The 52731-nt window shown below is 55.5% G+C and carries 37 protein-coding genes (1 of these 37 cut by a window edge); 22 read left to right on the forward strand and 15 right to left on the reverse strand.

What is annotated here, in order from left to right:
• Positions 1-954 carry the 5' portion of a Bug family tripartite tricarboxylate transporter substrate binding protein gene (locus WEB54_RS06735; RefSeq protein WP_368054398.1) on the reverse strand. The gene continues 45 nt to the left of window position 1, outside the view, so only the first 954 of its 999 coding nucleotides appear in the window; its start codon is at positions 952-954; its stop codon lies off the left edge, out of view.
• Between the two features lie 430 nt (positions 955-1384).
• Here WEB54_RS06735 and WEB54_RS06740 point away from each other — a divergent pair, with 430 nt between their 5' ends.
• On the forward strand, positions 1385-2983 hold the full coding sequence (locus WEB54_RS06740; RefSeq protein WP_368054400.1) for a methyl-accepting chemotaxis protein: 1599 nt from the start codon (positions 1385-1387) through the stop codon (positions 2981-2983).
• Here WEB54_RS06740 and WEB54_RS06745 read toward each other — a convergent pair.
• The 5 genes from WEB54_RS06745 to polA all read right to left on the reverse strand — a co-directional run bounded on the left by WEB54_RS06745 (position 2895) and on the right by polA (position 9606).
• Positions 2895-4253: an ABC transporter substrate-binding protein gene (locus WEB54_RS06745; RefSeq protein ID WP_368054402.1), complete on the reverse strand. Its 1359-nt coding sequence runs from the start codon at positions 4251-4253 to the stop codon at positions 2895-2897. The genes WEB54_RS06740 and WEB54_RS06745 overlap by 89 nt on opposite strands.
• A 153-nt stretch (positions 4254-4406) precedes the next feature.
• Positions 4407-5363, reverse strand: coding sequence for a biotin-dependent carboxyltransferase family protein (locus WEB54_RS06750; protein ID WP_368054404.1), 957 nt, complete (start codon positions 5361-5363; stop codon positions 4407-4409).
• Positions 5356-6051, reverse strand: a complete 696-nt coding sequence (pxpB, locus tag WEB54_RS06755; RefSeq protein WP_368054406.1) for a 5-oxoprolinase subunit PxpB — start codon at positions 6049-6051, stop codon at positions 5356-5358. The genes WEB54_RS06750 and pxpB overlap by 8 nt, the downstream gene beginning before the upstream one ends.
• Positions 6051-6782 carry a 5-oxoprolinase subunit PxpA gene (locus WEB54_RS06760; protein WP_368054408.1) on the reverse strand — a complete coding sequence of 244 codons (732 nt, stop codon included), beginning with the start codon at positions 6780-6782 and terminating at the stop codon, positions 6051-6053. Before WEB54_RS06760 ends, pxpB begins: the two co-directional genes overlap by 1 nt.
• A 7-nt stretch (positions 6783-6789) precedes the next feature.
• A complete protein-coding gene (gene polA / locus WEB54_RS06765; protein WP_368054410.1) occupies positions 6790-9606 on the reverse strand; it encodes a DNA polymerase I in 2817 nt (938 codons plus the stop codon).
• A 421-nt stretch (positions 9607-10027) separates the two neighbouring features.
• Here polA and WEB54_RS06770 point away from each other — a divergent pair, with 421 nt between their 5' ends.
• Together WEB54_RS06770 and ppnN are read left to right on the forward strand one after the other, a co-directional pair.
• Positions 10028-10960: a homoserine kinase gene (locus WEB54_RS06770; RefSeq protein WP_368054412.1), complete on the forward strand. Its 933-nt coding sequence runs from the start codon at positions 10028-10030 to the stop codon at positions 10958-10960.
• Positions 10961-11103: 143 nt separating this feature from the next.
• Entirely contained in the window at positions 11104-12483 is a 1380-nt protein-coding gene (gene ppnN / locus WEB54_RS06775) for a nucleotide 5'-monophosphate nucleosidase PpnN (protein WP_368054414.1), read from the forward strand.
• 63 nt (positions 12484-12546) lie between these two features.
• Here the strand turns inward: ppnN and WEB54_RS06780 are convergent, their stop codons facing one another.
• Positions 12547-13359, reverse strand: a complete 813-nt coding sequence (locus tag WEB54_RS06780; RefSeq protein ID WP_368054416.1) for a hypothetical protein — start codon at positions 13357-13359, stop codon at positions 12547-12549.
• Between the two features lie 131 nt (positions 13360-13490).
• Here WEB54_RS06780 and WEB54_RS06785 point away from each other — a divergent pair, with 131 nt between their 5' ends.
• From WEB54_RS06785 to WEB54_RS06795, 3 genes are read left to right on the forward strand one after another with little or no spacing between them, the layout of a single operon-like run.
• Complete coding sequence (locus tag WEB54_RS06785) at positions 13491-14414, forward strand: hydrogen peroxide-inducible genes activator (RefSeq protein WP_368054418.1); 924 nt, start codon at positions 13491-13493, stop codon at positions 14412-14414.
• Positions 14404-16473, forward strand: coding sequence for an ATP-dependent DNA helicase RecG (recG, locus tag WEB54_RS06790; RefSeq protein WP_368054420.1), 2070 nt, complete (start codon positions 14404-14406; stop codon positions 16471-16473). Before WEB54_RS06785 ends, recG begins: the two co-directional genes overlap by 11 nt.
• Positions 16470-16595, forward strand: coding sequence for a hypothetical protein (locus WEB54_RS06795; RefSeq protein WP_368054422.1), 126 nt, complete (start codon positions 16470-16472; stop codon positions 16593-16595). Before recG ends, WEB54_RS06795 begins: the two co-directional genes overlap by 4 nt.
• A 4-nt stretch (positions 16596-16599) precedes the next feature.
• Here the strand turns inward: WEB54_RS06795 and choX are convergent, their stop codons facing one another.
• Positions 16600-17547 carry a choline ABC transporter substrate-binding protein gene (gene choX, locus WEB54_RS06800; RefSeq protein ID WP_368054424.1) on the reverse strand — a complete coding sequence of 316 codons (948 nt, stop codon included), beginning with the start codon at positions 17545-17547 and terminating at the stop codon, positions 16600-16602.
• Between the two features lie 85 nt (positions 17548-17632).
• Entirely contained in the window at positions 17633-19156 is a 1524-nt protein-coding gene (gene betC, locus WEB54_RS06805) for a choline-sulfatase (RefSeq protein WP_368053438.1), read from the reverse strand.
• A gap of 136 nt (positions 19157-19292) precedes the next feature.
• On the opposite strand from betC, the gene WEB54_RS06810 reads away from it, so the two are divergent.
• Positions 19293-20213, forward strand: a complete 921-nt coding sequence (locus tag WEB54_RS06810) for a LysR substrate-binding domain-containing protein (protein WP_368054426.1) — start codon at positions 19293-19295, stop codon at positions 20211-20213.
• Positions 20214-20470: 257 nt separating this feature from the next.
• Entirely contained in the window at positions 20471-22198 is a 1728-nt protein-coding gene (locus tag WEB54_RS06815; protein ID WP_368053434.1) for a DEAD/DEAH box helicase, read from the forward strand.
• Positions 22199-22470: 272 nt separating this feature from the next.
• Here WEB54_RS06815 and WEB54_RS06820 read toward each other — a convergent pair whose 3' ends face one another.
• The 5 genes from WEB54_RS06820 to WEB54_RS06840 form a co-directional block, all read right to left on the reverse strand.
• Positions 22471-22650 carry a hypothetical protein gene (locus tag WEB54_RS06820; RefSeq protein ID WP_368053432.1) on the reverse strand — a complete coding sequence of 60 codons (180 nt, stop codon included), beginning with the start codon at positions 22648-22650 and terminating at the stop codon, positions 22471-22473.
• Positions 22650-23453, reverse strand: coding sequence for an indole-3-glycerol phosphate synthase TrpC (gene trpC / locus WEB54_RS06825; RefSeq protein ID WP_368053430.1), 804 nt, complete (start codon positions 23451-23453; stop codon positions 22650-22652). Before trpC ends, WEB54_RS06820 begins: the two co-directional genes overlap by 1 nt.
• A complete protein-coding gene (gene trpD, locus WEB54_RS06830) occupies positions 23450-24493 on the reverse strand; it encodes an anthranilate phosphoribosyltransferase (protein ID WP_368053428.1) in 1044 nt (347 codons plus the stop codon). Before trpD ends, trpC begins: the two co-directional genes overlap by 4 nt.
• A 55-nt stretch (positions 24494-24548) precedes the next feature.
• Entirely contained in the window at positions 24549-25187 is a 639-nt protein-coding gene (locus WEB54_RS06835; RefSeq protein WP_368054429.1) for an aminodeoxychorismate/anthranilate synthase component II, read from the reverse strand.
• A 175-nt stretch (positions 25188-25362) separates the two neighbouring features.
• Positions 25363-26790: a Fic family protein gene (locus WEB54_RS06840; protein WP_368054431.1), complete on the reverse strand. Its 1428-nt coding sequence runs from the start codon at positions 26788-26790 to the stop codon at positions 25363-25365.
• A gap of 692 nt (positions 26791-27482) precedes the next feature.
• On the opposite strand from WEB54_RS06840, the gene WEB54_RS06845 reads away from it, so the two are divergent.
• The 12 genes from WEB54_RS06845 (at position 27483) to WEB54_RS06900 (ending at position 48195) form a co-directional block, all read left to right on the forward strand.
• Positions 27483-32777: a DEAD/DEAH box helicase gene (locus tag WEB54_RS06845; protein ID WP_368054432.1), complete on the forward strand. Its 5295-nt coding sequence runs from the start codon at positions 27483-27485 to the stop codon at positions 32775-32777.
• Complete coding sequence (locus tag WEB54_RS06850) at positions 32774-35548, forward strand: helicase-related protein (RefSeq protein ID WP_368054434.1); 2775 nt, start codon at positions 32774-32776, stop codon at positions 35546-35548. The genes WEB54_RS06845 and WEB54_RS06850 overlap by 4 nt, the downstream gene beginning before the upstream one ends.
• Positions 35549-35557: 9 nt before the next feature.
• On the forward strand, positions 35558-40096 hold the full coding sequence (locus WEB54_RS06855) for an N-6 DNA methylase (protein ID WP_368054436.1): 4539 nt from the start codon (positions 35558-35560) through the stop codon (positions 40094-40096).
• Entirely contained in the window at positions 40086-42029 is a 1944-nt protein-coding gene (locus tag WEB54_RS06860; RefSeq protein WP_368054438.1) for a hypothetical protein, read from the forward strand. The genes WEB54_RS06855 and WEB54_RS06860 overlap by 11 nt, the downstream gene beginning before the upstream one ends.
• Positions 42026-42247 (forward strand): hypothetical protein, encoded by a 222-nt coding sequence (locus WEB54_RS06865; RefSeq protein WP_368054440.1) that lies wholly within the window; start codon positions 42026-42028, stop codon positions 42245-42247. Before WEB54_RS06860 ends, WEB54_RS06865 begins: the two co-directional genes overlap by 4 nt.
• A complete protein-coding gene (locus tag WEB54_RS06870; RefSeq protein WP_368054442.1) occupies positions 42247-43638 on the forward strand; it encodes a DUF3696 domain-containing protein in 1392 nt (463 codons plus the stop codon). The genes WEB54_RS06865 and WEB54_RS06870 overlap by 1 nt, the downstream gene beginning before the upstream one ends.
• Positions 43635-44171, forward strand: coding sequence for a hypothetical protein (locus WEB54_RS06875; RefSeq protein ID WP_368054444.1), 537 nt, complete (start codon positions 43635-43637; stop codon positions 44169-44171). The genes WEB54_RS06870 and WEB54_RS06875 overlap by 4 nt, the downstream gene beginning before the upstream one ends.
• Positions 44172-44174: 3 nt before the next feature.
• Positions 44175-44873: an RNA ligase family protein gene (locus WEB54_RS06880; RefSeq protein WP_368054446.1), complete on the forward strand. Its 699-nt coding sequence runs from the start codon at positions 44175-44177 to the stop codon at positions 44871-44873.
• Positions 44870-45640 (forward strand): HNH endonuclease, encoded by a 771-nt coding sequence (locus WEB54_RS06885; protein ID WP_368054448.1) that lies wholly within the window; start codon positions 44870-44872, stop codon positions 45638-45640. The genes WEB54_RS06880 and WEB54_RS06885 overlap by 4 nt, the downstream gene beginning before the upstream one ends.
• Positions 45637-45942 (forward strand): DUF262 domain-containing protein, encoded by a 306-nt coding sequence (locus tag WEB54_RS06890; protein WP_368054450.1) that lies wholly within the window; start codon positions 45637-45639, stop codon positions 45940-45942. Before WEB54_RS06885 ends, WEB54_RS06890 begins: the two co-directional genes overlap by 4 nt.
• A 111-nt stretch (positions 45943-46053) precedes the next feature.
• Positions 46054-47268, forward strand: coding sequence for a hypothetical protein (locus WEB54_RS06895; protein WP_368054452.1), 1215 nt, complete (start codon positions 46054-46056; stop codon positions 47266-47268).
• A gap of 72 nt (positions 47269-47340) precedes the next feature.
• The gene (locus WEB54_RS06900; RefSeq protein ID WP_368054454.1) at positions 47341-48195 is read left to right on the forward strand and encodes a CLCA_X family protein; all 855 of its coding nucleotides are present in this window, start codon (positions 47341-47343) and stop codon (positions 48193-48195) included.
• 83 nt (positions 48196-48278) lie between these two features.
• Here WEB54_RS06900 and WEB54_RS06905 read toward each other — a convergent pair whose 3' ends face one another.
• Positions 48279-48917, reverse strand: coding sequence for a 1-acyl-sn-glycerol-3-phosphate acyltransferase (locus tag WEB54_RS06905; RefSeq protein ID WP_368054456.1), 639 nt, complete (start codon positions 48915-48917; stop codon positions 48279-48281).
• A 451-nt stretch (positions 48918-49368) separates the two neighbouring features.
• Here WEB54_RS06905 and katG point away from each other — a divergent pair, with 451 nt between their 5' ends.
• Complete coding sequence (katG, locus tag WEB54_RS06910) at positions 49369-51591, forward strand: catalase/peroxidase HPI (protein WP_368054458.1); 2223 nt, start codon at positions 49369-49371, stop codon at positions 51589-51591.
• A 552-nt stretch (positions 51592-52143) separates the two neighbouring features.
• On the forward strand, positions 52144-52644 hold the full coding sequence (locus WEB54_RS06915) for a hypothetical protein (RefSeq protein ID WP_368054460.1): 501 nt from the start codon (positions 52144-52146) through the stop codon (positions 52642-52644).
• Positions 52645-52731: the final 87 nt, after the last annotated feature.

Here is a 52731-nt window from a genome sequence, read left to right on the forward strand (position 1 = left end):
GCGATAGTCATCTTGAACTTCGGCTGCAAAGGCCTCAGAACCTGTAAACGCAGGGTCCAACCCTCGCTCAATAAATCCGTTTCGAAAATCCTCTTCCTGAAACAGTTCCTCTAGCGCGCTCTGCAGTACAGCCAACACATCGTCGGGCACTCCGGCCGGGGCAAAAAGCCCATTCCATCCATGCGTGTTCATTGCAGGCAAACCGGCTTCTTCCAAGGTCGGCAGGTCAGGTAATTCGGCTAGACGCTGATCGCCCAACACTGCCAAGCCTTTAAGGTCACCACTTTCGACGTACGGAATAACCGCAGTATCGATCATCATGTGAATGCGTCCGGCTAACAGATCGGTAACTGCGGGAGCCGCACCACTGAAGGGTATATGTGTTACATCGATATCGTTGTTTTGTAGAAAGAGCTCGGTGATCATTTGCACGGTAGACCCCATTCCAGGGGAACCGTAGTTCATTAAATTCGGATTCTCCCGAGCATAGGCTATCAGCTCTTCTATGCTGTCAACCGGTACGGATGGGTGCACTGCGAGTACCCGGCGGGAGTCAACAATCTTTGCAATAGTGGTAAAGTCCGTCGCCGGATCGTAATTGGCTGAGCCAAGATGGGGCACAATACTCATCGTCGAAGTGGCTGTTGCCAATAAGTTGTAGCCATCCGGCTCCATAGCCATCACCGCAGTGGTACCGATTGCCCCGGAGGCCCCGCCGCGATTCTCCACGACGACGTTGACGCCGAGCTTCTTGGCAAGTCCGTCGGCTGTCAGCCGCGCCACCAAATCACCAGTCCCACCAGCTGGGTAGGAAACAATAATCCGGATGGGATTTTCGGGATAATCAGCCAAGGCTGTTTGTGAAGCGACAGTCATGAATAACGCGCACAATAGCCCTATAGCCAATCCGCGTGACCGTACGCTAAGCCAATCAATTGCTTTTCTGTTGGTCATATTGAAGTTCCTCTTATTGTACTTATTTTACCCATAACAACCGTAAGATTAGACTTATGATCTTATGCCCTTCATGGTGCAAGTACTTATTCTCTGAGACGCTTGCACCCTAAAGATCATAAGTCTAATATTTTGATCTTTAGGGTGCAAGCGCCTTTCTGAGTTATATGCCTGACAGATCTTCAATGAGGGACAAGGGCCGATAACAGCGGTTTACGCAGTGGCGTAGAAAGCCAACTAATCGGCCCGTGAGCGCGGTCTTCTGAATGATCCAGGTTCAACACCATTATCGCTGGTACAGTCGCGTAGCTATCGAAGAAGACATCCACGAAGGCCTGGGCCAACCCGGTTTGACCAACCACGCTCTGCAGCACCGAAATCACCGGACATAGCGCCACCTTCGAAATCAGCCCTCACGGTTAAGCCGGTCATGGGGTTAACCCGAAGCAATGGCCTACTGCTGTTAAAGGATATTAGCCTGGCTGCGAGCGCTCAGGAGCTTGACCAACTCAGCACCCAATTTGACCAATGGGATCAACGTCTTCAAAACCAGTTCTTCAGTTTTACGACACTGGCGATGAACTACCCCTCGTCACGCTCATTTATGCAATCGGCACAACCTATTACCACCCAGATTCAGAACCTGGCTCAGGGTGAAACCATCAAAAATGCCGGAACCGATACTGAGATTATCCAGCCGGGGTTAATCGCCAGCCAGTCAGCTCTGTTGGAGTATCGTCAGACGGCTTCGCGCCGGGCAGGCTCGATGCAAACCACTCAGCACAGCATTCAGGAAACCTTGTCGACATTAAGTACCTTTTCCCAGGCTTTCGCCCGCGACGTCGCCAACGGTGTTAATACCAGCCTGGCACGCAGCACTCATTTCATTCTCTTTGGTCTGGCAGCACTCTTCCTCACCGTCGCTGTGGTTCTGTGGCTCATCATCACCAGTATTCGTAGCCCACTGACCACCTTAAAATCGGCGCTCAAGGTTCTGGCGACCGGTGACCTGACCAAAACCGTACACTCCAGCCATAGAGATGAAATGGGTGATCTAATTACCGCCGTTGAAGCCGTACGTGTCGGTTTAAGTGAGATGATTACCGATCTTAAAACCAAATCACATGCCATTACCGATTCTGCCCAGCAGAGCCAGCAGCTCAGTGAGTCAGTCGGTTACGCATCCCAGGAGCAGACCCTGGAAACCGAACGCACTTTAACGGCGGTTCACAACATGGAAGAAGCCGTACAGCAGATCGTCGCGCTATCGGAACAGGGCCAGCAGGTAGCGGTGGCGGCACACGGTGAACCGCATACCACAGCGCTCGAAATTCGAGAAAACACCCTGACGATGACAGCCTTACAACAAACCTTTAGTGAAGCCACCGAGACCATAGCGCAGCTTAACAACAACATGAAAGGCGTTGAAGTCATTTCAACCACCATCGAAGGCATCGCTGAACAAACCAATTTGCTGGCGCTTAATGCAGCCATCGAAGCCGCCCGGGCCGGCGATCGGGGGCGTGGGTTTGCCGTGGTTGCAGATGAAGTGAGATTGCTGGCCAGCCGCACTTCAGAATCAACGGCCAAAATCAGAAAAACCATCGACGGTTTGGTCGCCGCGTTCGAAGCCCTGGCCAGCTCCATTCAGCAAGGACACACCAAAATTGACAACAGCCGCCGGGCCTCTACTCAGGCCGATGCCGCCATTAATGAATTTAAAAACCGCATTAACCGAATTCAGGAACTCAGTGACCGGTATCCGACATCACCCAACACCAGGAACACAGCACTGCCGCGATTCGCACTCAGGTCGATCAGGTTATTCACAATGCTCGCCAGGCTGAGGCTGCTGCAAAAAAATCCGGCGACAACAGCCATCAGCTCAGCGCTATGGCCAGGGAACTGGATGCCATGGTCATGCGCTTTCAAAGCTGAGCTTACTCGTAGGCATCAATATCGCGTTTGTCCAGATACCGGGCTATCCGGTGTGCGGCATTGGCAAAGTCATTGGCGGCTTGCAGCGTAGGAGCAACCGTATCCAACTCATTTGGATCGTACTGTTCCAGCAAGTGCGCCAGCAAACCGCCCAGGTGATTACCAACTTGCTGAAACTCTGCGGTTTGAACAAATTGTACCCCCCGATAGGGAACCGGTTGCACCGATGACTGATTGAAATCAGTCGACTGTATAGCCGTAATAGTGGCATCGGAAAACGCTGCGTATTGGCGATAATCGGCGTTATCATAAAGTGCTACGCGCGTCCCCGGCGGTACATACTGAATACCATAATCGTCAGCAACCAATTGCTGGTAAGTTTCCGAGGTTGCCCATTCAACAAATTCCCAGGCAGCGGCTTTAACGGGTGATTGCTCCGGCACCGAAAACCCCCAGGCCCATAACCAGTTAGCCCCTGTGTCTGTTACCTCATGGGGAGCCTGGCGGTAGTCGATTTTCAGATAGTCGGGGTGCGCTGCCAGGGCGCCGCCTGCGGCGGTCGAGTCGACCCAAACATCGCAATCACCTCGTAAAAAAGCAGCAAGGTTCTCGGTGTATCCGTTGAGCCAGGCTTCAGGCAACCCATATTGGTGCTGCAGTCTAAGGTAGAAATTGATCGCGCTATGCCACTGCGGCGAGTCAATCGTCGAACGCCACTCAGTATCGTACCAGCGCCCGCCAAAACTATTAACCAGTGTAGACACCAACGCCATGTTTTCCCCCCAACCGGGTTTACCTCTCAGGCAAATCCGGCCATGAGCCCCGCCAGAGCGCGTGGTCAGCTCATTCAGTAATTGCTCCAGCCCTGTCCAGGTCGGTTGCTCAGGCACGGTTAGATTATATCGTGAGAAAACATCCTTACGAAAATAGGTGATCGAGCTTTCACCATAGAAGGGCAGACCGTAGTACTGATTGCCAACCTGGAAACCAGTAATAATTTCCGAAATCCACCCGGATTGTGAGAGATCACCCGACATATCCGCCGGGACTGAACTTAAACGGCCAGAACCTCCCCACAGCGTCGCCTCAAGCATCCCGACCGTGTACACATCGTACCGCGGCTGGTCGCGCTTGCTGTCGCGGGATTGCATCAGCCGCAAGACCGATTCATCGACCACGTTCCACTCGAGTTTGATACCCGGGTTTGCACGTTCAAACTGCTGCGATAAGGTTTGCATTCGAAGCATGTCGTCATTAGCGACTGTGGCGACGGAAACCGTTTCGCCAAACGTACTTACTGAGATAACGCTCAGGGCCATAATGCGGAGGGAGTACTGAAATAACGCTGCGTTCGAGTTCATTTTTTACACCTTTTTTGTTTTCCATTGAACTCGGTGCAAGGCAATTAAACTAGTGGTTTATTCACGGATTTCGATACTTTACTGCTCTCGGCAACACCGGCATTCGAAGCGGTCCCAATCTATCCGAACTCCGATACTTCACATTGACCCTCATCAGGGCCAGGCAATCATTCGAGCATCGTCCACCCATTGGCTGAGGCTGAAAAACCGGTCAAACAACCGTCGTTCTGCCTGCACGCTGTCAACATCGGTAAACTCAAAGCGAACACGAGTACCCGGGCTGCACTGGCTCAGGCGAGCGCAATCCAAACTGGTGACGCAGCCGATTTTCGGGTAGCCGCCGATGGTCTGGCGATCTCTGAGCAAGACGATGGGTTGCCCATGCGGCGGAATTTGAATTGCACCATAAGCGATACCTTCAGAGGCCAGCTTTTGGGCGTTGGCTGCCACGGCAGGGCCACTGAGTTTAAACCCCATGCGATTGATGTCGTTGGTCACCTTATAGTCCGCTGTTTCAAAGGTGCGTCTTGCCACCAGGCTGAACTGTTCGTATTGGTAGCCCGGAATTACCTTGGCCGTTAGTGGCTCATTGTAGTTCGGCCGGTGAACCCAGGGCACGCAGTGCAATGGCCGTTCTGGCATTGGCGTAAAGGGGAGTCGATCGCCTTTCTTCAGCGGGCCACCATCCAAACCACCCAGTTGTTCTCGCACGACAACGGAGCGGCTACCGAATTGAAGCGGTGTTTGCCACCCACCGGCGACACCGAGATAAGCCCACAATCCGGACCGAACCTGGCCGAAACGAATCACATCGCCACGCCTAACCCGATGACTGCACCAGCTTTCGATAACATCACCATTCAATGTAACCGGGATATCAGCCCCGGTAACGACGATCGTCGTATCTGCACCGACCTCTGCTTCAAAGTTGCCCAGTAGAATTTCAATACAAGCTGCACCTGCCTCATTGCCCAGCACCTTATTCGCCCAGGAATAAGCATGCTCGTCCACAGCGCCGCCTTGTGAAAGACCTTGCTGAAAATAACCGGAGCGACCGGCATCCTGAATGGTTGCTTGCCAGCCAGGCTGGCGAACCATCAACTCAGTCATCCAGACGCCCTCCGCGCGTGAGAAATTCAGATCGGTCGATCGGTACGAAACGCACCCGGTCGCCAACATGCAGCAACGATGCATGACCGTCGCGATTGGAGGCATCAAACATGGGCTGAGGAGTACGACCAACTATGTTCCAGCCACCTGGCGACGGCAATGGATACACCGCCGTCTGTGCATCAGCGATTCCTACACTGCCACGGGCTACGGATTTGCGGGGAGACTCATGACGGGGCGTGGCGATACGTTCATCCAGACGGCCGAGAAAAGCAAAGCCCGGGTTAAAACCGATGGCAAAAACCTGGTAGTCACGACCGGTGTGCAGCTCAATCAGGTCAATGACGGACATGGCTTTACTGTCAGCCAGCGCTTCGAGGTCGTAGCCAACGCTCGGATCATACCAGACAGGTATCTCAACCAGTCTTCCTGATTCGGCAAGCACGGCGCTTGCAATCGAAGCGTCTACCAGACGCTGCACAGTCCGAATCATCCAGTGGCTGTCGACCTGATTGTAATCATAGATGCAGAGTAGCGTGGTGTAGGAGGGAATGAGGTCGATCAGAACCGACGACAACTGTTCTGTCAGGGTATTCGTGGCAGCCGCTATAACCGGTATCAGTGCTTCATCGATCTGTTGACCGAATTCGATCAGAACCGCATTTTCAGACACGGCCCTCACCTGCATCAGAGCATCCTTAAAGCATCGCGTACGGCCGTCGCAGCAGCCACCGAACTGTCGTTATCGCCGTGAATGCAGAGGGTATCGGCGGCCAGGTCTAGCCAGTCACCGTTCAAGGTTTTGACACCGCCGTCGCTGGCGAATGAAATTGCCTGGGCGACGATGGCCTCTTGTTCATGCAACACGCTGCCCGGAACCGAACGGGGCACCAGATTACCGGCCTCGTCGTAAGCCCGGTCAGCGAAGACCTCGAACAGCACCTCAATGCCCAGTGCTTTGCCCCGCTGCTCGTGCTCTACCCGATGCACATTGGCCGCTATCATCACCGGCAGATGACCATAATCACGACCAACCCTGAACACAACATCCAGTATGGCGGGGTCACGCATCATGTCGTTATACAAGGCACCATGAGGCTTCATGTACTGTACCCGGGTTCCCTCAGCCTTGCACAGAGCATCCAGTGCGCCGATCTGATACAGCAGTATGGCATGGAGTTCATCGGGTGCGCAGGGTATCGAACGTCGGCCAAAACCAACCAGATCCGGATAGGCCGGATGCGCTCCGATCTGCACCCCCTGCTCGCATGCCAGGCGCACGGTTCTGGCCATGGTCAGCGGGTCTGACGCATGAAAACCACAGGCAATGTTAGCCTGGTCAATCAGGGGCATGACGTCTGTGTCCATGCCCATTTTCCAGGCACCAAAGCTTTCACCAAGATCACAATTTAATTTCATAACAGTCTCAGTGTGCCTCCTCCCAGGACTCTCCAATACCAATATCAACAATCAACGGTACATCCAGGCTGGCGCAATGCTGCATGCGCACCCGTACACCATCGATCACTGCGTCTAGCTCCGCTTCGGGCACTTCAAACACCAGTTCATCATGCACCTGCATCACCATTTTCGCCTTGAAATGACTTTTATGCAGCCAGTTGGCCACATCGACCATGGCCATTTTAATGATGTCGGCCGCGGTGCCCTGCATCGGCGCGTTGATGGCGGTACGTTCAGCAGCACGTTTAAGCATCTGCTTGCTGGAATTGATGTCCGGCAGGTACAAGCGACGCCCATAGACGGTTTCCACATACCCGGTTTCCGCAGCCTCGGCCCGAGTTTGTTCCATGTATTTACGCACGCCGGGGTATCGCTCGAAATAAGTATCGACATAGAGTTTGGCGTCGCCCCGGCTGATACCCAGTTGCTTGGCCAGGCCAAAGGCCGACATGCCGTAGATCAAACCAAAGTTAATCGCCTTGGCTGAGCGACGCTGTTCGGACGTCACGTCCGACTCTTCCAGCCCCATGATTTCTGCCGCCGTGGCACGGTGAATGTCTCGCCCTTCCCGGAACGCCTGAATCAGGTTCGCGTCTTGCGACAGGTGCGTCATGATGCGCAATTCAATTTGCGAATAGTCCGCCGCGACGATCTTGTACCCCTTGGGGGCGACAAAGCCGCGCCGAATCGAACGGCCTTCGTCGGAGCGAATCGGTATGTTTTGCAGGTTCGGGTCGGTAGACGACAAACGCCCGGTTTGGGCACCGGTTTGATTATAGCTGGTATGCAGACGCCCGTTACTTTCCACCAGTTCCGGCAACGGGTCGGTATATGTACCTACCAGTTTACGCAGGTGGCGATATTGCAAAATCAACTGCGGCAGTTCGTAACCCTGCGCCGCCAGCTCACTCAGCACCTCTTCATTGGTGCTGGGCGCGCCGCTGGCGGTTTTGGCCACCACTGGCAGTGCCATTTTGGTAAAGAGCACTCCGCCCAATTGCTTGGGTGAGTCCAGATTAAACTCGGTGCCAACCAGTTCGTGACACTGCTGTTGCAGCGCGTCGAGGCGTTCTTTGAAATCGTGACTGAGCTTTCGAATGTAAGCGGTGTCAAGCAGGGTGCCGTTATTTTCTACCTCGGCCAGCACCTTCGACAACGGCTTTTCAATGTGCTCATAAACCCCGGTAATAGAGCGGCTGGCCAGCGCCAGGTCCAGCCAATGCGCCAGGCGTGCGGTGAGATCAGCCCGTTCGGCAAACCAGGGACCAATCTCGGCCGGATCAGCGCTTTGCAATGGCAACTGTCGCTTACCAAATTTACCCAGGAAATCTTCAATGGTTTTCGGGTGTTTATCGAGATACGTTCGGTACAGGTTATCCAGTGAGATCGGTGAAAAGTGATTACTGAGTTCACTGTTCCGGCGCACGGTGCTGTCGTAAACAAACGCCATCAATTGAACATCCAGCGACAGGTTGGCGGCCTTCAGTGAGCGCGGCATTAACACATGCCAGAAGGCTTTGAAATCATACCCGCTTTTACGCACTGCATAGGTCGCGAGCACGGGCGACAGCAATTCAAACACCGCCTCTTCACACAGCGTATCACCTTGTTCCGCTAAAATCGGAACATAACCCGCCTGGCCCGGCCGAACCGCCAGTGCAAAACCCACCAGAGCCGATTGATGATAGTGCCCGAGTTCCCGCACCGGCAATATGGTCAGCGCCTGATGCTCTTCTGCCTGCTTTAAAAAAGCAGCCAGCTTATCTTTAGTATCCAGCAACTGATAATCAGTGCTTTCGGGCTCCGTCACTTCAGGAAGAGTACCCGCTGCAGGCACTTTGCTTCCAGACGCTGAGGGCGATTTTATATCCGGCTTTTTATCAGAGCTGGCTGGCGCTTCTTCACCGCTTAATTCACGCACCCAGGTTTTAAATTCATATTGCTGAAACAGAGACAACAGCGCTTCGTTATCAGGGTCGGACGGCACCAGCTCTTCCAGCCGAACATCCAGTTCGCAATCGAGTTTAATCGTCGCCAGCTCGTAACTGAGATAGGCCTGTTCTTTATGCTCTTCAAGTTTTTTCGCCATCGTTTTAGCGCCGCGAAAATCGAGCGTAGCAATTTTATCGAGGTTGGCGTAAATGTCATCGAGCCCACCCAACCCCTGAATCAGCCCAAGCGCGGTTTTCGGGCCGACGCCCGGTACACCGGGAATGTTATCAACCTTGTCACCCATCAGCGCCAGATAGTCGATCATTAAGTCCGGGCCGAAACCGTACTTGGCGGTCATACCGGCGACATCCAATTTCTCGTTTTTCATGGTATCGAGCAAGGTGACATGCTCGCTGACCAGCTGAGCCATGTCTTTATCGCCGGTACTGACCACACACTCACAACCACTGTGCGTCGCCTGATACGCCAGAGTGCCAATCACATCATCGGCCTCAACCCCCGGCACACAGAGCAAGGGCAGGCCCATAGCCCGAATAATGGTGTGAATCGGGTCAATCTGCACCCGCAGCTCATCCGGCATGGGCGGACGGTTGGCCTTGTAGTCTTCATAGAGGTCGTTGCGGAAGGTCGGCCCCTTGGCATCAAACACCACGGCAATGCGACTGTCCGGATAATCGCTGACCAGCTTGCGCATCATGGAGATCACCCCACGAATGGCGTTGGTCGGAGTGCCGTCACTGGTCGACAGGTTCTGGATCGCAAAAAAAGCCCGAAACAGATAGGAGGAACCGTCCACCAGGACAATCGGCGCGTTTGGGTTAGTAACCATGGATGTCTATTCCTTAAAATTCTGCCCGCATCTTACCACCTGAAGTTTGGGACTTCACAACCCAGTAAGTAGGCGCTAAACCCCGGACGAGCGGCATCGGTATGGTAAGTCGACAATGGGGGCTACTAGATCGAGTGCTGGCCGCCGGGTGAGCTCCTGTGGGGAAGTCCGCAGCAGGGACTAAAACGCCAGGAGCGTTTTAGCATGAGCGTAGCGAGCCCGAAGGGTGAATCCCAGGGATGGGATTCATATCCTGCGGTCTAGGCCCCATGGACGGGTTTACGCCGACCCCACAGGGGCTCAGCCGGTGGCCAGCACGAACTCGCTGCACCAAAGACAACCAAGCCTCTACTCTTTCACGGTGGGCTTGGCTGTACAGTCGGTTTATACTCCCGCCTCCATAACGCAACGCAGTGCCAGTATGTCTGTATTTACTGAACTCAGCCGGGAAGACATCGAGTCCCTGCTTAGCGCCTACACCCTGGGTTACTATGCCGGTCATCAGGGCATCAGTGCCGGTACAGAGAACACAAACTATTTTGTTGACACTGATCTCGGCCAGTTTGTACTAACGGTGTTTGAAAAGCACCAGCCTGAAGAATTGCCGTTCTTTCTGGCCCTGGGCGAGCATCTGCACGACGCCCGGTGTGCGGTACCACAACCGTTTCGTACCGCCGAAGGTGAGTTTCTGGTGCAGGTATACGGCAAACCGGCTGTTTTGTTTGAGCGGGTTGCGGGAAAACATCTGCAACCCAGTCCCGGGCACTCGGCTACGGTCGCCGAGGCATTGGGAAAAATCCATCAAAGTACCGGGCTGTTCTCCGGTAAGCGGCTGCACAGTCACGGCATTGGCTGGATTCGTGAGCAACAGCAAACTCTGGGCCGCGAACTGAGCACTGACGACTCAGCCCTGCTCAATGAAGCCATGGTGCGGATTGAAGCCATTGACCGGAGTTTGCCACAGGGTGTGATCCACGCGGATCTGTTTCACGACAACGCCCTGTTTGACAACGACGGCCTGGCGGGCATTATCGACTGGTATTTCGCTGGCGTAGACCTCTATGCGCTGGATATCGCAACCTGCCTGATCGACTGGTGCCTGGACGCCCGGGGCCAGCCGGACCCTGCCCAGGTACTGAACTTCGTTGATCACTATGACCAGGCGCGCCCCTTGAAACCCCAAGAGCGCGCAGCCATACCTGATCTTGCGATTCAGGCCGCCACCCGGTTCTGGTTAAGCCGGGAGCTGGCGTTGCGCGCCCATTCGGGCAAGGGCAATGTCACCCAGAAAGACCCGCATCAGATGAAACGCATCGTCAGCCATTTGCTCCAGAACCCACTGGACCGGTTATAACCCTCTATACTGTTTCAAACGACACGCAACATCGAATCCACAGCGCCGCAGCCTCGGTCGACCGGCGGCTGCGTGTACAGTACCGATGCGCCTGAAGGTGGTCGGGCATTATTGAAAGGGGGAAACCCCAAAAGGACCTGTGAATGAAACGAAGCACCGTAAACGCCTCAGTAACCCCTAAAGGCAGCCTTGAAGTGCTGTCACAACGGGAAGTGCAAAAACTGAAGTCCGCCGGTGAAAATGGCTTGTATGAGCTGTTCCGCCGTTGCGCCCTGGCCATTCTGAATACCGGCTCGACCAGCGACAATGCCAAAACCATTCTGGAAAGCTACCCGGATTTCCAGATAGAAATTGTCCAGCAGGACCGGGGCATCCGGTTGAATCTGCGCCACGCCCCGGCCGATGCTTTTGTTGATGGTGAAATGATCGCCTCTACCCGGGAAATGCTGTTCTCGGCACTGCGCGATATCGTCTATACCGCCAGTGAACTGGAAAGCAAGCGGGTTGATTTCGAATCCAGCGAGGGTATCAGCGACTATGTCTTTCACCTGTTGCGCAATGCCCAATCGCTGCACGCCGGTGAAGAGCCGCGCATGGTGGTCTGTTGGGGCGGCCACTCCATCGGTCATGAGGAATACGAATACACCAAGGAAGTCGGCCATGAACTCGGCCTGCGCGCTATGGACATCTGCACCGGCTGCGGGCCGGGCGTGATGAAAGGCCCGATGAAAGGCGCTGCAATTGCACACGCCAAACAGCGCATCCGCCAGGGTCGTTACCTGGGCCTGACCGAGCCCGGCATCATTGCTGCCGAAGCGCCCAACCCCATCGTCAATGAACTGGTGATTCTGCCCGACATCGAAAAGCGTCTTGAGGCTTTTGTGCGGGTTGGCCATGGCATTCTGATCTTTCCGGGCGGTGCGGGTACGGCCGAAGAATTGCTCTACTTGCTCGGTATTCTGCTGCACCCGGCCAACGCGGACCTGCCGTTTCCGCTAATTCTGACCGGGCCAAAATCCGCCGAACCCTATTTTCAGCAACTGCACGAATTCATCGCGCGCACCCTGGGTTATGCAGCCCAGCAACGCTACAAAATCATCATTGGTGATCCGGCTCAGGCCGCGCGGGAAATGGTGCTTGGTATCGAACAAGTCAGAGTGTTCCGGCGTACCAAAGCCGACGCCTATCACTTCAACTGGCAGTTGCACATCGACCACGAATACCAGCGTCCGTTCGAGCCCACCCACACCAACATGGCCAAGCTGGAATTGCGTCAGGGCATGCCCGTGCACCTGCTGGCGGCGAACCTGCGCCGTGCCTTCAGTGGCATCGTGGCTGGTAACGTCAAAGAACAGGGCATTCGGGCGATCGAACAACATGGCCCATACCAGCTTAACGGCGACACGGATATTCTGGAACCGCTCGACAACTTGCTTGAAGCCTTCGTCAAACAACACCGGATGAAATTGCCGGGCACTGAGTACGTGCCCTGTTATGTGGTCGGTAAGAAACAGACAGCCTGAGGCACTGGCCGTAACCAGATGGTGGCCGGGCAACTATAGCGTTCAGTTAAACGTACCGGCCCCCTATAGCGTCTCGTAACCACCCGCCTGATAGTTTGCAAATTGCCATTCAAAGCCCGTCGCAGCCAGGCGGTCACTGAGCAGGCGTTTGCCACCCGCCACGTCCGGCTCAGCCTGCAATACTGGCAACCCCTGCTGCTCACGCAAGTAGTTCAGCACCTCAAACAACGGGGTTGGCAGGCGATCGGTAACGAGATATCGGCTGGCCACCGCCGGCATTGTCGCCAGGTGCACCAGAGCAGCGGCGGCATCTTCAATGTGGATCCGGTTGGTCCAGTGGTTGGTCGCTGGCGGCGTAGTATCGGCTTTCAGGGCCATGCGCCGCAGCCAGTCCCGGCCCGGACCATAAATACCACTGAGCCTTGCCACCGTCGTCTCTACCGGCAGCCGATCTACTGCAGCTTCCATTTCCGCCAGGCAATCACCGCCCCAGTCGCTGGGGTTGATCGGGCTGTCTTCAGTCAACTCACGGCCATCATTGGCGCCGTATACCCGCGATGAACCGACCACGATGACGCGCTCCGGTGGCTTGCGCCACTGCTGCAGACTGCGACCAAGTTGCTGCACCGGCTGCACATAACCGCGGCGGTAACCCGCGGCATCGCGCTGCGCTGCCGACAACGCCATAATCACCACGTCGGCACCTACATCTGGCCAGGGTTCAACCGCCAGATCCACCGATTGTTGCTCAAACCCGAGCGCCGGATCCGCTGCGGAACGGCGCAGACCAGTGACGGTGGCCTGACGGTCCAGCAGGCGCCGGGCAACGCGACCATTCAGATCACCCACACCAGCCAGTAAAAACCGACTTGCCATACAATTACCCTCTTGTATCAGAAATTACTTTTCGATAGTTTATAGCAAACAATCCACTGCACCTACCTTCGACAATCGGAGCCTGAGAAGTCTATGTGTACACCCGCTCCGGACACCCAGGACACACCGTCATGACGCTTACCGAATTGCGTTACATTGTTGCTCTGGCTCAGGAACGCCACTTCGGCAAAGCGGCGGAGCGCTGTTTTGTCGCCCAGCCTACCCTCAGTGTGGCCATCAAAAAACTGGAAGACCGGCTCGGTGTCGCCATTTTCGAGCGGGGTAAATCCGGCGTGCAGGTCACGCCTGTTGGACAGCGCATTGTTGAGCAGGCACAGCGCGTTCTTGAAGAGAGCCACAAGATAGAAGACCTGGCCCATGCGGGTAAAAACCAACTGTCCAGCCCGCTGAAACTGGGCGTGATCTACACCGTCGGGCCTTATCTGCTGCCGCATATCATTCCACAGTTGCGCCAACTCGCACCGGAGATGCCGCTGGAGATTGAGGAGAACTTCACCTCCAATCTGCGTCACCGGCTGCGCGATGGTCTGCTCGATGCCATCATCATTGCCCTACCGTTCAACGAACCGGACGTGCTGACCAAGCCAATGTTCGATGAAGACTTCGAAATCCTGTTGCCCAGCGGCCACCCCCTAACCAAGCGCAAAAGCATTCCCGCAGAGGAGCTGATTAAAGAGCCTCTGCTGTTGCTCGGTGAAGGCCATTGCTTCCGCGATACGATTTTTAACGCCTGCCCGAACATCGCATCCGCCTCGCGTGACCCCAAAGGCCGCATTCGCACCATGGCCGATGGCAGTTCACTGGAAACCCTGCGGCATATGGTCGCCTCCAATCTGGGCATTACCATTCTGCCGCAGTCGGCAACCGGTTCACGCCTGTATAACGATGAACTGGTGTCGGTGCGCCCCTTTGCCAACCACGTGCCGCGACGCACCGTAGCGCTCGCCTGGCGCGCCAGCTTCCCGCGCCCCAAGGCGATTGATCTGCTCGAAACCTGTGTGCGCCAATGCAACATCGGTTCCAATGCAGCTTGAAGACCCGATCAGCCGGCTGACGGGTGTTGGCCCGAAGCTGGCTGAAAAATGCCAGTCGATCGGGCTCGACAGCATTGGCGACTTACTGTTTCACCTGCCCTATAAATACCAGGACCGGACCAAAATCACCCCCATCGGCAAGCTGCAACTGGGCATGGCCGTGGTCGTACAGGGCGAGGTGCGCGGCACTCAAGTGCTGTTTGGCCGGCGCCGCAGCCTGATCTGCCGGCTATCTGACGGAACCGGCCTAATCAGCATGCGCTTGTTTCATTTCACCAAAGCTCAACAGATGCGGCTGCAAGAGGGCACGCACCTGCGCCTCTACGGTGAAGTGCGCATGGGCTCAACCGGGCTGGAAATGATGCACCCGGAGTATGTGGCACGCGACGACGACCAATTCCCGCCGCTCGACAACACTCTGACTCCGCTCTACCCCAGCAGCGAAGGCTTAAACCAGAATCGCCTGCGCGCCCTGGTCGAGCAGGCGATTACTGCGTTGCAACGCCAGGGCGGGCTGGCCGAATGGGTGCCACCCGACTGGCTTTCAGGCTGGGGATTACCCTCACTGACAGAAGCCTTGCTGACCCTGCATCACCCCCATTCCAGCAGTGATACCCAGGCCCTGCTCGACGGATTACACCCGGCTCAACAACGCCTGGCCCTGGAAGAGCTGCTGGCACACCACCTGAGTCTGATGCTGACCCGGCAGAAAACTCAGGCCAGCGGGGCCCCGGCAATTCCACCCAGCCAGACCCTGGTTACCGGCTTACTACGCCAGTTGCCGTTTCAACTGACGGGGGCACAGCAACGGGTTGCCGGAGAGATTCAACAGGACATGGGGTTGAGCCTGCCAATGCTCCGCCTGGTTCAGGGTGATGTGGGTTCCGGCAAAACGCTGGTCGCCATGGTCGCTGCGTTGCAAGCCATCGAGGCGGGGTTTCAGGTTGCGCTGATGGCCCCAACCGAACTGCTCGCCGAACAGCATTTTCGCACCCTGCAGCAATGGGCCGAACCATTGGACGTTCACTGCTCCCTGCTGCTGGGCAAGTTGGGCAAAAAGCAGCGCACCGGCATCCTCGCCGACCTGGCCGATGGCACAACCCAGCTAATGATTGGCACGCATGCGCTGTTTCAGGAGGGGGTGGACTATCACCGTTTGGGCCTGGTGATCATCGATGAACAGCACCGCTTCGGCGTGCATCAGCGCCTGGCGTTGAAAGAAAAAGCCCGCGATGGCCTGCCGCATCAGCTAACCATGACCGCCACCCCGATTCCGCGTACCCTGGCGATGACCGCCTATGCCGATCTGGACGTCTCAATCATCGACGAACTGCCACCCGGGCGCACACCCGTAACCACCACTGTTATCAGCCAGGAACGACGCGACGCGGTAATCCGCCGGGTTGATGCCGCCTGCGAAGCTGGCCGGCAGGTGTACTGGGTGTGCACTCTGATTGAGGAATCCGAAGAGCTTCAGGCCGAGGCCGCCGAGGAAACCGCCGATGTATTGCAACGCTGCTTACCGGCTCGGCGCGTCGGATTGCTCCACGGCCGCATGAAACCAGCCGATAAAACCCGACTGATGGCGGCGTTCAAAGACCGGCAGCTGGACATACTGGTCGCCACCACGGTCATTGAAGTGGGTGTCGATGTCCCGAATGCATCGGTGATGATTATCGAAAATCCGGAACGACTGGGGTTGGCCCAATTGCATCAGTTGCGCGGCCGGGTCGGGCGCGGCACCATCGACAGCCACTGCCTGCTGATGTTTGGCAGCCCGCTGTCGGAACAGGGCAAGCAGCGCCTGGAAGTCATGCGTTCAACCAGCGATGGGTTCGTGATTGCCGAAGAAGATTTGAAACTGCGCGGCCCGGGTGAAGTACTGGGCACCCGCCAGACGGGCACCATGGCGTTTCGGGTGGCCGACCTGGAACGCGATCGAAATTGGCTGACCGTGGTACCCGAGCTCGCCCACCGCTTGCAGACCGAATACCCCAGCCACATCTCACCACTGGTCGAGCGCTGGCTATTTAATGCCGACCGGTATGCACAAGTGTGACGCACGTCGCTTTAATTGTGACGTGCATTGATCAGATTGCCGACCGAGCCAAAGTCGGCCGGCTGATCGAAGACCGGGCGCTGCGTCTGCAGCGCTGGGTGGATAAAGTATCGCTCTGGTAAAAGCTTATCGAGCCAGCGCCTGTTCGACCGCAGCCAGCCCCGGGTTGCCATCAACCGTGGTTACTCCATCCAGCCAGGCTGGCAATACCTCAGTGTTATTTGCCAACCAGGTGCGAGCAGCCACTTCCGGCGTTTCACCATCGTCCAGAATGGAACTCATGATCTGGTTTTCCATATCCAGAGTGAACACCAAGTTTGTTAGCAGACGTCCTGCGTTCTGGCACTCGTCCCGATAGCCGTTTCGGATCAGGGTGTATATGGTCGCGCCACCCAGATCTGGTCCAAAGTAGTCATCACCGCCGGTCAGATACACCAGGTCATGATGCAAGTTCATCGGGTGCGGTTCCCAGGCCAGAAACACCACAAACTCATCACGCCGCGCGGCACGATCAACCTGGCTCAGCATGCCCTGTTCACTGGATTCCACCAATTCCCAGCCATCCAATCCAAAATCACCGGAATCGATCATGCTCTGGATCAGACTATTGGCTGGCGCACCCGGGTCGATGCCGTAAATGCGTTGATCGAACGCCTCGGCATGGTCAGCCAGATCGGCAAAGGATTCAACACCGGCTTCATGCACGTAGTCCGGCACGGCTAAGGTGGTAAACTTGGCCCCTTCAAGATTGGCGCGAACACGCTCGTAGCCATCGGCATATTTGTCGGCAAACGCCTGCTGCGCCGGCATCCAATTGCCAAGAAATACGTCGATATCGTTGGCCTGCAATGACTCGAACCCGATGGGTACGGCTAGCAAATCGACATCCGTTTCATAACCGAGACCTTCAAGCAGGGTCGTTGCCACAGCATTGGTGACATTAATGTCAGTCCAGCCCGGGTCACTGAAATGAACGGAACGACAGCTTTCGGCGACGTCCGCTTGCACCGTAGCTCCCAGGGCACACAGGGCGACGAAGCCCGCTCCAAGACGTAATGTTTTCCGTGTATTCATGCTTAACCCTCTGTTCATTTGTCTGTGAATGACACAGGGTTTACTGATCCCCGAGCCCCATTAATTTCTCTACTCCGACGAGTAACTAATCTTCTGGCATGACAGGCAATCGAGCTTGCCGCTCCAGGTCACCCAGATCCATGGTGTTGCGCATGTATTGTTGGCTTGCATCGACCCAGGGTTGGAAATCCCATGAGGTGACGCGTCCTTGTGACAGTGCTTCGGCAACCAGGCGGCGGCGACGCTGGCTGTCCAGAACCTGCTGTTGAATGTGTTCCATATCCCAGCGCCTGGCTGTTTCTTCGCGCAAGGGCTGTAACACCCGGGCATAGTCGGGATCAGGCGCGAGGTTGGTTAACTCGTCGGGATCGTTGATCAGGTTGTAGAGTTGATCAGGGTCTGCCGGGCAATGGATGTACTTCCAGTCACCACGACGAATCATCATCACCGGCGCAACCGTCCCCTCACCCATGTATTCTCCGATGACTTCATCATGCCCGCCCTGGCCAGTCAAATGCGGTACCAAGCTGCGGCCTTCGATCGCTGTCGCCAGCTCTGGCGCTGAACCGGTGGCCATTTCAACCAGAGTGGGGAGCAGATCCAGTGTCGATACGTTGGCACTGATGCGGGCCGGCTGGTAGCGATCCGGCGCATAAACGATAAAGGGCACCCGGGCCGAGTCTTCAAACCAGCTCATCTTGTACCAGAGATCACGCTCACCCAGCATGTCACCGTGATCGCCGGAAAAGACGATCAGGGTATTCTTATCCAGCCCGGTTTCCTTCAGCGTGGCCAGCAGGGTCCCGACCTGATCATCAACGTAACTGATCGCGCCGTAGTACGCGCGGCGGGCATTGCGGATCTGGCTGTCATCAAAGTCTGCAGCATCGGCCTGGTAGAGCGCGCGCAATCTTTTCGAATGCGGGTCCCGTTGTGACTCGTCGAGGCGCACCCTGGGCAGTTCAATATCTTCATCCCGGTATCGGTTCCAGTATTCCTCGGGGATCGCGTAAGGGTCGTGCGGGTGGGTCATGGAAACCGTCAGGCAAAACGGGCGATCGTCTGCACTGCGTGCCTGGTTGAACAGATAGCGGCGTGCATGAAATACAACTTCGTCGTCGTAATCGAGCTGGTTGGATCGCACACAAGGGCCCGCCTGAGTCACTGACGACATATCGTGGTACCAGGTGGGCCGGCTTGCAGGCTCGTCCCAGTTAACGGCCCAACCAAAATCGGCTGGGTAGATGTCGCTGGTAAAACGCTCCTCAAAACCGTGCAATTGATCAGGCCCGCAAAAATGCATCTTGCCCGACAGGGCCGTTTTGTACCCGGCCTTGCGCAAATAGTGAGCATAAGTAGGCACATCGGCTGGCAATTCCGCAGCGTTGTCGTAGGCCCCTATTTTCGCCGGCAACCGCCCCGTCATCAGCACGAACCGGGACGGAGCGCACAAGGGGCTATTGCAATAAGCCGAATCGAAAACAACACCCTGCTTTGCCAGGCTTTCCAGATGAGGCGCCTTGACGGTGCGGTTGCCATAAACCGGCAACGCCGAGGCGGTCATCTGATCCGCCATAATGAACAGAATATTGGGTTGAGGTTGGGTCATTATCACTACCTGTGCTGGCGTTAGGGTGACCTCAAGAAGGCATCCCATCGATGAATTTAATGGCTAAACTCATGTTGCGCTGGTAACAATGCCTTGTAAACTGACCCATAACTTATATCAGCCATTAGTATTGCTAATGTTAAATCTAAAAGATCTACCACCCCTCACCCTATTGGTGGCCTTTGAAGCTGCGGCCCGACTGCATTCGTTTACCGCTGCCGCACAGGAGCTCGGCAGCACTCAGTCAGCCATCAGCCAGCACGTCAAGCGCCTGGAGGCCGACATTGGCAGCCCGCTGTTTCAACGCACCCATCGCGGTGTACAGCTAACACGCGCCGGGGATCAGTTGTATCTGCCAGTCACCCAAGGCCTGGCTCAAGTGCTGAAGGGGTATCAGCACGCCCAAAAACAGGCGCATCACGATGTGATCAACGTCGCCACCGACTATGCCCTTGGAAGTTACTGGATCCTGCCGCGGTTACGACACTTTCGGACCATTCACCCAAAAGTGGATGTCAGGCTGGTAACCTCACAGCAGTCGGTCACGCCAGACCAGGCCGATGTGGATATCGCCCTGATATTCGGTAACGGTCACGACATTTCCGCGCCCACCCGACAACTGTTTACCGAACAGGTCATCCCGGTCTGCAGCCCGGCGCTGCTAGAGCGATATCACACCGGCCAGGGTCCGGCCCACCTGACCGACTTGCCGCTGTTGCAACTGGAAGCGGATCACCATGCCCGCTGGTTCGACTGGCCCGAACTGTTCTCCAGACTCAACATACCGTCAGTACCGCGCGAGCCTGAACTGATGTTCAACAACTACACCCTGTTGCTGCAGGCGGCTTTGTCTGGCCAGGGCGTCGCCATTGGCTGGTCACCCTTCATCGAGCCCATGCTTACCAGTGGGGCTCTGGTGGCATTAACCGAGACGCCGCTGCAGTCGATCAACGGTTACCACATCGTGTTCCCGTCCAACCGGGTCGTGGCACCTCTCGTGCTGGAATTCGTCGACTGGCTGATGGAGGAGGGGAAAGCAACCATGGCGGGCGGCTGATACACAGCAGGACCGACGGCACGCAGGCTTTTGTGGCGGTAGTGATTAGCATAAATAGCAGACAACTCCTCTATTATTATGTATACTCCGCGCCCCGTTTTTACCATAAGCCGGACATTTTGGTTCGGCCTGAAGGGAGCCTATTTGACCGATTCCTGCCTTGTCTGGGAATACGCCGGTTTACCGGTACGACTCGAAAGCGGCTCCTTCTTGAAGCCCGGGTTTGCATGCTGCGACCCCTCGAGGATGTGTTCTGAATGACTGATACCCCCCGTTTTGATCAACTGGGCCTGGCGCCCAATGTACTTGAAAACCTGACTAAGCTCGGTTACGAAACCCCGACGCCGATTCAACAGCAGGCCATTCCAGCCATTGTGGCTGGCAAAGATGTGCTGGGCCTGGCCCAGACCGGCACCGGTAAAACCGCCGCCTTTGCGCTGCCGCTGCTGAGCATCATGGACAGTAAAATCCAGGCACCACAAACGCTGGTACTGTGCCCGACGCGTGAGCTTGCTATCCAGGTGGCCGAGGCGTTTCAATCCTACGCCAAAGGCTCTGCTGGCTTTAACGTTCTGCCGATTTACGGCGGCGCCGACATGCGCAACCAATTGCGCGGCCTAAAGCAAAATCCGCAAGTGATTGTGGGTACCCCTGGCCGGGTCATGGACCACTTGCGTCGTAACTCTCTGGACCTGACCAACCTCAAGCACCTGGTGCTAGACGAAGCCGACGAAATGCTGCGCATGGGCTTTGTTGAAGACATCGACTGGATTCTGGAACACACCCCGGCCGATAAGCAGGTCGCCCTGTTCTCGGCCACCATGATTCAGCAGGTCAAACGCCTGACCCAGCAGTACCTGAAAGATCCGATACGCATTGAAATTCAGGCTAGCCAGGCCGCACTGGAGAAGATCGAACAGTTCGTTTGGCACGTCGGCGGCATCGACAAACTTGAAGCCCTGACCCGCATTCTGGAAGTGGAAGAGTGGAACGCAGCGATCCTGTTCGTGCGCACCAAGGTCGAAAGCCAGTTCCTGGCCGACAAACTGGCAGCCCGCGGACATGCCTGTACCGCTTTGAGTGGCGACGTCGCCCAGAAGCAACGTGAAGACATCATCAACCAGTTCAAGAGCGGCAAACTCGACCTGGTGATTGCTACCGACGTGGCCGCCCGCGGCCTCGATGTCGAACGCATCAGCCACGTTATCAACTGGGACATTCCCGGTGATGTGCAGACTTACACCCACCGCATCGGCCGTACTGGTCGCGCTGGTCGCAGTGGCAAGGCGATCATGTTCGTCAAACCGCGCGAGCGTCGTTTGCTGCGCGACATCGAACGCGTCACCAAACAGCAACTGAAGCCCTACCCACTGCCGAGCGCTGCTCAGTTGAGCGACCACCGCGCCGGCCAGTTCAAGGCCGATGTGCTGGAACGCATTGAAAACGCCGACCTGACGTTTTTCCGCGCCATGATCGATGGCTGGGTCGAGAACACTGAGACCCAGGTCGATGCCCGCGATCTCGCGGCCGCTCTGGCGATGATGGCGCAGGAAGACAAACCCCTGCAGATCCCGGAAGATCCCAAGCCACGCCCGGCTCGCGACCGCGATGACCGCCCCGCACGGGACGGAAAACCACGCCCCGAACGCGGTGCCAAGCGTGACCGGCCACTGGACTACGACGCCCAGAAATACCGCCTCGACGTGGGCCGTAAAGACGGCGTAGAGCCCGGCCACATTGTCGGCGCCATTGCCAATGAAGCTGGCATCGAAGGCCGCTTCATCAACAACATCAGCATTCAGGAGCAATACACTCTGGTCGACCTGCCAACCGGCATGCCCAAGGAGATCCTGGAACAGCTGAAAAAGACGCGAGTCAAAGGCCGCCCCATGGCCCTGCGTGCCTGGGAAGACAGCCCGGCCGGCGCACCACGTCGCAAGCCCGCCGGCGACCGCAAGCCGCGCAAACCCCGCAAAGCTGATTAAAACCCGTGCTTCGCACTCATAAAAAAAGCGACCTCAGGGTCGCTTTTTTTATTTCGGAGTTCAGGTTTGGCTGGGTGCCAGGAGTCCGTGTCAGGCACCGGGTAGGCCCATCTGGGGTCGGCGTGAACCCATCCATGGGGCCTAGACCGCAAGATCCCTCTTGCGGACTACCCCAGATAGGCCTACCCGGCTCCTGACACTCAGGTGGTTGCAAACTCCGACTTTCTTTACTAAAAACTCGCGGCTCTCAGCTCAAAACTCTCAGCTTGCTCCTACCCAATAAAATACTTGATCGCCGCCGCAATCAATACCAGCGGCACCAGAATCCGAATCCACTTCGAATATTTCGCCGCCTGTTCTTCACTCACTTCCGAGCCCTTGGCCGAGGTGATCTTAATCACCACCAGCATCACCAGTGCCAGCACAACCAGAATCGTAACAATGGGTGGCATCAAAGCTCTCCAAACAGTTCGTTCATTCGCGTACCGGGATCGTCGGCGCGCATAAAGGCCTCACCAACCAGAAAGGCATTGATGCGGTTGTTGCGCATTAATTCAACGTCGGCCGGGGTCAGAATGCCGCTTTCGGTGATCAAGGTGCGCCCTTCATCAACCGCATCTTTCAACGTTAACGTCGTGTCCAGAGAGACCTCAAAGGTGTGCAGGTTCCGGTTGTTGATGCCGATCAGCGGTGTATCCAGGCGCAACGCCCGTTCCATTTCGGCGGCATCGTGTACTTCAACCAACACATCCATACCGAGTGCCCGAGCCTGATCATGCAGGTCGGTCAGCTGCGCCGCATCCAGCGAGGAAACGATCAACAGCACACAGTCTGCCCCCAGCGCTCTGGCTTCAGTAATCTGATACGGATCGATCAAAAAATCCTTACGAATAACCGGTAATGCACAGCCATCGCGCACGGCGACCAAATAGTCTTCATGACCCTGAAAGAAATCCCGGTCGGTCAGTACCGACAAACAAGCCGCACCAGCACGCTCGTAACTCTGTGCGATTTCAACTGGCAGAAACGGGTCCCGCAACACGCCTTTGCTGGGCGATGCCTTTTTGATTTCAGCGATCACGGCCGCCTTGCCAGCTCCGATCTTCGTCGTCAACGCTCGGGCAAAACCTCGCGGAGCCGGGTGACGATCGAATTCCCGCTCGAGATCCAGCGCGCTGACCCGACGTGAGCGCTCGGCCACTTCTTCGCGTTTGCGATCGTTGATTTTTTTCAGAATGGTGGGCGTATCGGTCACGATGAGGCTCCGGTCAGGGCGTCTGAAAACGCGGCCAGCTCTTTCATTTTCTCGAATGCCAGGCCGGTCGAAATGGCATCCTGCGCCATGGCGATGCCCTGTTCAAAATCACTGGCAATGCCGGACACATAGATCGCTGCACCGGCGTTCAGGGCGATGATATCAGCCGCCCGGGCCGAGACTTCATCACTGGCTCCGGTAAGCGCATTTTTGATCAGTTCGAAACTTTGCTCCGAATTCTGAACCGCCAGACCAGACAACCCCTGAGTCGCCAGACCCACGTCTTCCGGGCGGATTTTGAAGGTCCGCACCTCGCCGTCTTTCAGTTCGGCCACAAAGTTGCTGCCGCCGATGCTGAATTCATCGAGCCCGTCTTTGGAATGGACTACCATCACATGTTCGCTGCCCAGCCGCTTCATCACATGCGCCAGCGGTTCACACAGGTTTTCGCTGAACACCCCGATGACCTGGCGCTTCACACCGGCCGGGTTGGTCAGCGGGCCGATGATGTTGAAGATGGTGCGCATGCCGAGTTCCTTGCGCGGCCCGATCGCGTATTTCATGGCACTGTGGTGGCCTGGTGCAAACATAAACCCGACTCCCACCGACTCTATTGCCCGGGCGGTCTGTTCGGGTGTCAGGTTGATGCTGATGCCGGCCGTATCGAGTAAATCGGCACTGCCGGAATTCGACGACACACCCCGGTTGCCATGCTTGGCGACCCGGCCACCCGCGGCGGCCACAACAAAGGCGGCGGCTGTCGAGACGTTGAACAGGTCCTGACCGTCGCCGCCGGTACCACAGGTATCGACCAGGTTGTCGACGTTCACATCAACACTGGCGGCCAGTTCACGCATCACCATGGCGGCGCCGGTGATCTCTTCGATGGTTTCCCCCTTCATGCGCAAGCCCATCAGAAAGGCTCCGATCTGGGCGTCGGTGCACTCTCCGGTCATGATCTGGCGCATCACCAACTGCATGTCCTCCTGGCTGAAATGGCCATGTTCGGAAATGCGCTTCAAGGCGTATTTGATATCCATGCTCGCTCCTGCGGTCAGGGTGATGAAGGGGAAGATGATTTATACCGGCACTATATCAGATTGCTGCGGGCTGATCAGGCCCCGGGGCCGATGCCAGAGCCGCGGGCAGGGGAATGCCCAGAAACCGGGCCAGCAAGGCGTGGCCATGATGGGTCAGAATAGACTCGGGGTGAAACTGAACCCCTTCCACCGCAAGTGAACGATGCCTTATCCCCATAATTTCCTCGACGTCGCCCTCCGAGGTTTTAGTCCAGGCGGTGACCTCCAGGCAATCCGGCAAGGAGGCCTGATCGATTACCAGCGAATGATAGCGGGTTACCTGAAAGGGGTTTTCAAGGCCCGCAAAGACCCCACCGCCGGTGTGATACACCAGCGACGTCTTGCCATGCATAACACGCCCGGCCCGCACCACAGCAGCGCCAAACACCTGGCCAATGCACTGATGACCCAGGCACACGCCCAGCACCGGGGTTTTACCGGCAAAATGCTCTACCGCCGCCATGGAGATGCCCGCCTCATTGGGCGTGCAGGGCCCGGGCGAAATCATCAGTGCATTGGGGGTCAATTGCTCGAGGTCACCGAGGGTGACCGCATCGCTCTGCACCACCACGACATCGGCGCCAAGCTCTTGCAGGTAGTGCACCAGGTTATAGGTGAAGGAGTCGTGATTATCGATCATGACCACGCGGGGCATCGCTCATTACCTTATCGTTTCAATCGCAGGGCGACAGTTTGAATCAACACCCGTTAAAATGCATGTTTGTTAACCCCTATTCAGGCCCGAAAAGGCAGGAGACGCCTTTTTCAGCAAACTCGCCCGTTTCCCATGGCGGTTTCATTTCCTAAATCCGGAATTGAACCCGCGTCCGTTAATGCCCGTGAACCGCCTTCCAGCCCAGGTACTCGGACGGCCTTAACCCATAACGCGCCAGCACCCCTTCGTGCAGCCGCCGGAGCTCTTCGACGATCAGTGCCTGCACTTTCGCCTGCTCCCCCTTGGGAACAGCCTCTGCCACGGCACGGTGAATACAGGAGAGTGGCTCAAGCTCCGGACGGGTGATGACGTCGCGAATGGTCTGTTTGATGAGATCGCGCCAGGCCAGGCGAAGCGGGTCCGGCTCTGCCAAGTCTTGTTTGATAGCCAGATATTCCTGCGTCGAGCGCTCATAGGCCCAAATATAAAGATCGCGCAGCAGCTCCACGCGGCTCATTTCATACACGCCGAGAATCGCCCTGCTGTAGGCTTGCTCCGGAACATCCAGAAAAGTCAGCGGACAGAGGTTCGCACGAAACAGCGGTAAATTTGCGGCCAATCGAGAGGTGCGCTTGTTGATGTCGGCAAAGGGCTGCAAATAAGGTAAGTGCACCATCATGAAAAAGGATTGTTCGAACGGATCTTCAATCCGGTTAGCTTTGGCCAGCAAGGCGTCCAGCGCGTCTTCTATCTGTTGTGGCGTGGCAAGTGGGCGATAGACGCTCTTGCCGATATCGACGGCGTGCTGACGAATTCGCCCCTCATCTGCTGGATTTGGTAGCAAGTTTTCCGACAAAGCGCTGTGCAGGTTCATCAGGGTATAGCGGTTGAACTCCGCACTATCGATGTTTTCAACCAGTAATTCGATCGCTGTCTTATGGTTCAGGATCATCTGTGTTTCGATGGCTCCCTTGCCCTGCGCCGCCTTGCCGTTCTCGATCAGCTCACGCGTGTCGAGCCGGGAGTAGGTGTTGCCTTCCAGGTGGCTCGATGCCCATGACAAATCGATCAATAACCGGTTAAGAATGGCGCGGCTGTAGGTGCCCGCAGGTTCGTCAACGTCAGTGGTTCTGCCCATCTTGTACAATTGGCGGCGCAGCGACTGCGACAAATACCAGGTCTCGTTGGGACGGTACGCTTCGAGAAAATCTCGCTGGTAACCTACCGGCTTGCGCGCCTCTGGGGGCTGGTCGATATAGGCAAGGATGTCCTGGCTGTCGGCAGAGAGGGGAATAAAGGGCGGAAAACCATCTGCTCTGGTGGCCAGTGCGCCACTACCGGATTGAGCGTCGACACGAAAATAGCGGCGGGCTCTGCCTTCACCCCGAGCAGTGACCTGGCCGCTCTCAATCAGCTTCGCAATCAAGCGCTGCGCCGTTCGTCTGGCAATGCCAGGGTGCATGGACAGGAGCTCGGCAAGCGTCAATCCGTTCTCGGATGCCAGGATGCTGTTCAGCAAGGCTGTGGTGGATGACATAGCGGATGTGGCACCGTTCGATATTCGCGTGGCGCTATTATGGCGCAGTTTATTAAACTGCGCCATTTTTTACTCTGGAAGTGGCGCGGTTTATTGTAAAATGCGCCGCCACTCCTGATACGGAGTGGGTGTCGACCGTAGTGGCAAAGGTTCGCATGATTCAGTCGTGCGACCGTCTTGATGTCACGCCACTGGTGGTTTTCACTGAGTGACTAACACACAAATCAAAATAGACTCCTGCCAGGGTCTGCGGCACACTGCCTGCAGCAACGCGGCCGGCGTACACTTTATCGGGGAGTTATTCTGCCACGATCTGGTAGCGCGACTTGTTGGCATCCAGTCCGCCGCCTCCAGGGATTTGGCGATGTATTAGTAACTAGCATTTACTACGATGCCGAGGCCAAGACCTATGCTCTGGGGGCGAGCTTCCGGTCCATGTTCGGCTTTCCGCCAAAACGAGTGCTGATTTGACTGACCAAGGGCTTCGGCAATGGCGAGACACTACAGCACAAGGCCTGGTTAGGGTCGAAAACCCCGGCCAGAGAATTACGACTTGCAGAACGGTTCGCTGCGGCTGAAGCTGCTGGCCTCAACCGACGACGACACCCTACGACATTGGAGTGTTGAATTCATGTCAGACCACAGCCTGCGCGGCCACGTATACCGGCTGTGGCTGAAGGATCAATTGGCGCTGTACGGCGCCAAAAATGCGCTTTTAGCACCAGGATATACGGAACAGAGTAGCGGGAGAATGCACATTGGATAACGTCTTTGATTTTCGCAATCAACTCGTTGAGGAATACAGCACTTTCTCACGCAGTTTTACCCGCATTTCAGCTCAAGACATCCTTAATGAGGTTGAGCGCCAATACGATGCCGGTCGCTACTGGCCAGAACCTCTGATCCAGATCAACCCCAATTACCAGCGCAAAGGCACCGTGCAGCAATTAGTGCAACAAGGGTTCTTACAATCGGCTTGCGCGGATATTTTTCAAACAGGAAAAACGGAAAACAACCCACAAGATCTGCATCTCTATGCGCATCAAATGGAAGCCCTCGCAAAAGGGCAAAGCGGTCAAAGTTTTGTGGTAACAACAGGTACCGGGTCAGGTAAATCCTTGTCTTTTTTTATTCCCGTCATTGATCGCATCCTCAAGGCAAAAGCAGCAGACTCTACACCGAGCACCCGTGCCATTGTGATTTATCCGATGAACGCATTGGCAAACAGCCAACTGGAAGAGCTAGACAAATTTCTACATGGTTATCCAGAAGGTGAAAAACCCTTTACTGTCGCCCGCTATACCGGCCAGGAAAAGCCCGCAGAGCGGGAAGCCATAGCCGCCAACCCGCCCGACATTCTGTTAACCAACTTCATGATGCTGGAATTGATCCTTACCCGCTACGAGGAAACAGACAGGCGCGTGGTCGAACATTGCTACGATCTTGATTTTTTAATTCTGGACGAACTGCACACCTACCGTGGGCGCCAGGGCGCGGATGTAGCCATGCTGGTTCGTCGACTGCGGGAGCGCTTGAAGGCTAATCGATTGGTTTGCATCGGAACTTCCGCAACTATGTCCAGTGCGGGCAACTTAGCTGATCGCAACAAAACCGTCGCCTCTGTTGCAAGCAAGTTGTTCGGCACACCCATTTCCGAGCACGATGTGATTGGAGAAACTCTGGAACGAGTCACCGACCCGAGCAAAGATGTCGCATCTATTCGCGGCAAATTGAATGACGTACTCAATAAGCCGCAGTTCGGTTGGTCAGATTTTGCGGCCTTCCGCCAGGACCCTCTTGCTATATGGGTAGAGCTTAACCTTGGTATCGAGTTAAGCGAACACGAAGCGCCGCGCCGTGCCAAACCCATCACGCTTAAGGAAGCAAGCCAGCGCCTGATGCAGGATTCGGGGTGCAGTGAGGGGCAGGCACGCGAAGGCTTGCAGCGATTTCTGCTTGCCGCCCATGATATTAAAACCGAGCAAGGACGCCCGCCTTTTGCGTTCAAGCTGCATCAATTTATTAGCGGGCCCGGTAAGGTTCACGCTACGCTGGAACCTGCAAACCAACGCCAAATAACGCTGGATGCCCAACGTTTCGCCCCGGGCCGGCAGTCCGAGTCAGTACTCCTTTATCCCGTACATTTTTGCCGTGATTGCGGGCAGGAATACCATCCTGTCTGGCGTTCTGAACAGGGGCGTGTGCAGTACAGTCCGCGTGAAATTGACGATATTACCGCCGACGACAACGAGGACGTGCGCTTTGGTTTCTTGTGCCCCGCTAACCCGCAACAATCCTATCAGGGACAACTCGACGACTTGCCTGAAGCTTGGCTGGATCTAACCAAAGCAGAACCAAAGGTCAAAAATACATATAAAAAGGCCGTGCCAACGGCCACTCAGGTTGACCCGCAGGGCCTGGAAGAACGGGGTGAGCAATACTGGTATATCCCTGGCAAGTTCCGCTTCTGTCTGAACTGCGCCACCCTGCACGAAGCTCATGGCAAAGATATGAATCGGCTGTCCAGTTTGTCCGGTGAAGGGCGTTCGTCTGCCACGACTGTGCTCACGCTCAGCGCTTTGCGCCAGTTATTTGCACAGCAGGATCTACCTGCCGGATTGCCAGACCCGCGCAAGTTGCTTGGCTTTTCTGACAACCGTCAAGATGCAGCCTTACAAGCAGGGCACTTCAATGACTTTGTGTTTCTGCTCACCTTGCGTTCCGGGTTGATCGGCGCCTTACAGAACAGTCAAGGTCTGCTCACCGAAGAACATCTGTCCGACGCCGTATTCAAGGCTCTAGGTTTTGACGCCGTGGATGCTGCCACACTTACCGAATATCTACGTACTCCAAAACTCATGGGCTTGGCTCGGCAAGAAGCCCAGCGGACTTTGCGGTTCATTATTGGCTACCGTTTGCTACGCGATCTGCGCCGGGGCTGGCGTTTCAATAACCCGAATCTGGATCAGCTTAACCTGCTGGCCATCCGTTACCGTGGACTGGAGGATTTTTGCGCAGAGGAAACGCTGTTTGAAGGCGGCGGTTCCGTTCTGCGTAAACTCAATCCTTATAACCGGGCTGCGCTCTTTCAAATCGTGTTCGATGAAATGCGCCGGGGTCTGTGTCTGGAAAGCCGTTATCTGGATGCGGTGGAGCAGGATAAGGCTCGCAACAGTGCCTTCAGTTATTTGCACGAACGCTGGGCATTTGCTGCCGATGAAAAGCTGGAAACCGCACGCTACCTGATTCTCGACAAGCGCCCGGAATACAAGGGCAAGCCCCGCACCGACCTACTCAGTGGGGGCCCGCGCTCCCGTATGCTCAAGCTGGTTAAGACGGCCGCAGTCTGGAAACAAACCGCCTTTGCAGGACAAGTCCATGAATGGAAAGAAGTCGAGTGGGCCGAATTGATTCAGTCCATGCTGCAAGCGGCTAGCCTCTACGGTTATGTGCAGAAACAAGCAATTGACGGAAAAATAGTGGGCTGGCGTCTGAATGCAGCAGCTCTGGATTGGTGCTTGATCGGTGAGGATAGCGGTGAAAACCGCGTCAATGCCTTCTTCCGGAAGCTCTATCTTAGCGTGGCCAAACTGCTGCAACAGCCTGGTCACCCTCTGTTTGATTTTGAGGCACAGGAGCACACCGCCCAAGTAGAAGCACCACGACGCCAACTACTGGAACAGCGCTTTCGCTACACCGAAAAAGATCGCAAGGATTGGGACGACAACCCTGCCCACGAAGCTCCTTTGGAGCGTTTGCCGGTGATGTTCTGCTCCCCCACTATGGAGCTGGGTGTCGATATTTCCGCTCTTAACACGGTGTACCTGCGTAACGTGCCACCTACACCGGCCAACTACGCCCAGCGCAGTGGTCGGGCAGGCCGCTCCGGTCAGCAAGCACTGGTGGTCGCCTATTGCGCCGCGCTTAGCCCCCACGACCAATGGTTCTTCCACCATGCCAGCGACATGGTGCATGGTGTGGTAAAGCCGCCAACGCTGGATCTCGCCAATCGTGATCTGCTCGAAAGTCATCTGCGCGCGGTTTGGCTGGCCAGTGCTCAGGTTGGACTGGATAACAGCATTGCGCCACTGCTAGAGCTGGAGGCGGAGGGAAAACCCGTGAAGGCTGAATTGCATAAGCAGCTGGATGACTCAGCCGTACTTCAACGCGCGCGCCATAGTGCTGCCGCGGTGGTGGCACAATTAGGTGATGAGCTAAGAGCCAACAGCTGGTTTTCTGAGGATTACGTCAACCAGGTAATCGACGATTCACCTCAGGCTTTTTCCGGAGCACTCGAACGCTGGCGTGTACTGTTTGATTCCACCCGAAAACAAATGGAAATGGCGGATCAGATTGTCAAAAGCCATACGGCCTCCCATGCTGAGCGCAACAATGCCAGTCGGCGTTACGGCGATGCCGCCCGACAGTTTGCTGTGCTGCTAAAAACCGGCAATACCCAGGGCTCGGATTTCTACACTTACCGCTACCTGGCCAGCCAGGGTTTCCTGCCGGGGTACAACTTCCCACGTTTGCCATTGATGGCTTGGATTCCCGCGCGCGGTGGCAACGGCACCAATAGCAAAGATGACGAAGGCAGTATGGTCAGTCGGCCGCGTTTTCTGGCCCTATCGGAGTTCGGTCCGCGCAGCTTGATCTACCATCAGGGCCGTATGTATCGGGTCGTGCGTGCCAAACTCAACGTTGGCTCTGCAGATCATGTCTCTAGCAGCAGCCAGCTCAGCACCATCGCTTCACGCATTTGCAGCCAGTGTGGTTATGGCCATCTTGGCGAGCCGGGCGAAGGTGAACCACTGGTGGATCGCTGTGAAAACTGCGATACATTGCTTACCGATAATGACTGGGTTCGCGAATTGTACCGCATCGAGACGGTAGAGACGGTACCCGTAGAGCGCATCTCCATAAATGACGAAGACCGCCAACGACAGGGTTTTGAGCTGCAAACCACCTTCCGCTTTCTGCCCGGGCCAGATGGCCAGGTACAAAAAAGCCAGGCCCAGGTTAGCCTGGGGGAAAATATTATAGCGGGACTGGTGTACACCCCCGCCGCCCGCTTGTGGCGCGTAAACCGGGGCTGGCGCCGTCGTAAAGACAAGAATCAGCTGGGCTTCTACATTAACCCCATCACCGGCACCTGGAGCAAAAAAGACGATCCCAATGCCGAGGAAAGTGCCGGTGCTGTCGATGAGCCCTTGCTCGACAAGGTACCCAATCAGCGTATCGTGCCCTTTGTTGAAGATCACCGTAATTTGCTGATCCTCTCGCCTGTTGAAGAACTACCAAAGGAAGCCATGGCTACGTTGCAGGCCGCGATAAAACGTGGCATCGAGATGACCTTTCAGATTGAAGAATCGGAACTGGTAGCCGAACCCCTACCCACAAGTGATAAGCGTAAAGCCTTAATGTTTTACGAATCCGCTGAAGGCGGTGCCGGTGTACTTACGCGTTTAACAACAGAACCAAATAGCCTAGCGCAAGTGGCCAGTGCCGCATTGGAGTTGATGCATTTCACACAGCCGGAGCAGGCCTGGTCGGTAGAGGCACTGGAGAGTCATGAACAGAAACCCCATGGACACTCGATTTGTGAAGCAGGTTGCTACCAGTGCCTGTTGTCCTACTTCAACCAGCCTGACCACGACAACATCAATCGCCGAAATTCCGATGCGCTGAACTTCTTGGTGGCGCTAGCCAACGCTGAAGTAACCCTCGCCGCAACCCCAACTGCTTCAGCGGCGGTGCCACTAACTCCGGATACAGATGACGACTTGTTATCCAAGTGGCTGCAAGCACTGGGCCAACGCGGCTGCCGGCATCCGGATGCATTGAACGTTACCGTTAGCCAGGGTGAAGCCATCGCCGCTGGGCAATATAAATCCGCCCGCACCCTGGTTTTCCTGGAACCGATATCGAATAAACTTAAAGTCAGCTTGTTTGACAAGGGCTGGCAACTACTGGATTTTTCAGACTCAGGAAGGTGGCCCGCCCTTTTCGAACGCCACCCTGAAGTCTTTGGCAGGAACGATACAACAACATGACCCAAGGCAATTTTCTCCCTGGTAATCTGGTGCGCGCCCGTGGCCGCGAATGGGTGGTGCAAAGCGAGTCCCAGCCAGACTGGCTGCGGCTGCGTCCTCTCGGGGGTGCTGATGACGACATTATTTCTCTGATTCCCGGGCTAGAATTCCAGCCAGTGGAATCCGCCACTTTTCCCTGGCCTGATGCCGCGCGCCCCGGCAACCACTCCGCCGCATTGTTGTTGCGTGATGCTCTGCGCCTGAAATTACGCGCTGGTGGCGGGCCTTTCCGTTCCTTTGGCAATATCGCCGTGGAGCCTCGCGCCTATCAGTTGGTGCCGTTGCTGATGGCCCTGCGCCTGACCACCATACGCCTGCTGATTGCAGATGATGTAGGTATCGGTAAAACCATCGAAGCCGGGTTGATTGTGCGAGAGCTGATGGATCGCGGCGAAATCAGTCATTTGGCTGTACTGTGCCCCCCCCATCTGGTGGAGCAATGGCAAAGCGAGTTGCAAGAGCGCTTCCATTTACAAGCCGTTGCGCTGACCGCTGCCAGCGCCAGCCGCATCGAACGTAACCTGCCTCATGGCGTCAGCTTGTTTGACCATCATCCCGTGGTTGTGGTTAGCCTGGATTACATCAAAAGCGAACGCCACCGCGACTACTTTCTCGCCATCGCCCCCGAGTGCATCATCGTCGATGAAGCCCACACCTGCGCTACCGGCAGTCAGGGAAAGCAACTGCGCTATCAGTTGCTGCAACGACTGGTAGCCGACGCCGAACGCCACCTGATCATGCTCACAGCCACCCCACACTCCGGAGACGAAGCTGCATTCTACAACTTGATATCCCTGCTCAATCCGGCCTTTGCCGATTTGCAGGGGCGCACTTCCGCTAATGATCCATTGCGCCAAGAACTGGCACGGCATTTCGTTCAGCGCCGCCGTAAGGACATAGAAGAATGGCAGGCCAAAACCGACGCAGACCGTGCTTTCCCCAAGCGCATGAAAACGGAAGTTACCTATCAACTCAGTGGCGACTGGGGTTCATTTTTTGATGCGGTGCAAAGCTACTGCCGTGAACTGGCGGAAAACATCGAACAAACCGACAGCGGTGCCTCACGACTGATCTGGTACGCTACTCTGGCGCTGTTACGCTGTGTAGCCTCGTCACCCGCTGCAGCGGTTAAGGCGCTCACCACCCGCCTGCAAGGCACCTTGGACAGTGATGATGGGCTGCACGATGAACGGCTGTATGATGGCGAACCGGACGACCTATCCGGTAGTGATCTGGAGCCGCCCGGTCAGTTACAAGACACCAGCCATCTGCAAGCACTCATAGCCGAAGCCGGGCGATTGTCCGGTAAAAAAGGTGACCCGAAACTGGCAGCATTAATTCAGCATTTGCAAGGGCTGGTAAAAGAACGCTACCAGCCCGTGGTATTCTGCCGCTATATCGCCACTGCCCACTATGTAGCCGAGCATTTGCGCACGCACTTTGGCACCGACATTACCGTGGAAGCCATTACCGGCGACATGACGCCGGCCGAACGCCGCGAGCGGGTTGAAGCCATGGTGGAAACCGATCAACGCATTCTGGTGGCCACCGACTGCCTCTCCGAAGGTATCAATTTGCAACATTTGTTTACCGCTGTAGTGCACTACGACTTGGCCTGGAACCCCACGCGACACGAACAGCGCGAAGGCAGGGTAGACCGTTTTGGTCAGAAAGCCAAAGAAGTGCGTTGCACTATGCTCTATGGTCAAAATAACCCCGTAGACGGCTTTGTCCTTAATGTGATCTTGCGCAAAGGCGAGGCCATTCAAAAGGAGCTGGGCGTATTGGTGCCCATGCCGGAAGACGAGCAACGCATAAATCAGGCCTTGGTAAAAGCCGCTTTGATGAAACGCAGCGACCACAAGCACTATACCCCCGACCTGTTTGCCGATGCCGAAGTTATTCTACAGCCTCTCCAAGCACAATGGCGCGACGCCCTGGATAAAGCCAAATCCAACCGTACTGTGTTTGCCCAACGCCGTATACGCCCCGGCGAAGTGCTGCCCGAATGGCAAAAACAACAACAAGCCCTGGGCAATGCCGACGATGTGCAACGCTTTGTACACAGCGCGTGCGCCCGCCTGAATGCCCCGTTGGAAAAGGCCCGCAACAACCACTTTCGTTTTCTGCCCCAGCACCTACCCAGCGCGCTGCGCCAAAGGCTGGCCGACGATGGTATCGATAAACCCCTGACGCTAGACTTCACAGAATTGCACCGCAGCCACCCGCTGGTAACGATATTGGCTGAACATCTGCTGGAAGAAGCCTTGCAAGATTCCGATCAAGCCATCGCTGCCCGATGTGCCGCCACCGTCACCAACGATGTCGATGTAGTCACCACCCTTTACCTGTTGCGCCTGCGCCACCAGCTCAGCTATGTGCGCCGCCGCCAGCCGCATCAGTTGATGGCTGAAGAAACGGTTACCCTAGCCGTAAAAGGGCGCAGTAACCCAGAGTGGCTCAGTGATGACAGCGCAGCTGCTCTTTTGCAATGCCAACCCAGTGCTAACCTGCCGGCCGAGCAAATGCAGCGACAGATTCAATCCGCACTGGATTTTTTGCAGACCCAGCCAGAACGTTTGCGGGCTTTGGCCCAGCAACGTGCCGACACACTCCTGGCCGATCATAAACGGGTACGCGAGGCTGCTCGCGATATTGGCCAATACAGCGTCACCCCCTGTTTACCAGTGGATGTTATTGGTGTCTATGTCCTGCTACCCGATTCCCTGTAAGGTGGCCTAATGAAAAGAATCCACAAAACTCACGCCGCACTCAACCTGCCCAGCCTACGCTTGGAAGGAGCCTTGTTCCTACCCGATCAGTTGGAAAAAGCCGCCCTTGGGCAGGCCACCCTGCAGACCGAAGCGGACTACCACACACCCAAGGGTCTTAAGCTCAAGGATGACTACAGCCGGGCCTTCCAGATCGCTAACGCACAGTGGCAACACGTCGTCCGTTTATTCGAGCGCACTGACACTGACCCTCAGCACGCAACCACCACCTTTGTGCAAGAGCTGCTGCGCGACGCCTTCGCATACCATAGCATCCAGCCGGTGGCCGGGCTTACGTTGGGTGAGCGACACTACCCCATCGACTTGCTATCCGGGCAGCTACCCATCGTGGTGGCCCCCCACCATCTGGGCCTCGATACCCCGGACGAGCGCTTCAGCATTACCGACTCCGGCAGCCGCAAAAAAACCGCCTTCCAGTTGGCGCAGGAGTTTCTTAACGCCAGTAACGAGCATCTCTGGGCTATAGTTACAAACGGCAAGCAACTGCGCCTGCTACGCGATGCCGCTACCCTCACACGCCCCAGCTTTTTAGAGATCGACCTTCAAGATCTGCTCAGCGGCCAGCGTTTTGCCGAATTCGCCATGGCCTGGCGACTGCTACATGCCAGCCGCGCTGGGCAGGCCAGCGAGCCGCCCGAAGCCTGCGTCTGGGAAGCCTGGCGCGAAGCAGGCAAGGAAGAAGGCACCCGTGTACGCGAAGGCATGCGCAAAGGCGTAACCCAAGCGTTGCTTACTCTAGGCAGCGGTTTTTTGCAGCATCCAGCTAACGATGACCTGCGCCGCGACTTGCAAGACGGCAACCTCAGCAAGGATGACTATTTCCAGCAACTGCTGCGCCTGATCTACCGACTGATTTTTCTGTTCACGGTCGAAGAGCGCGGCTTGCTTCATCCTGCCGACAACAGTAATACCGCCCAACAAGCACGCCGTGCCTACGCCGAAGGCTATGCCATGGCGCGTTTGCGCGATCGCGCGCTCAAGCGCCGCGCCCGCAACCGCTTTGATGATTTGTGGCAGTCTGCGTGCATCGTTTTCAAGGGTTTGAACAAAGGGGAATCCCGCCTGGCACTCCCCGCACTGGGTGGCCTGTTCGCAAGCAGCCAATGCCCGGCACTGGATGCCGCCAGCCTTAACAATACCGATTGGCTGTTGGCCATCCAACACCTACGTTGGGACAATGCTAGTGGCAGCCTGGCTCCGGTTGATTATCGCAACATGGGCCCAGAAGAATTGGGGAGCGTGTACGAAAGCCTGTTGGAATTGGTGCCGGAGGTAGAGCTGCCCGCCCGCCTGTTCGGTTTTGCAGGCTTGACCAGCGATGGCAGCACGCAGGGCAATGCCCGCAAAACCAGCGGCAGCTACTACACACCAGACTCTCTGGTACAGGAACTGATCAAATCCGCTCTCGATCCAGTGATAGAGCAACGTCTGGCCGACAACCCAGCAGACCCAACCGGGGCGCTGCTCAACATTAAAGTTATCGACCCAGCGTGCGGTAGTGGCCATTTTCTATTGGCCGCCGCCCGTCGCTTGGCGGAACAGCTCGCTGCCCTACGTAGCACAGAAGGCGCAGTAAAACCTCAAGACTACCGTCACGCCCTGCGCGAAGTGATCAGCCATTGCATTTTTGGTGTGGATAGAAACCCCATGGCACTGGAGCTCTGCCGCACGGCCCTTTGGCTGGAAGGCTTTGAAGAAGGTAGGCCACTGTCCTTCCTCGACCACCACCTGCAATGTGGTGATGCACTCCTGGGCCTCACCGACCTGAAAGCACTGGAAAAAGGCATTGCCCCAGCGGCCTTCAAACCACTTTCTGGCGATGATAAAGCCATTTGCAAACAACTGGCGCAGCTTAACAAGGCAGCGCTAAAAGATTTAGAAAAGAAAAGGATCGCCAATGCCTTTGGGCAATTGGATGAAATTGATCCAACCAATAGCGGTTTGACACAACTGCAAGCTCTTGAAGCCCTGCCGGAAGATACCCCCCAGGACATCGCCAAACGCGCTGCTACTTATCAAGCCGTTCAGCAACAGGTCGCCAACAGCCGCTGGGCCCACGCCGCTGATCTGTTACTGGGCGCCTTTGTGCTGCCCAAAACCGAAACTACCGCTGGGCAAATCCCCACCAGTCAGACACTGTTTCTGGAACTTTTCAGCGACCAGCACAACGCTCAGCATCAGCTGCAGTTGCAGGCTGCCCGGAATGCTTGCCGGGAGACCCGCGTACTCCACTGGCCGCTAGCCTTTCCACAGGTGTTTGCCAAGGGTGGCTTTGACTGCGTGCTGGCCAACCCCCCTTGGGAGCGTATAAAACTGCAAGAAGAAGAGTTTTTCGCTACCCGCAGCCCCATGGTAGCAACCGCTAAAAACAAAGCTGAGCGTAGCCAGCGCATCGACTGGCTAGCTCAAGGTCAACTCGCGAAGCATATCTACCCCGATCAGGAGCACAGCGAACTGGCCAGCATTGCCGAGCAACGTCTTTACAAGGCCTTTTTAAGCGCCCGCCGCACCGCTGAGGCCGCCAGTTCCTTTGCCCATGTAAAACGGCCGGAAGGTGGTCGTTACCCTCTTACAGGAGTAGGCGATGTAAATACCTATGCATTGTTTGCTGAGTCCATCAGCCAAATCACTCATACCCATGGCCGTGCCGGATTTATCGTACCTTCTGGAATTGCAACTGATGATTCGACCAAGCATTTTTTCTCGTCCGTTGTTACGACCAATCACTTGGTATCATTTTATGGCTTCGATAATGCTAAGCGGATTTTTCCGGCAGTACACCCAGATACACCTTTCGCTCTCGTCACTCTTGGCCATAATCCAAGTGAAATTAAGCTTGCGCATTACATCCTTAGTACTGAGGAGTTGAATGATCCTCGTCGAATTTTCACCTTGGAACCAAAAGATTTTCCTCTTATTAACCCCAACACCCTTACCTGTCCGGTATTTCGCGCTCGTCATGATGCGGAGTTAGCGCGGCAGATCTATCAACGGGTACCAGTACTAATTCGCGATGCGTGCGGGAGCCAGCCGGAGCAGAACCCCTGGGGTATTTCGTTTATGCGAATGTTTGATATGTCGAATGACAGCCATTTGTTTTTTGAAGCATGCAATGAGGGTGGAAACAGACTGCTGCCGCTGTATGAAGCCAAGATGATCCACCAGTTCGACCACCGCTGGGCAACCTACGAAGCTAGAGTCAAAAGCCAAGCAGGTAAGGGTGATATGGCCAGCCGTGATGTTACTGCAGCTGAAAAAGCCGATAGGGAGTTCAGCGCTAACCCACGGTACTGGGTGAGTGAGGTCGAAGTACGAAAGAGATTAGCTGACAAGTGCTGGGGCAGGCAATGGTTGTTGGGTTGGCGGGATATTACCAATGCTACTAACGGGCGTACGGTGATCGCGAGTATCGCCCCTGTGGTGGGGGTAGGGCACACTATGCCGATTTTGTTTAGCTTGCAGCCCCCCGCTCAGACAGCAGGGTTACTAGCCAATCTAAGCTCCCTTGTGCTGGACTTTATCGCCCGTGTGAAGGTGGGTGGTACTCATCTGACCTACGGGTACTTAAAGCAATTCCCGGTTTTACCCCCAGAATTCTATACCAAAACAGACCTCGACTTTATCATTCCGCGCGTACTGGAACTCACCTACACTGCTTGGGACATGGAAGCATGGGCACAAGATCTAGGTTATGATGGAGGACCCTTCGCCTTTAACTCAGAACGGCGTGCCATATTGCGCGCCGAACTCGACGCCTGGTATGCCCGTGCCTACGGCCTCAACCGCGAGCAGTTGCGCTACATTCTTGACCCCGCTGACATCGAAGGCCCCGACTACCCCTCGGAAACCTTCCGCGTATTGCAGAAAAATGACCTGAAGAATTACGGCGAATACCGGACACAACGGTTGGTACTGGAGGCGTGGGATAGGCTGCACGAGCAGGAGACTAGTCAAGACGAAAATCCTTATCGCATAGCCGCCTCACAAAGCGATGATAACCTCGGAACAGCTCCAGATGAGTGCTGGATGCGCCCGAATCAGGATCAACGCGCTGAAATCGGAGTTCAGTTGATCGCTTTGTTGAATGCGGCCAAGGCACCTTTACCTATACGCCAGATGCGGATTGCGGTAGCGCTCGCTATGGAGCCTAGGCTGATGTTACCACTACTGGATGAACACAAAGCCGATGAATGGCAGAGGTTAGTTGGCGACGAAGCTAGGCCCTTGGCGCGCAATATGCTGGCACTTCCTGTCCGCTCCAATCAGGAATGGGGCGCAGCGGTACGACACCTGAGAACAACCGGATACCTGATAGAGAACCAAAAAGACCACACCTGGGAACCGGGTCAGCGCACTCAAGAGTTCCCAACACCCGTATGGGCAAATGGCCGGGCAAGCTGGGTATTGGAAATCGTACAAAGCTTGGATACACCATCACTGCTAACCCAATTGCCGGAAGAGACAAGGGAGTGGATCAATGCAGCCTGAGTTATTTCAACGCACCTTGGATGACACACCCGCTGGTGATATAAAAGCACCTCGATTGTGGGTGCGTCGCCTGGTGATATGGGAAGCACCTGATAAACAGCCATTGCGAGATATTCCGCTACGCCCGGGTATGAACATCGTCTGGACACCAGATGATCAGGGCATTGGCCATGGTGGTGGCAAGACACTTTTCTGCCGCTTGCTGCGTTACTGTCTGGGAGAAAATACATTTGCCCCGGAAGAGCAACGAGACAGCATAGCCTCAGCGTTTCTGAATGCTTATGTGGGCGCCGAGGTGATACTAGATGGCGTTTGTTGGGCCATTCTTCGCCCATTGGGTAGCCGCCGTCGGCATTTCGCAGTTCCTGAAGGACAACTGGAAGAATTGATCAAGGGCGAGATGTCATCAACTGGTATAGAGCCGTTTCTGAACGCAGTAGAAAACAAAATGATAACCTCTCAGGTTGCCGAACTGGTGCCGGGTCGCAAACAGCAGTACCTCGCTTGGCAAGTAGCCTTGGCTTGGTTGACTCGCGATCAGGAATGCCGTTTTGACCATGTGTTAGACTGGCGATCTACACAGTCTGATTCAGACTCTCCAGCCAGAGGCCTGAACCAGACCGAAAAACTTGAAGCACTTCGTGCTTTTTTGAAAGCCATGACCCCACAAGAGCAATCATTACGGCAGGAAATTTCCAAGCAGGACGAAGTAAAAGGAAAACTCGAACGGGAAACAGACCACCAACGTTGGGAAATTCAGCGATTACGACAGGCTTTGCTGGAAGCATTTTCTGTGACTGATGATGAACTGACGCAAGGTAGTATGGGTATTGCCTTATTGCGGGATGCGGCCCACAGTCGGCTGGCCAAGCTATCCGATGTGCCATCGGATCAGGGAGTAACGAATGTTCATGAAGCCAGAGATGCCTATGAATCCGCCAAAAATGCAGTAATAGAAATTGAAAAAAAGGCAGAGAGACTCGGTGCTGAAATTGCCATTATTCCCAACCTTATTGCACGCATTGAAGGCGAATACCCCAGTCTTCAGCTAGCTCTTTCTGAAACAGAAAGTTTCCCCTGTCCGATCTGTGAAGTTCCAATAGACAGGGTTTTGGCAGATGGATGTGGTTTGTCCCACAAGCTACCGGATATTGACGCCTGCAAACAACGATTGCAACAAAATCGTGACGACTATGCAAACGAGAAGGAAAGACTAACTGTTAAAAGACGGGAACTAAATCAGCTAAAACCAGAACTGGAACTGGCCAAGCAGAAAAAAGATATTGCTGAGGCACGTTATAGAAAGCTTGATGACGCACGCCATTCACAGGAAAACTCACTATATGAAGCTAAACGCTTAATTGATGAATCCGAACGCTTAGAACACTTGATGCATCATCAGCAACAAACCTCGGAAAAGCTACAAGGCGTTATTGAGAACATAGAAAATATGCGACAACAGGTAATCGATTTAATTAATCGACAAGCCAGCGCACTTTCTGAGTTGAACGAAAAATTCGATGCTATTATTAATAGCCTAATCAAAGATGATTGCAGCGGCTCAATCCGCCTAACAGGAAAAGGCTTAAACCTAACAGTACAAATGGGCGGCAACCGGTCCACCTCAGCGATTGATTCACTGAAAGTAGTGGCGTTTGATCTAGCCGCACTCTGCCTTGCCATTGAAGGAAAAACAAATATCCCTGCGTTTCTTATTCATGACAGCCCGCGAGAGGCCGACTTAGGCCTGCCACTTTACGATAGGTTATTTCAGCTTATTCGTGATCTTGAAGATGTAGGCGGATCACCACTATTTCAGTATATTATTACTACGACAACACGGCCTCCAACCGAATTTCAGGTTAAACCTTGGCTGGCTGTACGGCTGTCAGGGTCACCTGCTTCGGAACGATTATTGAGGAATGATTTATGATGGAGTCCTGGTATAAAAAAGAAATTTATTTTACGGTGGAATTTATTCTTTTAGGAAATGGAGTTGTTATTTCCTGTAATACCCACAGCCTAGCCAAGAAAGCATCAATATTAGGTTGCCATCAGAGTGGCAAGCCATACAGTCATCTTTACTGGAAACACCACCAGCAATCAATATGTAATCCTTGGGAAAGGTTGCAAACTGGAGTATTTAACTGATGCTGACCTCATTACATATTCAGAACTTCAAAGCGTGGAAAGACACTGGAAAAATTCGACTGGCACCTCTGACAGTAATTTTTGGTGCTAACAGTGCAGGCAAGAGCAGCTTGGGTCATCTGCTGCTTGCGCTTAAGCAAACCGTTCTTTCTGCCGATCGAAAACGGCCGTTGCATCTGGGTGATGAAAACTCCTTGATCGAACTGGGTACCTTTTCTGAATGCATCCACAACCATGACCTCAGCCAGCCTTTGCGTTTTGATTTGGGCTGGCAGTTGCCCCAAAAATTGGAAGTGCGCGACCCTCTGACCCGAGCAAGATACCTTGGTGATCATTTGCAGCTCGATGTAAGCTTGCTGGCCGATAAGCGGGAACAGCCTCGCGTGCAACAGATGAGCTATCAACTGACCAGTGAAGACGCACTGGAGTTGGCAGTGAACTATGCCAACGATCAACTAGGTAAGCCTGAAATCATGTCAGACCAACTAAAACTGGTGCGCAGCACAGGCCGCGCCTGGCCGCTGGATGAGCCTGACAAGTTTTACCGAATTTCCGACCAGAGTCGCGCTCGGTTTCAGAACGCCGAGTTTTTATCGGATTTCGCGCTTGCGACGGAGGCAGCACTGGGGAGTGTTTTTTACCTAGGGCCCCTGCGAGACCACCCCAAACGAATTTATTCCTGGTCCGGCGAGACACCGGAGAGTGTTGGCCAAAAGGGTGAGTTTACAATTCCTGCAATTCTCGCCTCCAGCGCTGAGCAGCGTATGCTCAGTCGTGGTTACAAGAAAAAGCAGTACCCCTTTGATACGTTTATTGCGCAGTGGCTCAAGGATCTAGGTGTGATCGAGAGTTTCAGCGTTAAGCCAGTAGCCAAAGGGCGCAAGGAGTATGAGGTGCTTCTTAAGACCCATGGCACCAGCAGCGAAGTGAAGATAACAGATGTGGGGTTTGGCGTGTCGCAAGTGTTGCCAGCCCTGACTCAGGCCTTTTATTGCCCGCCACATTCGACCGTGTGGATGGAGCAACCGGAAATCCATCTGCACCCCCAGGTGCAGGCTGAGCTGGCCGATGTGTTTATTGCTGCCACCCAGGCTCGGGAAAACGGCAGGGAACGTCATGTACAGTTGATAGTGGAAAGCCATTCCGAGCATTTTCTTAACCGCATTCAGCGTCGTGTGGCTGAAGGTAGTTTATTGGCCGAGGATGTGGCCGTGTACTTCTGTAACCGCGCCGGAGCGACCACCGAATTGGAGTCGTTGAACCTGAATATGTTCGGTGAGATTGAAAATTGGCCTGATAATTTCTTTGGTGACGAAATGGCTGACATATCCGCCAGAACCTTAGCTGCCATGAAACGTAAGAAGGAGCAACGTCGGGAGTTGGGTAAATGAACAGCGTGGTAATCGATACCAACATCCTTTTAATCGCCAATCGTCTGCATGACTCGGTATCGCCAGAATGCGTCGAAGAATGCATCTATCGCTTACAGGCAGTTCAGCAGAACGGCACAGTGGTGATTGATGACGATTATCTGATTCTTGGCGAATACCTGCACAAAACTCAGCTAAATCCGCCCAAGGGGGTCGGTGATGTATTTCTCAAGTGGCTACTGCGTAGCGCCGGTAACCCGAAGCATTGTGCAAAAGTGTCCATAACCGAGAGCGCAGCCAATGAATTCGATGAATTCCCCGATCAGGCTCTTCAGCCCGCGTTCGACGCGCCGGATCGAAAGTTTGCCGCTGTTGCCAATGCGCATCCTGATAAACCGCCGGTATGGCAGGGCGCTGATTGTAAATGGCTTGATTGGTGGCCGCAGTTGCAAAGAGCAGGTATTGGCGTTGAGTTTGTTTGCCCGAATGACACCTGTCGTTTTTATACAAACAAGTTTCCAGGCAGGCCAGTTCCAGCGTTGCCGCAGGATTGAGCCATGACCGACTTCTTCCGCTTCCCCCACACACCCCATATCACCTGGCTTGGCAAGGGCATGCCTCGCGGTGACAAGGTTTTGGCGTCTCATGAAGTCGAGGTCTTGCTGTCTGGAAAGGTACGTGTCGAAGAAAAACTCGACGGTGCCAATCTTGGCATTTCCCTTGGCACCGATGGCGCACTGCGTGCCCAGAACCGCGGCCAGTATCTGTTAGAGCCTTTCATCGGCCAGTTTTCGCGGCTTGGTTCCTGGCTAGCCCAGCATCAATGGGCCTTGACCGAGAAGTTGAACAGCGACCTGATTCTGTTTGGCGAGTGGTGCGCCGCGAAACACTCGCTGGATTACGAGAGCCTCCCCGATTGGTTTCTAGTATTTGATGTTTACGACCGCCGCGCCGGGCGCTTCTGGAGCAGTGCTCGGCGCAATTCACTGGCAGCAAAGCTTGAACTTTCGGTGGTTCCATCTGTCTACGAAGGTAGCGCCAGCCTACCAGCTCTAAAAAAAATACTCGCCACCAGCACCAGCCGTTACCGTGATGGACCTCCGGAAGGCTTGGTAATCCGTCGGGATTCCGGCGACTGGTGCGAAGCTCGCGCAAAGCTGGTCCGCGCTGAATTTACCCAAAAAATCAACGAGCACTGGCGCAGCCGAACCATTGAGTGGAATCGTGTGGCATTGGACGAGAGCAAATCGATATGACCCCCCTGCAACGTGCACTGGTCGAAAAAGCTGGCAATGATCACGGTTTTGAATATGTATTACCCGCCAACGATCATACGGTAAAACTTGCCTCTGCCCGACACCGTGTGCAGGTGTGTATCAGCGCAATTGATGGGCAATATACGCTTTCTTTTACTTCGCCCGCCTCCACTCTGTTGAGCGCGGAGTTGGCACGCAGCCTGCCCGCTTTGCGGCGTAGCGCGGACAGTTTCGTGGCGCCTGATCAGGTTGCATTGACCCAAGTGTTGCGCCGTGCCGCCGAGCTGGCACATGCCCTACCTAACCAGGCAGTGCGTGACTTTGAGGCAAGCCTGACACAGGAACTGACGCAACTACCAGAGGAACTTAAAAACACCGAAGTCGAGCGCCTGGTGCGCCAACGAATAGGCCAGCAGGCCTTTCGCAGTGCCATGGTTGATTACTGGGATGGTGCTTGCGCCGTTACTGGCATCGCCTTGTCCGAGGTACTGCGCGCCAGCCATGCCAAGCCCTGGGCCGCGTGTGACAGCGATACTGAGCGGCTGGATGTGTTCAACGGTTTTTTGCTAAGTGCCAATCTGGATGCGTTATTCGACCGCTTCCTCATTAGCTTCAGTGATGCGGGCACGCTATTACTGTCTCCACGGATCACCCCAGATACCCAGGCCCGCCTAGGGTTGACTCAGCCACTGTGCCTACGCTGGCTGGCAGAGGAGCACCAACCCTATCTGAACTATCACCGGAATCGATTTGGAGCCTTGATGTGAGCACCTTCGACAGCACCAAAACCCCCTTGCCCGAGATCATCAAACAGATAACCGAAGGCAAATTGCAACTGCCGGACTTTCAACGTGGCTGGGTGTGGGACGATGAACATGTACGATCACTACTGGTAAGCATAGCGCGATCTTTCCCGGTGGGTGCTGTGATGCTGCTGGAAACTGGCGGTGAAATACGCTTTCAGGTGAGACCGGTGGAGAACGTTGCCATTGCCCGAACCGGAGCGCCTGATTGCCATCCTGCACAGCCACTGTATCGATGCGTCAGCTATGAGGGCCTATGGCTTTGATAGCTTTCTCGCACGACGCCAGGAGCGGCTATTGGCAATGATTGAGAGTGTCATGGGCAAATCTATCGAACGTAGTGCGGATTCTGGGGCTGATGATGAGGCCGACTCATAGTGTCCACCCATAAATGGCAATTCACCCCCCGCTTCCGCCGCCGCGCCTTTGGCTGGCAGTCGGCCACGCCGATCAAACGCATCAAGGAAGCCCTTGCCGAGATAAAGCAGGTTGCCCGAAAGGAGCCGGTGCTCGCGGCAGAGGGTGCCATTATCCTGCTGGAAAAACTCGCGCCAGCACTGGAACAGGTGGACAGTTCATCGGGAGCGCTTGGAACGGCAGTCAACAAGGCTATTGATACCCTGGTGCCCATTATCGCCAAAGCCGACGTCGAACAGGCTGAGCGGCAACGCTGGCTGGAGCGGTTGTGGCAAGCGCTGCAGGACGACGAAATGCCCTACATCGAACGGTTGGGCGACTACTGGGGCGAGTTGTGCGCAACGCCGGAACTGGCATCACACTGGGCTGATGAGTTTATGCCGGCACTGGCGCAAACCTGGGCTCTGCCGCGCGGACAGAGCAGCTACTTCACGGGTACCAGTGCCTGTCTGGCTTCCCTGTATACGGCGGGCCGTTATCAGGAGTTGCTGACACTGATCGACAAGGCGCCCTTCAAGTGGTGGCACGACCGGCGCTGGGGTGTACAAGCCTTGTCAGCGATGGGCAAAAAGGCCGAAGCGATCCGATATGCCGAAGATTCCCGCGGCCTCAATGACCCCCGCTGGCTGATCGCTCAGGCATGCGAAGCCATCCTGTTGTCCTCGGGGCTGCTTGACGAGGCTTACCACCGTTATGCCGTGGAGGCCAATCAGCGCACCACGAACCTCGCCACCTTTCGTGCCATAGTCAGGAAATACCCCAACAAGCAGCCAGAGGCAATCCTGCACGACCTGGTTGCCAGTGCACCTGGCGCTGAAGGCAAGTGGTTCGCTGCCGCCAAAGATGCTGGCCTATATGATTTGGCGATCGACCTGGCCACTCGCAGCCCTACCGATCCGCGCACGCTGACCCGCGCTGCCCGCGACTATGACGAAAAGCAGCCTGACTTCGCCTTGTCGGCTGGGCTGGCTGCACTGCACGGGATTTCGCGCGGCTATGGGTATGAAATTACCGGAGGTGATGTGCTCGACGCTTATTCGGCGGTGTCCCGGGCGGCCTCCAATGCAGGCGTGCCTACCCAGAGTATCAACGAGCAGATTCGGCTGATGACCGCCGGTGCAGAGCCTGGCAATGCGTTTATCAGATCGATTCTGGCCCGCCAATTGTTGAACTGAGCGGGACCCACTTTCATTGCGTCACGGACAATAGCAGCGGCAGCGCGACAACTTGAATCAACGCCAGCTAAAATGCATGTCTGTTTCAGCCGCAATTTCAGGAGAAACTCCATTCAGCGCACACCCACCCAGCGATTGCTCGACCGCGATTTCTATCGCAACGGCCCCGATCACAGGGGTGGTCGAGAGGTCGGTTTTGCCGAGGTCAAACGCCGTTTCGGGCTGCGCACCGTCACCATTGGTCGATGGGTTACCAAGGCCGAGCAGGCAAGCACCGCCAATCATTTCTACGATGCGCTCGCTGACCTGCAGATATTACTGCACGGTCCGGCCGACCTGCTGTCGCTGCGCGGCACCCTGTCGCTAACCTATGGCCGAGGCGGCCAGCCAGGCGTGGCAGCCCACTATGAACCCGCCTCACGCACCCTGGCACTGGCCAAGAACGCCGGGCCCGGCAGCATCGCCCACGAGTGGTTTCATGCGCTGGACCACTATTTATCAGACAAAGCCTTCAAGACGGCCACGGCTGGCCGTTTCGCCTCAGCCGCCTGGCTTGCCGACAGCCCGGCCATTGACCACCCGCTCAACCGGTTACTCTTCGACTGCTTCAAAGCGATTCTGCTGAATGAGGCGGGCACCGGCACCAGCGAGTTGTTCAAGCGCTCAGTCGAGGCGGACCGCAGTCAGAGCATGCTTTACTACAGTTTGCCGGAAGAACTCGCCGCCCGCTCCTTCGAAGCCTTCATTCAGGATGCATCACTCAAAAACCACTTTCTGGTCAAAGGCACCAGGGAATCACCGGAGGCCAAACTCGGCCTCTACCCGCAGGAAGCACAGAGAGGACGTATCAATACGGCGTTCGACCGCTATTTTCAGGCATTGGGGAACGCATTGAGCCGGCAAGGGAAGAAACCGGTAACTGAATAGTTTCGGAGTTCGCACAATACGAGCGGCGGCTACCGGTTGATCGACGGCGAATTCTGAGCCTTGATACCCATTTACAAAACGGGTCAGCTTTTTCCTGATGGGGCTGCCGCTTGTTTCTGGTCCCACAACACCTTCACCGGCCGGGACAATTTTTCCGGATGACGCGGCGTAATCTCAGCAAAGCACTCGTAGATGCGCTGCATATCGGCCTCGAGGTCATCACTGGGTTGCAGAATAAGTGGGAATGTCAGCTGCTTTTTGCCGTAATCTGCGACTGCAAGCACAATCGGAACTCCAGCCTGACGGGCAATGTGATGAAACCCGGTTTTCCACCTGTCGGCACTGCTGCGCGTCCCCTCTGGCGTCATCACGATGATGATGCGGTTATGGCGGTTTAACTCCGCCACGGTTTGCCCCACCAGGCCCCCGGCCCGAGATCGGTTCACCGGAATACCGCCCAGTCTCGTAAGCAACCAACCCAGAGGGCCCTTGAACAGAGTGTTCTTGATCATGAAGCGGGCATGCAATGCCAACGCGATGCCACTGATAATGCCCAGAACTCCGTCCCAATTCGACGTGTGCGGCCCACCCACCACGATAGCCCTGGGAACGTCGGGGAAGGGTTTTACATCCCAGCCCGCCAGTCGCAACAAGCCTGTGGCCACCCAGCGTAGCGGTGAGCGACCGCTGGACCTTTCCGGAATCATGTTATCGTTTTGCATAGTAATTCTGACCTTTTCTACAACAACCTGCGATCTTACCGCATCCGGTCACCGGTGACACACCCGCTAATAGTTGGGCAACACGCTGCTGAACGACATAAACCAACCGCAGAATACAGCACGCCGGAAGATTATGTTCTATCCTCGATCGGCGTCAGCAGACCCTGTTAGCCCGCAGAGCCGGGCGATATAGAAAAACTATTACATCGGTCAGTAAAACAAACTTATGACAATCACCGGGCACTGCTATAACTGTTTTATCCAAAGCGGCGAGGAAGCCATGACTCGACCGCTTGCCTTGCAACTAACTGACATGGCTCAGTCCGGTGCTGGCTCCCGGCAGGCAGACGGAACAGTTTCGTACACGATGGTCAGTGCATCGGATCCGAACTAACGTTACAGAGCGCCATAATCAAAATAATGAACCAAACAGTTACAGACGGAGAGAGTTATGACCGCGAATCGAACAGAGACCGCCGGAAAATGCCCGGTGATGCACGGCTCACGCGCCCAAATGAGTGCTGGCACCGCGAACCAGGATTGGTGGCCAAACCAGCTGAACCTGGCCATTCTGCATCAGCATGCTCCAAAGTCGAACCCGCTGGGGGAAGATTTCAACTACGCAGAAGCCTTCAAAACGCTGGATTTGCCAACGGTCAAGAAAGACATTGAAGCCCTGCTGAAAGACTCGCAGGAATGGTGGCCAGCCGACTACGGTCACTATGGTCCGTTCATGATCCGGATGGCCTGGCACAGTGCAGGCACCTACCGGACCGGCGACGGCCGTGGCGGGGCGGGCACCGGCAACCAGCGGTTTGCCCCGCTTAACAGCTGGCCAGATAACGGCAACCTCGACAAAGCCCGCCGCTTGTTGTGGCCGGTAAAACAGAAGTACGGGAGCAAGCTATCCTGGGCTGACCTCTACATCCTGACGGGCAACGTTGCCCTGGAATCCATGGGTTTCAAAACCTTTGGTTTCGCCGGTGGCCGGGCCGACATTTTCCAGCCGGAAGAAGACATCTACTGGGGCGCCGAGAAAGAATGGCTAGCCTCCAGTGACAAGCCGAACAGCCGCTATTCCGGTGACCGTGACCTGGAAAACCCGCTTGCCGCTGTGCAAATGGGCCTGATCTACGTCAACCCGGAAGGTCCGGACGGCAACCCCGATCCGCTGGCGTCAGCACGAGACATTCGTGAAACATTCGCCCGCATGGCGATGAACGACTATGAAACTGCGGCCCTAACCGCTGGTGGTCACACCTTCGGCAAAACTCACGGTGCGGGTGACCCGGACAAAGTAGGCCCCGAACCCGAAGCGGCGCCGATCGAAAACATGGGCTTCGGCTGGATCAACAGCCACGGTAAAGGCAAAGGCCGCGACACCACCACCAGCGGTCTGGAAGGCGCCTGGACACCCACCCCCACCCAATGGGACATGAGCTACTTCGATGTTCTGTTCGGTTACGAGTGGGAGCTGACCAAGAGCCCGGCCGGCGCTCAGCAGTGGGCTCCGAAAGGCCTGAAAGACAGCGACAAGGCACCGGACCCTGAAGATCCGTCCACCAAGGTTGGCATCATGATGTCGACCGCCGACATGGCCATGCGAGAGGATCCGGAATACAGGAAGATCTGCCAGCACTTCCACAAAAATCCGGAAGAGTTTGCCGACGCTTTCGCCCGCGCCTGGTTCAAGTTGACCCACCGCGATATGGGCCCGAAAACCCGTTACCTTGGCCCGGAAGTCCCGGCTGAAGACCTGATATGGCAAGACCCGGTGCCGGCGGTCGATCATGAACTGGTCAACACCAGTGACATTGCCGACCTGAAAGGCAAGATTCTGGCAACCGGTCTGTCGGTCTCAGAACTGGTCTACACCGCCTGGTCTTCAGCATCAACTTTCCGCGGGTCCGACATGCGCGGTGGTGCTAACGGTGCCCGCATTCGTCTTGCCCCCCAGAAGGACTGGGAGGTAAACCAGCCCGATCAACTGGGCAAGGTATTGTCGGCGCTGGAAGGCGTTCAAAGAGCCTTTAACGAAGCCCAGTCGGGCAACAAAAAAGTGTCTCAGGCTGATCTGATCGTGCTCGGTGGTGTCGCTGCCGTCGAAAAAGCAGCGAAAGACGCTGGCCACAACGTTGACGTGCCGTTCGCTCCGGGCCGCACCGACGCAACCGATGACCAGACCGACGCCGAAGCCTTCGACTGGCTGAAACCTGAAGCCGATGGTTTCCGCAATTACCGTCGCACAGCCTTCACCGTCTCTGACGAGGAAATGCTGATCGACAAAGCCCAGTTGCTGGGACTGAGTGCACCGGAAATGACCGTGCTGGTCGGTGGCATGCGCGTGTTGAATGCCAACCATAAGCAAGCCAAGCACGGCGTGCTGACCAAAACACCGGGCAAGCTCACCAACGACTTCTTCGTGAACCTGACCGACCCTAACACCGAGTGGAAGCCGGTAACGTCTGAAGCCGATGTGTTTGAAGGCAAGGATCGCAAGAGCGGTGACGTTAAGTGGACCGGTACCCGTGTAGACCTGATCTTTGGCTCCAACTCCCAGTTGCGCGCCATTGCCGAAGTCTATGCCCAGAGCGATGCGAAAGAGAAGTTCGTGAAAGACTTCGCCGCCGCCTGGACCAAGGTGATGAACGCCGACCGGTTCGATCTGGCGTAACAAGCACTGAACGGTTGAAACCAAGGCCGGATGCCCAACAGGGCATCCGGCCTTTTTTATTGGTGAATGCTTTTCCAGCACCCAAGCGCACTCCGGTCCAACTTCACCACACCGTAGGAGCGCAGTCCCCTGCGCGACAGGAAGCAAACCAACCACAGAACACTACCCCTGTTTACCCTGAGCCCTTCGAAGGCCCTTGGGGAGCAAACAAAACCGCTGAACCCAATTCATCGCCTTAAACACGGCCCCAACCGCCACCGACTTTCGCCCGGGCTTGCAGGGGCTTCCTGCCCCCAAGCCCTACCGCAGGCATCCCTGCCAGCTGCGAAACCCGGTACCGGCTGGGGCCTTCTCAATGTGGTTGCTTTTAGCAGCGCGGACGCTAGTTATTCCAGATTTGGCATACGGGGTCCAATAGGATGAAAAATACTACACGCCCTGTACTACTGGGTTTCTAGAAAGTGGTGTGCTAAGTTGATGTAACAGCTTGCCGGAATAAGGGGCGAGGTATGCTACGAAGAGTACTGTTAAAGAGATGAGCACTAGGACTTTATGGATATCGAATACTCGGAAAATGGCTTATTCGGACTGACAGCATCTGACATCCATGAAGAAGCTGTTCGACTTTACGATGCTTTTTTCGAACATCAAACCCCACTCAAAGCTTTCAGATTGGCAATAGTGCTTTACCATCTACTTGAATGGATTGAGTCTGAGAATAAGCCACCTGAAAACAACCTCAGTAAGCTATCAAAAGAACTTCAGGAAAGTACTCAGTTTCAAGTGCTTCGTAGCTTGGCGAATAATTCAAAGCACCACACTCTAAAAAAGAGCTCTTCATATGAAAAAGGGATTATCATTGGTTTTCAAGCAGGCCGCAGTGTGGGCGGTGAATGTGTGGGACAACCGAATCTTGCTGTGAATTTTCAAGGTCAAGAAGTTTGGCTTCGGGAAGTATTCGGGTGGATACTTAAGAAATACACCTATTACTTCAACTCTGTTGGGATGTATGAGGCTGTACAAATCGCGGTGCGTGACGGCGAAAACCTTTAACCAATGCATCAACCGGATTAACGTAACCATTAGGGTCAGAGTCACTGATATTAAACACCGATCAATGACCTATGATCCCAGTGTTAA

This window comes from Saccharospirillum sp. (assembly GCF_040881935.1).
Taxonomy (GTDB): domain Bacteria; phylum Pseudomonadota; class Gammaproteobacteria; order Pseudomonadales; family Natronospirillaceae; genus Saccharospirillum.

What these genes read in the sequence shown, in the direction of transcription:
- WEB54_RS06885 (WP_368054448.1), top strand. Translation starts at nt 44,870, where the DNA reads ATGACCCCCCTGCAACGTGCACTGGTCGAAAAAGCTGGCAATGATCAC.
- WEB54_RS06855 (WP_368054436.1), top strand. Translation starts at nt 35,558, where the DNA reads ATGAAAAGAATCCACAAAACTCACGCCGCACTCAACCTGCCCAGCCTA.
- WEB54_RS06870 (WP_368054442.1), top strand. Translation starts at nt 42,247, where the DNA reads ATGCTGACCTCATTACATATTCAGAACTTCAAAGCGTGGAAAGACACT.
- katG (WP_368054458.1), top strand. Translation starts at nt 49,369, where the DNA reads ATGACCGCGAATCGAACAGAGACCGCCGGAAAATGCCCGGTGATGCAC.
- WEB54_RS06860 (WP_368054438.1), top strand. Translation starts at nt 40,086, where the DNA reads ATGCAGCCTGAGTTATTTCAACGCACCTTGGATGACACACCCGCTGGT.
- WEB54_RS06900 (WP_368054454.1), top strand. Translation starts at nt 47,341, where the DNA reads ATGCATGTCTGTTTCAGCCGCAATTTCAGGAGAAACTCCATTCAGCGC.
- WEB54_RS06840 (WP_368054431.1), bottom strand. Translation starts at nt 26,790, where the DNA reads ATGGCGCAGTTTAATAAACTGCGCCATAATAGCGCCACGCGAATATCG.
- WEB54_RS06815 (WP_368053434.1), top strand. Translation starts at nt 20,471, where the DNA reads ATGACTGATACCCCCCGTTTTGATCAACTGGGCCTGGCGCCCAATGTA.
- WEB54_RS06905 (WP_368054456.1), bottom strand. Translation starts at nt 48,917, where the DNA reads ATGCAAAACGATAACATGATTCCGGAAAGGTCCAGCGGTCGCTCACCG.
- WEB54_RS06785 (WP_368054418.1), top strand. Translation starts at nt 13,491, where the DNA reads ATGACGCTTACCGAATTGCGTTACATTGTTGCTCTGGCTCAGGAACGC.
- WEB54_RS06835 (WP_368054429.1), bottom strand. Translation starts at nt 25,187, where the DNA reads ATGCCCCGCGTGGTCATGATCGATAATCACGACTCCTTCACCTATAAC.
- WEB54_RS06760 (WP_368054408.1), bottom strand. Translation starts at nt 6,782, where the DNA reads ATGAAATTAAATTGTGATCTTGGTGAAAGCTTTGGTGCCTGGAAAATG.
- recG (WP_368054420.1), top strand. Translation starts at nt 14,404, where the DNA reads ATGCAGCTTGAAGACCCGATCAGCCGGCTGACGGGTGTTGGCCCGAAG.
- WEB54_RS06745 (WP_368054402.1), bottom strand. Translation starts at nt 4,253, where the DNA reads ATGAACTCGAACGCAGCGTTATTTCAGTACTCCCTCCGCATTATGGCC.
- WEB54_RS06915 (WP_368054460.1), top strand. Translation starts at nt 52,144, where the DNA reads ATGGATATCGAATACTCGGAAAATGGCTTATTCGGACTGACAGCATCT.
- WEB54_RS06770 (WP_368054412.1), top strand. Translation starts at nt 10,028, where the DNA reads ATGTCTGTATTTACTGAACTCAGCCGGGAAGACATCGAGTCCCTGCTT.
- WEB54_RS06740 (WP_368054400.1), top strand. Translation starts at nt 1,385, where the DNA reads ATGGGGTTAACCCGAAGCAATGGCCTACTGCTGTTAAAGGATATTAGC.
- WEB54_RS06865 (WP_368054440.1), top strand. Translation starts at nt 42,026, where the DNA reads ATGATGGAGTCCTGGTATAAAAAAGAAATTTATTTTACGGTGGAATTT.
- polA (WP_368054410.1), bottom strand. Translation starts at nt 9,606, where the DNA reads ATGGTTACTAACCCAAACGCGCCGATTGTCCTGGTGGACGGTTCCTCC.
- trpD (WP_368053428.1), bottom strand. Translation starts at nt 24,493, where the DNA reads ATGGATATCAAATACGCCTTGAAGCGCATTTCCGAACATGGCCATTTC.
- WEB54_RS06875 (WP_368054444.1), top strand. Translation starts at nt 43,635, where the DNA reads ATGAACAGCGTGGTAATCGATACCAACATCCTTTTAATCGCCAATCGT.
- betC (WP_368053438.1), bottom strand. Translation starts at nt 19,156, where the DNA reads ATGACCCAACCTCAACCCAATATTCTGTTCATTATGGCGGATCAGATG.
- WEB54_RS06850 (WP_368054434.1), top strand. Translation starts at nt 32,774, where the DNA reads ATGACCCAAGGCAATTTTCTCCCTGGTAATCTGGTGCGCGCCCGTGGC.
- WEB54_RS06750 (WP_368054404.1), bottom strand. Translation starts at nt 5,363, where the DNA reads ATGACTGAGTTGATGGTTCGCCAGCCTGGCTGGCAAGCAACCATTCAG.
- ppnN (WP_368054414.1), top strand. Translation starts at nt 11,104, where the DNA reads ATGAAACGAAGCACCGTAAACGCCTCAGTAACCCCTAAAGGCAGCCTT.
- WEB54_RS06880 (WP_368054446.1), top strand. Translation starts at nt 44,175, where the DNA reads ATGACCGACTTCTTCCGCTTCCCCCACACACCCCATATCACCTGGCTT.
- WEB54_RS06780 (WP_368054416.1), bottom strand. Translation starts at nt 13,359, where the DNA reads ATGGCAAGTCGGTTTTTACTGGCTGGTGTGGGTGATCTGAATGGTCGC.
- WEB54_RS06810 (WP_368054426.1), top strand. Translation starts at nt 19,293, where the DNA reads ATGTTAAATCTAAAAGATCTACCACCCCTCACCCTATTGGTGGCCTTT.
- WEB54_RS06820 (WP_368053432.1), bottom strand. Translation starts at nt 22,650, where the DNA reads ATGCCACCCATTGTTACGATTCTGGTTGTGCTGGCACTGGTGATGCTG.
- pxpB (WP_368054406.1), bottom strand. Translation starts at nt 6,051, where the DNA reads ATGCAGGTGAGGGCCGTGTCTGAAAATGCGGTTCTGATCGAATTCGGT.
- choX (WP_368054424.1), bottom strand. Translation starts at nt 17,547, where the DNA reads ATGAATACACGGAAAACATTACGTCTTGGAGCGGGCTTCGTCGCCCTG.